Below are 57,671 nucleotides of genomic sequence, written 5' to 3' on the forward strand. Positions count from 1 at the left end.
AACCATCCGATGCCTCAAACGCCACCTCGCCCGCACCATCTACCGAAACCTCAAAACCGACCTCATGACCACTTGACGATCTATAGGACCGTCGCGAGCCATTGCTCCGCGGGCTCCGCATGGCTCGCTACTCGATGAGCGTGGGGTCGGCGTACTCGACCAGGACCGGGGCGTGATCGGAAATCCTTGCCTCATAGGAATCCGCGCGCATCGTGCCACCGGAGACCGCGCGTGCGGCGAGACCGGGGGAGGCCAGGTGATAGTCGATCCGCCAACCGGCGTCGTTGGTCCAGGACTGGCCACGCCAGCTCCACCAGGAATAGGGACCGGGCACCTCGGGATGCAGCCCGCGGACCACATCGACCAGGGTGCGCGGTGACAGCACCGAGCCGAACCAGTCCCGCTCCTCGGGCAGGAAGCCCTCGGACTTCTTGTTGGTCTTGTAGTTCTTCAGGTCCAGCTCGGTGTGCGCGATGTTGAAATCACCCATCACCAGGAACTCGCGGCCCGCGTTCGCCGCCTGCCGCCGGGACCGGGTCAGATGCCGTGCGAACGACTTCAGGAAGCGCTGTTTGCGGTGGAACCGCGTCGCCGATTTCTCATCCTCGAAGAGGGTTCCGCCCTTGGGCAGATAGAGCGAGGCGACCGTCAGCCCGGGCAGGTCGACCTCCAGATAGCGACCCTCGGTGTCGAACTCACGATTGCCGAAGCCCCGGCGTACCGCCGACGGCTCGGCCCGCGACATGATCGCCACCCCGTTCCGACCGGGCAGCGTGCCCTGCTCGTACGCCCAGTGGTAGCCGTCGATCGCCTCGGCCGGCACCAGCTCGGCCGGCGCGCGTACCTCCTGCAGCGCGACCACGTCCGCATCCGCCTCGGCCAACCAGTTCCGGAAACCCCGACGGTGCGCGGCACGGATGCCGTTGACGTTGAAGGTGGCGATGCGCATGACCCCCGATCCTAGCCAGCCGGACCGACTCGGTTACTGTCGCTGAACAGGCAACGTCAATGGCGAGGGGGCAGGATGCGTATCGGTGTACCGACCGAGGTCAAGAACAACGAATACCGGGTCGGGATCACCCCGGTCGGGGTGCACGAACTCATCAGCCATGGCCATCAGGTGCTGATCCAATCCGGTGCCGGCGTCGGGTCGTCGATCACCGATGAGGAGTACGCCGCCCAGGGCGCGGAGCTCATCGATGACGCCGACGAGGTGTGGGGGAGCGCCGAGCTGGTGCTCAAGGTCAAGGAACCGGTCGCCGAGGAATACCACCGGCTGCGCAAGGATCTGGTGCTGTTCACCTATCTGCATCTGGCCGCCGACCGGCCGTTGACCGAGCGGCTGATCGAATCGGAGACGACCGCGATCGCCTACGAGACGGTGCAATTGTCCTCGGGACTGCTGCCGCTGCTCTATCCGATGTCCGAGGTCGCCGGCTGCCTGGCGCCGCAGGTCGGGGCGCATTCGCTGATGAAGCCCGAGGGCGGCTCCGGGGTGCTGATGGGCGGTGTCGGTGGTGTCGCCAACGCGAAGGTGGTCGTGCTCGGTGCCGGGGTCGCCGGCCAGAATGCGGCCAACATCGCGCTCGGCATGGGGGCGGATGTGACCATCCTGGACACCAATCTGGAGAAGCTGCGGATGATCTTCTGGCGTTACCAGAACCGGATCCACCAGCTGGCCTCCTCGGCGTACGCCATCGACGAGCACGTGGTCGAGGCCGACCTGGTGATCGGCTCGGTGCTGATTCCCGGTGCCAAGGCGCCGAAGCTGGTCAGCAATGAGCTGGTCTCGCGGATGAAGCCCGGCTCGGTGTTGGTCGACATCGCCGTCGACCAGGGCGGTTGCTTCGAGGACTCGCATCCCACCACGCACGCCGACCCGACCTACAAGGTGCACAACAGCACCTTCTACTGCGTGGCGAACATGCCGGGCGCGGTCCCGCACACCTCGACCCACGCGCTCACCAACGCGACCCTGCCCTATGCGGTGAAGATCGCCGATCTCGGCTGGCGGGAGGCGCTACAGGCCGACCCCGCCCTGGGCAAGGGCCTCAACGTGTACGCCGGCGAGGTCACCTATGCCGGTGTCGCCGAGGCCTTCGACCTGCCGTACACCGACCTGGAGCAGGTGCTCTCCTGAACTGCCCGATCCGCGCTGCCTAGCGGACGTGCCAGAGGTCGATGATCACCCGGTCCGGGTCGCGCCGACCGGAACCGATGACGACGGTGTGCTCCAGCCAACGCCATTTCTCACCGGCGACCTCGAAGCGGGGTACGCACCGGAAATAGATCCGTTCCGGGGGCACCCGCTCACCGGCGGCCAGCGCCTCGATGTCGGCGGCGGTGCCGGTGCGGTACGCGGTGTTGGTGACGAACAGTCGCTCACCGTCGTCGGCCTCCAGCACGTATCGCGCGTCGAGCTCCGAGGTGGTCGCGGAACTGATCAGTTGGAAATCGGCACCGCCGCGCAGGACGCGGCCGCGCAGCCGAGGACCAGTCACGGTGCCGCCCTCGATGGGGATCACCCGGCGGCGGCCCGCGCGCGTCTGCCCGACCTCGACCGGTTCGGCGACCAGCACCTCGATGGTGGCCAGGTAGTCGAGTTCTGGGGGAGGAGGCGCCGAAGAGATCACTGCTGCTGACCGCGCTCCCGGTACGCCTGGCGCAGTTCTTTGAGGGCCCGGATCCGGAAGAAGACCCCGATCAGCGCGGCCACCCCGGCGATGATGAAACACAGCGTCGGCGCATTCCGCCCGGGCGGCACGTTCGCGGCCAGCACCGCCAGCAGGGCGATCACGAAACAGCCCAGGGCGGCGAAGGACCAGCGGATGCTCGACATGGGATCAGCCTAGGTGCAAAGTCCAGAAGCCAGCGCGCGTGCCTCGGCGGCGACGAAGGAACGCGGGTCAGCGCACCGCGGGGCGGTACGCGTGCTGGATCCGGGACTTTCGCGGTGCGACCCCGGGTCCCTTCGACTCGTCGCTGCGCTCCTCGCTCAGGGAGCGGGGTCAGCTGCGCTCCTCGCTCAGGGAGCGCGGCTAGCTGTACTGACCGGGGACGTTGGTCAATCGTGAGAATGGTGGCTGGCCGCCGCATGCGGTGTGAGGGCGGTGCTGGTTGTAGTGGTGGAGCCAGTCTTCGAGCGCGTCGCGGCGTTCTTGCTCGTTGAAGTAGCAGCGGGCGTAGGCCCAGCCGTCGGCCATGGTGCGGTGAAACCTCTCGACCTTACCGTTGGTCTGCGGGCGGTAGGGCCTGGTGCGCTTCGGTGTGATGGCGAGGGCTTCGCAGGTGTCGCGCCACAGGTGGGACCGGTAGGCACCACCGTTGTCCGAGAGGACGCGTTCGATCGTGACGCCGCGTTCAGCGAACCATTCGACCGCGCGATGGAGGACCCCGACCGCGGTCACGGCGGTCTCGTCGTCGTGGATCTCGGTATAGGCGACGCGTGAGTGGTCTCGATGAGGGTGTGTACGAACGCGTAGCCGAGCTTCGGATTGTGCCACTTGCTCTTCGGCTTGTTCGGGGTGGCGGAACGGTTCCTCTCACCCTGACGGCGGCCCACAAACCGCCAGCCCCCTCCGTGTGGGATGTTCCCGAGCTTCTTCACGTCCACGTGGACGAGCGAGCCCGGGTGAGGATGTTCGTATCGCCGGATCGGCTCGCCCGTGGCGCGGTCGACGTAATCGAGGCGGTTCAGGCGTGCGGAGGTGAGAATGCGATGCACGGTGGACGGCGCGATGTGCAGCCGCGACGCGAGCTGGACCGGTCCCTCTCGTAGTCGCATTCGAAGGCTCACGCACCGCTTCGTGATCGCTCTGTTGGTCTTGCTGGGTGAGAATCTCGGGCGCGACGACCTGTCGTGCATGGGCTCGCCATTGCGGTAGCGGTCGACCCAGCGCTTCACGGTGGGCCAGGAGACTTGGAATCGGGCGGCTACTTCGCTGATCGGGAACCCATCCTCGATGACGAGGCGAGCAACTTTCAATCGGTGGCGGGGAGTCAAAGCTGCGTTCGCGTGAGACATGGCAGCTCAGCTCTGAGCTCGTGCGGGAACTTCACGAGCAAGCAGGATCGCCACGGCCCCGAGCAGGGCTCCGGTGGCCCTCCGCTGCCAAACAATCCAGCCAGGGCGGCCTTCGATGAATCTGGCGATCGAGCCAGCACCAATCACAATAAGTGCGTTGACCGCCATGCTGACACCGATCTGCAGCAGGCCCAAAGTGATGCCCTGCACGACCTGGCTCCCACGGCTCGGGTCGATGAACTGTGGGATGAGCGTCAGGTACATGATCGCGACCTTCGGGTTGAGCAAGTTGGTGACCAAGCCCATCCGGAACAACCGCCAGTCGCTGTCACCAGGCAGCTCGCGCACCTCGAAGACACCGGCACCGCCCGGGCGCAGCGCTTGCCAGGCCAGCCACGCCAAGTACGCGACGCCAGCCGCCTTGAGCCCGATGAACAGCCACGGCACGGCAACGAACACGATCGCGAGGCCGAAGTTGGCCGCCAGCATGTAGATCACGAAACCCACTCCCGTCCCGGCCAAGGACACCAGGCCCGCACGGCGGCCTTGCCCGATGCTGCGCGAGGCTAGGTACATCATGTTCGGCCCTGGAGTGAGCACCATTGCCATTGCGGCGGCAGCCATCCCGAAGGCCGCTTGGGTCGAGACGGGAAACGTCGTCAGGAGAGTTACCATGAAGCAACCATGCTGTAATGGCCTTATGCAACTCAACCCTTACGGCGAGTATGCGGTCCTCCTCGCACAATCTCTCGCCAATGACTGGCCGCAGGATCGTTCAGGGGTCGTCGCCCGCACGCGTGACCACGGCATGACCATGCCCTTCCCCGAGCAGCCGGGCGATCACTCCCGCTGCAAAGTGGTCGTGGACCGGTGGCTGCGCGTAGTCGACGCCGAGTGTGCCGATGACCGGGCCGCCTTACTGAACGACCAGATGGCGGCCGTCGCGGCATACCCGCGTCTGACTGACCACAACGGAGAGGGCTGGCATCTGCACTACCGCGACACCGACGACGACCTGCCAGTGGTGCTCCAATCAGTGATCGCCGTCGGGACCGCGCTACACCTGACGACGCGCGGCATCACTCGCCTTGGGCGCTGCACGTCAATCCCCTGCCTGAACGTGATCGTCGACATCTCACGCAACGGGACGCAGCGCTATTGCTCTCCACGATGCGCAAGCAGAGAAGCCGTCCGACGCCATCGCGCAAGGAACCGGCAAGCCTGATCAATCAACCTGTCCGGTCATTACAGCTAGCGGTAGTTGTCGAACTGGACGGCGAAGTCGTAGTCGGCCTCGCGGATCATCCGCTGCACCTCCTGCAGATCGTCGCGCTTCTTGCTGGAGACCCGCAGCTCCTCGCCCTGGATCTGGGTCTTCACACCCTTGGGGCCCTCGTCGCGGATCAGCTTGGCGATCTTCTTCGCGTTCTCGGTCGAGATGCCCTCGGCGGTGGAGGCGGTCATCTTCCACCTCTTCCCCGACACCCGCGGGTCGCTGGCCTTGACCGCCTTCAGCGAGATGCCGCGCTTGACCAGCTTGGACTGGAAGACGTCCCAGATCGCCTTGACCTTCTCCTCGGTGGAGGACTCCATCGCGATGTCCTCACCGGACCACTCGATCGAGGAGTCGGTGTTCTTGAAGTCGAAGCGCTGCCGGATCTCCTTGGCCGCCTGCCCGAGGGCGTTGTCGACCTCCTGTCGGTCCACCTTGCTGACGACGTCGAAGGAACTCTCAGATGCCATGCCGCTCACCCTAGCCGTCGCCGACCGGGCCGGAGCGGGCCGGAACCGATTTCCCACCGGCGCGCGGCGTTGCTATCGTTGCTCTCCGGCCGCTGCGGTAGTGGGGGCCTTGGCAGGTTGCCCGAGCGGCCAAAGGGAGCGGTCTGTAAAACCGTCGGCTTCGCCTACGTTGGTTCGAATCCAACACCTGCCACCACCAGGGGTGTCCGGTACGCCGGGCGCCCCTTCTGCGTTCTCGGCGACCGCTGATGGCGTACGCCGAGAATGCGATTTGCCCCGGCCGCGCCGAGCGCTGTATCTTTTTCCCTCGGTGCAGCGATGCGCCAGGCCCCTATAGCTCAGTAGGCAGAGCGTCTCCATGGTAAGGAGAAGGTCAGCAGTTCGATTCTGCTTGGGGGCTCTGAGTTTCCGGGATCCCCGTACGATCGAGGGGGTGTCGGGGCCCATGGCGAGGTAGCTCAGTTGGTGAGAGCGCACGACTCATAATCGTGAGGTCGCGGGTTCGAATCCCGCTCTCGCTACCACCCCGTGCCGTCCCGGCACAGTCCCACCAGCACAGACGACCGACGAGGACAGAACAATGGCCAAGAGCTCTGACGTGCGGCCCAAGATCACCTTGGCCTGCACCGAGTGCAAGGAGCGCAACTACATCACCAAGAAGAACCGGCGCAACGATCCGGATCGTCTTGAGCTGAAGAAGTTCTGCCCGAAGTGCCACTCGCACACCGCGCATCGCGAGACCCGCTGATCCACGCTGCGAAGACGCCGTCCACCCTCGGGTGGGCGGCGTCCTTGCGTTAGGTTGAATCCCATGCCGATCTCCAGCGAGCACGTGGGCCGGAGCTATCCGCCCTCGGCCCCCTACCAGGTGACCGCCGGCAAGATCGCCGAGTTCGCGGCCGCACTGGGAGAGGACGTCGCAGCCCACCCCGACCAGGCCCCGCCCACCTTCGGCGTACTGCTCGCCGGCTGGCAGGCCCTCTTCGACGACGCCGAACTCGGGCTCAGCCTGCGCCGCACCATGCACACCGAGCAGAAGTTCAGCTACCGCCGCCCGCTGCGCGCCGGCGACGAGGTCGTCGCGACGACCACCATCGCGGGCGTCCGGGTGCGCGGCCAGGTCGACATGATCACCGTCGAATCCAGCCTGGACAGCACGCAGGGCGAACACCTCGGCACCGTCACCGCCAGCCTCTTCCACACCCGGCCCGCGCCGGAGGCGCTCTCCGATCGGGAGGACGCCGATGAGTGAGCTTCCGGAGTTGCGGGTACGCCTGACCCGCCAGCAACTCGTCCGGTACGCCGGGGCGTCCGGTGACCTCAACCCGATCCACTACTCCGACCACCATGCCCACGCGCTGGGGCTCGACTCGGTGATCGCGCACGGCATGCTCACCATGGGCCTGGCGATGCGGGTGGTCACCGACTGGTGCGGCGACCCGGTTCGGATCGCGTCCTGCCAGTTCCGGTTCTCCAAGCCGGTACCGGTGCCCGATGACGACGACGGCACCGAGGTGGTCTTCACCGGCACGCTCAGCGAGGGCGAGGAGACCGACACCGTGACCGTGACCGCCAGCTGCGGCGACCAGACCGTCGGCAAGGGCCGCGCGGAGGTACGCCGTGGCTGAGGCCCCGCAGATCCCCTCGACACGGCCGCAGGCGGCCTACTCGGGGAACGAGGGAAGCACCCTCGCCGAGTTGACCACGCTGCGCGTCGGCGGTCCCGCACGCACCCTGGTCACCGCGACCACCGAGGCCGAGCTGATCGCCGGGGTCCGCGACGCCGACGAGCGCGGCGAACCGGTGCTGCTGGTCGGCGGCGGTTCCAACCTGGTCGTCGCCGACGAGGGTTTCGCCGGCACCGTGATCCGGATCGCCACCCGCGGCATCGAGGTCGACTCCTCGGCCTGCGCGGGTGCGTTCGTGACCGTCGCCGCCGGCGAGGTCTGGGACGACCTCGTCGCCCGCGCGGTCACCGAGGGCTGGGTCGGCATCGAATGCCTGTCCGGCATCCCCGGGCTGGTCGGCGCCACCCCGATCCAGAACGTGGGGGCCTACGGCCAGGAGGTCTCGCAGACCATCGCCCGGGTCCGCACCCTCGACCGGACCACCGGCCAGGTGCGCACGTTCAGCAACGCCGACTGCGATTTTTCCTACCGTCATTCGCGTTTCAAGGCCGAACCCGACCGCTGGGTGGTGCTCTCGGTGGCGTTCCAATTCGAGCTGGGCGACCTCTCGGCGCCGATCCGGTACGCCGAACTGGCGCGTCGGCTCGGGGTCGAGCCGGGCCAGCGGGTACCGGCCACCGACGCCCGGGAGGCTGTGCTCGCGCTGCGCCGCGGCAAGGGCATGGTCCTCGAACCGGGCGACCACGACACCTGGAGCGCCGGCTCGTTCTTCACCAACCCGATCCTGACCCTCGAGCAGGCGGCCGCGCTGCCCGACGACGCGCCCCGCTATCCGGCGGGGGAGGGCCTGGTGAAGACCTCGGCCGCCTGGCTGATCGACCACGCCGGCTTCACCAAGGGCTTCGGCGCCGACGTCGGCACCGGTGCCGCACAGCTCTCCAGCAAGCACACCCTGGCGCTCACCAACCGCGGCCGGGCCCGCGCCGCCGACGTGCTCGAACTGGCTCGCACCATCCGCGTCGGCGTCGAGGAACGCTTCGGCGTACGCCTGGTCAACGAGCCGGTGCTCGTCGGCTGCACGCTGTGACGACCGAGAGGAGCAGGAACTCGATGACCCGCCCCGTCAGCTACCAGGTCTGGGCACCCCGCGCCGAACGACTGCGACTGCGGCTCGACGGCACCGACCACCCGATGACCCGCGGTGCGGACGGCTGGTGGCAGCCCGCCGACCGGTTGCCGGAGAGCGCATTCGAGACCGGGCACGACTACGCGTACCTGATCGATGACAACCCGACCCCGCTGCCCGACCCGCGCAGCCGCTGGCAACCCGAGGGCGCTCACGGCCCCTCCCGCACCTTCGACCTGACCGACCACGAATGGGGTGACCACGCCTGGACCGGGCGGCAGCTCGCCGGGGGAGTGATCTACGAACTGCATCTCGGCACGTTCACCCCCGGCCCGGCTGGCGAGGGCGGTACCCTCGACAGCGCCATCGAACGCCTCGACCACCTGGTCGAGCTGGGCATCGACTTCGTCGAGCTGATGCCGGTGAACGAGTTCAACGGCGAGCACGGCTGGGGCTACGACGGCGTCGACTGGTACGCGGTGCACCACACCTACGGGGGCCCCGCGGCGTACCAGCGGTTCGTCGACGCCTGCCACCAGCGCGGGCTCGGGGTGATCCAGGACGTCGTCTACAACCACCTCGGCCCGAGCGGGAACTACCTGCCGCAGTTCGGCCCCTACCTCAAGGAGGGGGTGAACAACCCGTGGGGTGCGGCGATCAACCTGGACGGGGAGGACTCCGACCAGGTCCGCCGCTACATCATCGAGAACGCGCTGCTGTGGCTGGGGGAGATGCACGTCGACGGGTTGCGGCTGGACGCGGTGCACGCCCTCGGTGACGAGCGGGCCACGCACCTGCTCGAGGAGATGGCGGTCGAGGTGGATGCGCTGAGCGCCTTCGTCGGCCGGCCGCTGTCGCTGATCGCCGAATCCGATCTGAACGATCCGCGGCTGATCACCCCGCGGGAGGCCGGTGGCTATGGGCTGACCGGGCAGTGGAGCGATGACTTCCACCATGCGCTGCTCGCCAACCTGACCGGTGACGTCTCCGGTTACTATGCCGATTTCGCCGGGCTGGGTTCGCTCGCCAAGGTGCTGGAGCAGGGCTTCTTCCACGACGGCACGATGTCCACCTTCCGCGGCCGCCGGCACGGTCGCCCGGTCGATCTGGCGCAGACCCCGACCTGGCGGTTCGTGGTCTGCTCCGACAACCACGACCAGATCGGCAACCGCCCCGACGGCAGCCGGCTCGCCACCCGGCTGACCACCGACCAGCTGACGATCGCCGCGGCGCTGGTGCTGCTCGGCCCGTTCACCCCGATGATCTTCATGGGTGAGGAATGGGGGGCGTCCACGCCGTGGGCGTTCTTCACCTCGCACCCCGAACCGGAGCTCGGCGAGGCGGTCAGCAAGGGCCGGCGCGCCGAGTTCGCCAAGATGGAATGGGGCAATGTCGAGGTACCCGACCCGCAGGCGGAGAGCACCTTCACCGACAGCATGCTCGACTGGTCCGAGGTGGCCGAGGGCCAGCACGCGGAGTTGTACGCCGCCTACCGCGACCTGATCCGGCTGCGGCGTACCCATCCCGAACTGAGCGACCCGCGATTCGCCTCGACCGCGGTCGCCTTCGACGACGCCGCGGGCTGGCTGCGGATGACCCGCGGCGACCGGCTGACGATCGCGGTCAACTTCGGCGCGGAGCCGGCCTCGGTCCCGTTGGCCGGTGCCGCCGAGACGCTGTTCAGCAGCGGCGAGGTCGAGGTGGGCGAGGACGGGGTACGCCTGGGCGCGTGGTCGATCGTCCTGCTGGCGGCTGGGCCTTCGACGCTCATCGAGTAGGCAGCCGAGCGGAGCGAAGCGGAGCACGGTTGCCGTGTCGAGATGTACCGAGGGGCTGTGCGGCGGCCGGGCCTGATCGTGGCCGCTCTGACTTCGCGGCCTAACTCTCACTTCGCGGCTCGCATGCGGTCCGCAGAGTGGGAGTTGAGCCGCAGAGTGGGGAACGAGCGAGCGAGGAACGAGCGAAGACGAAGGGATCCGTGGCTTCGACTCGCTCCTTCGTCGCTCGCTCAGCCAGCGTGTGGGCTCCTTCGTCGCTCGCTCAGCCGTGTCGAGATGTACCGCTCATCTCGACACGCTCGCCCGGCTCCGCTTCGCTGCGCCGGGCGAGCTATGAGCGTGTGGGGTGGATCAGAAGTCGATCTCGCGCTTGAGGATCTTTCCGGTCGGGCCCTTGGGGAGGGTGCCGAACTTCAGCTTCCGCGGATACTTGTACGCCGCCAGCTGGCCCTTCGCGAAATCGATCAGCTCCTGCTCGGTCGCCTCCGCGCCCTCCTTGAGGGTGACCACGGCGGCGATCTCCTCGCCGACCTGCTCGTCGGGGATGCCGATCACCGCGGCCTCGGCGACCGCCGGGTGGGTGTAGAGCACCTCCTCGATCTCGCGGGGATAGACGTTGAAGGCGTTGCGGATGATCATGTCCTTCTTGCGGTCGACGATGAAGTAGTAGCCCTCGTCGTCGCGGGTCGCCAGGTCACCGGTACGGAACCAGCCATCGGCATCGATCGCCTCGGCGGTCTCCTCCGGCTTGCCCCAGTAGCCCTTCATCACGTTCTCGCCGCGGATCCAGATCTCGCCGACGGTGTCGGTCTCGTGCACCTCGTTGCCGTCGGCGTTCACCAGCTTCACCTCGAGGCCGCGGATCGGCGTACCGATCGAACCGGGCTTGGCCGGCCGGTCGGGGTGGTTGAAGGTAGCCACCGGCGAGGTCTCCGAGAGGCCGTAACCCTCGAGCAGCTTGAAGTTCAGCGCCTGCTGCACCCCGTTGAGCACCTCGACCGGCAGCGAGGCGCCACCTGAGGCGCCGAGTCGCAGTGTCGAGGTGTCGTGGTCCCCGCCCTTGCCGGCGGCGGCGAGCGGCCCCATGTACATCGTCGGTACGCCCATGAACAGCGTCACCCTGTCCTCGGCGATCATCCGCAGCGCCTCGGCCCCGTCGAAGCGGGGCAGCAGATCCAGGCAGGCGCCGCCGGCGACACCGGCGTTCATCGAACAGGTCTGGCCGAAGGAGTGGAACAGCGGCAGCCCGCCGAAGATCACGTCCTCGGTGCCGATGTCGAACAGCGTCTCCACGGTGGTCCGCACATTGGTGAGGATGTTGTCGTGGCTCAGCTCGGCACCCTTGGGCCGGCCGGTGGTGCCGGAGGTGTAGAAGATGATCGCGGTGTCCGAGCCGTCCCGGTCCACCACCTCGCTGCGCGGCTCCAGCCCGCCCAGCTCCTTCTCGAACTCACCCGGGGTGACCACCCAGACCGGCGTACCCGTCTCCGACGCCGCCTCCTGGGCCGCCTCGGCGAACATCGCGAAGACCACCGCGGCCTTCGCGTCCGCATCGGTCCAGGTGTACGCCACCTCGCGACCCTTGAGCAGCGGGTTCATCGGCACCACCACCGCGCCCAGGCGCAGGATGCCGTAGTAGACGACCGGGAAGTAGGCGACATTGGGCATGGTCAGCGCCACATGGTCACCGGGGCCGATCCCCATCTCGGCCAGCCGGGCGGCGGCCCGGGAACTGGCGTCGTCGAGGGCGGCGTAGGTGAGGACGGTGTCGCCCTGCTTGACGGCGGGACGGTCGGGATCGCTTGCGGCGCGGTCTTTGAGCCAGGTTGCGATGTTCGGCATGTCGGGACTCTACCGGTGGGTACCGCGCCGGCGCAGCGATTCACAAGTTGTTTGCGGGGGGTTTGCAAGGCTGACCCCGGCGTGCCGCTAGCGTGACCCCGGTTGGGTCGATCGGCACGGCCTCGTGCCCGGCGAAGGGAATCGGAGTGCTTCGAGTCGAATTGCGAATGGCCGGCATGCCCGCGGTGGTGCTCGGTTCGCAGGAATCACTGGTGTTCGGGCGTGCTCCGCATGCCAACCTGCCCGAGGACGACGGCGAGAACACGTTGCAGGTGACCACCCTGGCGCTGCCCGAGTCGACCCCGCACACCTCGCGGATCCTGGGCGAACTGGTGGTCGGTGACGACATCGTCCGCCTGCGCTGGCACGGCAGCACCGAGGCCCAGCTCGCCAGTCTCTTCGAAGCGCCGGGTGGCGCGCGGCGGGTCACCCTGGTCAAGGGAATGACCGCGCTGCTCGACGAGGGTGAGAACAGCGTCACCGTGCTCCGCGGCCGGCAGGGGCTGCAGGCCAACCAGTTCGACGACCTGACCCTCGAGGTCAACGTCGGCGCGGCGCAGAACACCTCGAACTACACCCCGCAGGCCGAGGACGACGTCGACATGACCGCGCCGGCGCCCAACCTGGGCAAGGGCACCAAGGAATGGTTCGTCGCGCTGGCACTGGCCGAGCCGTGGCTGGTCGGCGACGACTCCTATCCGCGGCCGCCGTCGAACCGGGAGATCTACGAGCGGGTGCTCGGCTGGCACGGGTACGCCTGGAACCTCGACCGACCGCAGCGGGTCGACGACGCCATCCGGATCATCTCCCGGATCGCCTTCGGCCCCCGCGACGACCCGTTCGCCGGCGGCGGCACCAAGCGGGTCCAGAACGTGCGCTTCGCCATCGGCCGCCGCGCCGCCGAGGTACGCCTGGTGACCGCCGAGGATCTGGCCGAGGTGTACGCCAACGCCCGCAAGAAGGATTGAGCGCGAGCCGCCAACAGGTGGCGAGCGTCGGCAAGAGCGGGGATTGGGCGCCCGGGCGCGAGCCGCCCAGAATTACACACGGCGGGCGAGCTGCGGGTAGTCGATGACGATGCCCTGGTCGTCGACGGTCAGTTCGCTGCGGAAGTCGCGGCGCTCGCTCTCGTAACGGACCCGGCCCGGGCCGGCCGACGCGTAGCGCTGCACCGACGGGATCACCCGCAGTGAGGGCACCTCGATCCAGGCCATCGTCAGGGTCTGCTCGGGTACCTCGCCGCCGAGCAGACCGAGGCGGCGGATAGGCATCACATTGGTCAGCGGGCAGAGTCCGAGGTCGCAGTCGAGCGCGTCGGCGTACTCCACGTCACCGTCGAGGTCGCGGAGGGCCACGCCCTCCGGGTCGTCGGGCCCGCCCTCGACGAGCGTGCTGCTCGCCCAGTGGCCGGCGCCGTCGTGGGTGAGATCGAGGACCCGTCGCCAACGCGGACCGTACGCGGTGACGCGCATCCGCCGGGTGACCCAGCGGTCGTCGCATTCCAGCGACCAGGCCAGCGCGTGCCCGTCGCTGCGTTGGGTGCCGTGGGCGGTCAGGGTCGTGCCGATGATGTCGACGGTGGCGGTGTCGAGGCGGGTCGGATCGTCCTCGCCCTGCCAGATGATGCGGCGGCGCATGGGATGAGGTTACGGGGCGGAAAAGAGGAAACTTCCGGCGCCGGGGACGGCGTGGCGGTGAGATTGCGGGTTGGCGACTGACCCATCGATCAGCGAAGATGGTCCCCGATTGGGGAAACCAGGTGGTAGTGAACCGGGTCCCGATCGGCTGACCATCTCAGGTGCGACGAGGGGAACACCGTGGGTCCTGGACTCTTCCGCAAGGCGGCGAACGTGCCGCGCGGGCGCACCATCGCCAACGCCTCGGCGGTCTCCGCCATCACCCTCGGCATCGTCGGTGTGATGCTCGGTACCGGCGTCGCCTCCACCGCCATCGGGGTCACCGACGGCGTCACCTGGCTGGCCGACCCCGCCACCGGTGAGGTGCTGCAGTACAACCCCTCGACCAAGCGGGTGGAGAAGTCCTACCAGGTCGGCCGGGCCGGTGATCCGATCCAGGTCGCCCAGGCCAACGGCGGCGTGGTGCTGCGCAACGGGCGTACCGGTGAGGTCGTCACCGTCGACATGGCGAACCCGGGCGCCGGCCGGCGTACCAGCGGTGACAAGGCCAAGGTCGTGATGGCCAGGGGCGTGATGGCCGTGGCGGACTCCGATCGCGGCACCATCACCCGGATCGACCCGGTCAAGGCCACCGATGTCGGCACCGCGTACCAGTTCGAGGGTGGTGAGCTGATCGGCGCGATCGCCGACGAGGACGGCACCATCTGGGCCGCCACCAGCGACGGCCAGCTGATCGGGCTGCGCTGGCAGGACAACGAGAACGGTTTCGTGAAGTCCGCCGGCCGCAAGCTGAAGGAACCGATCAATGCCGGTGCGGTGCTCAGCCCGCACCCCAAGGGCATCACGATGTTCGACTCGCGGTCCGGGGTGATCGCCCAGGCCGGTACCGGCCAGGACATCGAACTGCAGGAGAACCGGCTGATCGGCGCGGACCCGACCGGTGTGGTCGGCCCCGCCGACCTGGTCCCGGCGACCCTGCCCGAGCAGGGTTCGGTGGTCGTGCTGGACCGCGGACGGCTGGCCCAGTATTCCACCATCGGGATGGGCTGTGACCGCCCGATCGACCCGGCGGCGTTCAACGACGTGATCTATGTGGTCTGCCAGGGCCAGCAGAAGGTCATCCGGTTGACCCGCGACGGCGCCTCGGCCGGCAAGGAGATCATGACCCCGGGCAAGGAGGACGCCCAGCCGGTCACCGACGAGGGTCGGCTGATGCTGAACGTGAACGGTGCCGAGGAGGGCATCGAGATCGACCGCAGCGGCGCCGATCAGCGCTTCGACCGGCGCGCCCGCGGTGGCGCCCAGTCGCTCGATGTGCAGGAGCCCAGCGAGGGTTCGGGGGCCTTGGTTGCCCGCGAGAACGCCCAACAGGACATGCAGGGTGAGCCCGGTCAGGGCAGCGGTGCCGGCGGTTCGGTGAACACCTCCCCGGATCAGTTCGACAACCGCGACGAGGTGGTACGCGGCAGCGGCTCGCGCGGCGAGGACACCGCCACCGATGCCAGCATCACCGTGCCCGGTGAGGACCAGATCAACCAGGACCGGGGCAACAACGGCCGGGGTCGCGGCGACAACAGCAACAACGACGGCCCGCTGCAGGACGACCCGACCAACGACAACGACGGTGGCGGCAGCGGCAGCAATCCCGGTACCGGCAACGACGACAGCGACAACGCTGGCGGTGGCAACGAGGACGGCAACGACAAGGGCGCCCAGGACAACGGGGACGACCCGGTGCCGGCGCCGGTCCCGACCGATGACGGCGGCCTGCCGGTGCCGGCGCCGACCGATCTCCCGACCGGCGGCCCGCTGCCGATCCCGAGCGTCCCGGGCGGTGCGCCGACCGGGCCGGGTGGCCCGACCGACGGCCCCACCGGTGGTCCGACGGATGGTCCCACCGACGGCCCGGGCAGCCGCGGCCCCAACCCGAGCGCTTCCGGCGTACCGACCGCATCGGCCAGTGGCCCGGCACCGAGCACCACCGCGCCGCCCACGACGACCAGGCCGCCGTCCACGACCACCAAGGCGCCGACGACGACGAAGGCGCCCACGACCACCAAGGCGCCGACCACCACGAAGGCCCCGACGACCACCCGGCCGCCGACCCGTCGGTCGGCCACTCCGCTGCCGAAGTCTTCGCCGAAACCGAAGACGACGACCCCGGGGCCGCGGCTGACGGGCAAGGTCATCACGACGACCGCGACCAAGACCACCTCGCCGAAGCCGTCATCGGCCGCGGCCAGCGTGAGCAATGTGAGCGCGTCCGCGAGCGGGACGAGTGTGACGGTCAAGTTCAAGGCGACCGGTCAGAGCGTGCGCGTGGTCGTGGGCACCAAGGCGAAGGTGGTCAGCGCCTCCAGCACCTCGGCGACCCTGACGGGGCTCACATCGGGCAGGCACAACGTGACCGTGACCGCCACCAGCGGATCGACCTCCAAGTCGGCCAGCACGACCGTGACGGTCGGGGGTTCCACCTCGACCACCACCACGAAGAAGACGACGCCGCCCAGGACCACCACCAAGCCGGCCAGCAAGCCGCCGGCCGCGCCGACCGGCGTGAGCGGTACCCACACCGGGACCGGGGCGAACGTGCGGTGGAACAAGGTGGCCGGTGCCACCAAGTACATCGCCTACTGCAACGACGTCGGTGAGGTGAGCACCACGAGCACCTCCGCCACCGTCGGTTGCGGTCCCGATTCGAAGGGTCGGACCGTCAAGGTCGGCGTCAGGGCGGTCAACGCGGCCGGTCAGTCCTCGGTGACCCAGGTCTGGGCCAAGTAGGACATTTCCGAATTGCGCCCCCGGCTGGCTAACGTGTGCCCGTCGTGCCCGCGGTGGGTGCGCCAGGCGAGCGGCGGAGGGAAACCCCGGTGACGACAGACCAGCTCAACCAGCCGGTACCGGACCAGGTGATCGGCGACTTCCGTGGGCTGCACCGCCACCTCGGCGACGCCGTGGAATCGGTGCTGCACGGCAAGCGCGAGGTGATCGACCTGGTGCTGGTCGCGATGTTCGCGAACGGACACGTGCTGCTGGAGGACGTGCCCGGCACCGGCAAGACCACCCTGGCGCGGGCGTTGGCCCGCGCGCTCGGCGGCGACTCCCGCCGGGTCCAGTTCACCCCCGACCTGCTGCCCGCCGATGTCACCGGCACCTCGGTGTTCAATCCCGGCGACGGGGAGGTCCGGTTCCGTCCCGGGCCGGTGTTCACCAACGTGCTGCTCGCCGATGAGATCAACCGGGCCGCCGCCAAGACCCAGTCCGCGCTGCTCGAGGTGATGGAGGAGCGCACGGTCACCGTCGACGGCGTCACCCACAAGGTGCCGGATCCGATGCTGGTCGTCGCCACCCAGAACCCGATCGACCTGGACGGCACCTACCGGCTGCCGGAGGCCCAGCTGGACCGTTTCCTGATCCGGATCGCGATCGGCTACCCGGCGGCCGCGCAGGAGATGAACATCCTGCGGCCCGGCTCCCGCGCCGGGCGTACCGACTCGATCGAACCCGTCACCACCCCGACCGACGTCGCCCGGATCTCGCAGACGCTGACCGCGATCCACATCGCCGACCCGATCCTGGCCTATGTACGCCGGCTCGGCGAGACGGCGCGGGGCGACCGCCGGTTGCGGCTGGGCGCCTCCACCCGCGGGTTGCGGGCGCTGGTCCGCTGCTGCCAGGTGTACGCCGCCGCACAGGGCCGCAACTTCGTCATCCCCACCGATGTCCAGTTCCTGGCCGGCCCGGTGCTCGCGCACCGGGTGATCCTGACCCGCGAGGCCGACCTGGCCGGCGACAGCGGCGAGTCGGTGATCGCCGACCTGATCTCCCGCGTCGAGGTGCCCCAGCCCGAAGGTCGCTGACCGGTGTCCGACCCCGACGTCACGAGCCTGCGGCCCGACCGGACCGGTGCGCCCGCCTCGGCGAGCGCCCCGGCCCCGGCGACCGCTCCCGCCTCGGCGACCGCTCCCGCGTCGGCGAGCGCCCCTGCCTCGGCGGGCGTACCCATCACCGGCGCCGCCACCTCCGCCTCCGCCGTCCCGCCGCCCCGCACCCGGGGCGACCGCGACCGGGATCCGCGGCGGATCGGGGAGAGTGGTGAGATCCGCCGCGGCTGGTGGCTGCTCAGCACCCGCGGGCTGGTGCTGCTGCCGGTCGCGCTGCTGCTGCTCGGTCTCGGCCTGTGGTGGCGGTACGCGACGCTGTTCGGGGTGGCCGCAGCCCTGCTGCTGGCGCTGCTGCTCGATGTGATCGCGGTCGTCTGGCCCTATCGGTTGAAGGTACGCCGCGAGCTCACCCCGCCGGTGGTCGAGCGGCACGGTGACTGCACCGCCGTGCTCGCCGTCACCGGTCGCCGCCCCGGGCTGGCCCGGACCACCCTCAGCGACAACATCACCCCGCTGAACGTGCCGGCCACCGTGACCCGCAACCTCACCCAGCAGGTGTCGGTCGATCTGGACGCCAGTGAGGTCGACTACCGGGTACCGACGCTGCGTCGCGGGCTGCTCGAGGTCGGTCCGCTGACCGTGCACCGGATCGGGCTCTTCGGGCTGGCGATGACCGCCCGCCCGATCGGCCAGGTCGACCACGTCCGGGTGCTCCCGCGCAGCATCCCGGTCCGCGAGATGGCCCGCGGCCGTCGGCGCTCCGCGGTCGGTGCCGACGAGTCGGTGGAACACGGTGGGACCGACCTGGTCGGCCTGCACGAATACGTCCCCGGCGACGATCTGCGCCGGCTGCACTGGGCCACCTCGGCGCGTACCGGGCTGCTGATGGTCCGCGACGACGCCGACCCGTCCACCCCGCACCTGACGGTGGTGCTCGACGACGCCGCCCAGCACTACTCCGACCACGGCCGCACCGACACCGACTTCGAGGACGCCGTCGAGGTGGCCTTCGCGCTCTGCCGGGCCGCGGTCTCGCACAACCACCCGGTGCACCTGGTGACCACCTCCGGCGCGGTCGATGTGCAGGTCAGCGAACGGATCGGCGCCGCCGAGGTGGACGTGCAGCGGATGTACGCCGCCCTGGCCGAGGTGCAGGCGGGCGAGGACGACCCGAACCATCCGGCCCGCGGGATGCGGTTGCCGGCCCGGGCACTGGACTCGGTGGCCGTGGTCAGCGGCGCCGAGGCCCGCGCCGACGTGCTGTCCGCGATCGCCGCCCGCGGCGCCACCGGGGTGGTGCTGCTGGTCGACCACGGCGGCGGCGACCCGATCGCCACCGCCTCCGGCGCGGGTGCGGTGCAGGTGCTGCGCGGCCCCCGTTCGATCGACCTGGCCCGGCTCTGGGATCGGATCATCGGATGAGCGCGCCCACGATGCCCGAATCCTCCCGCACCGCCAACGCGCAGGCTTCCGCCGGGGTCGCGACCCCGGCCCGGCGGCCGGTCGATCGCAGCGCGGGCGACCCGATGTGGCTGCGGCTCGTCGTGTCGGTGCTGGTACTGATCATCGGTACCGCCTCCTTGCGCGCCGCCTGGGCCGGGATGGCGGCCTGGCCGCTGCTGATCCTGGCCGGGCTGGTCGGCGGCGCTGCGGCGTACGCCCTGGGGCGGATGCGGGTCGCCTTCGCCCTCCGGCTGCTGGTGCTGGCGCTGGTCCCGGTGCTGCTGCTGATCGCCGTCGGGCGGCAGGCCGGCAAGAGCGCGCTGGCCGGGGTGGCCGACAGCTTCCCGACCCTGCTCACCTCGCCCTACCCGGCGCAGCTCACCCTTCCGCTGCTGGCGCCGGGACTGGTGATCGCCTGGGTCGCCGGCTGCCTGCTCGGCGGGGCGCTGCCGCTGCGCCGGTTCTTCCTGGCGCCGCTGGCCGCCGGCCTGGTGCTGCTGATCTCCGGTGACCTGCTCAGCGGCGGCGGGTCGGACCGCACCGGCTGGATCAGCATGGCGCTGGTCGCGGTCATTCTGGCGTCCTGGAGCGGGTGGGTCACCCGGCGCCGGTCCGGGCCGCCGCCGGGCACCGGGCTCGCGATCGTGCTCGGCGCGGTCGCGCTGGCGGTCGGCTGGGTGCCGCTGGGTACGCCGTTCCAGCCCCGGGATCTGGTCAGCCGGCCCGAGGAAGCGGTCTCCGAGCCGAATGTGCTGCCGATGCTCGGTGCCTGGGCCGAGCGCCAGGAAGAGGAGATCCTGCGCCGCAGCGGCGACACCTATCCGCTGCACCTGGCCGTCTATCCCGACTATGACGGCGTCACCTTCAACAGCATCAGCAAGTACGCCGACATCGGTGACACCCGGGCCCCGCTGCTGCCGCCGGGCCGCTTCCAGAAGGAGCTGACCACCACCGTCACCTGGAAGCCGATCACCCGCTGGGTGCCGGCCCCCGGCGTACCGACCGAGGTCACCATCCCCGGCGCCCGCCTCGATCCCGACACCGGAGCGCTGATCAGCCCACAGGTGCCCAACGGCGGGGTCGTCTCCTACACCGTGACCGGCAGTGTGGACGCGCCCCGGCTCGCGGAGCTGGCCGCCGCCGACATCGGCCAGGCGGAGCGCTACACCGCGCTGCCGCCGAACACGCCCGGCGAGTTCGCGGCGTACGCCAAGGAGGTCACCAAGAACTCGGCCACCTATCTCGACCAGGTGCAGGCCATCGAGCGGACCGTGAAGGCCGACCGCAAGTTCGTCGCCACCGCGCCCGGCGGTTCGTCGCTGCCGCGGTTGCGCAGTTTCCTCTTCGACAACGAGGACAAGGGCGGCCGGCTGGGCACCTCGGAGCAGTTCGCGGCCTCCTTCGCGATCCTGACCCGCTCGCTCGGCATCCCGACGCGGGTGGTGGTCGGCTTCGGGCAGGGCTCGCCGCTGGCGACCGATCCGAATGTGAACGTGGTCCGCGGCCGCGACGCCGCGGCCTGGCCGGAGGTCTATTTCGCCGGCTTCGGCTGGGTGCCGTTCAACCCGACACCCGACCTCAGCTCGGTCCAGCCGCCGACCGCGAACCGGCAGCAGCGCCCGCCGCCGCCGCGGCCCACCCCGGTACCGACCCCGGCCGTCCCGCCGGCTCCGCTGCTGGGCGCCGACGATCTGCAGTGGTGGTGGATCCCGGCCGGTGCGCTGGGGTTGGGTTTGCTCGGCGTCGGTGGGCTGACCGTCGCCCGCCGGGTACGCCGCAACCGCCAGCAGCAGGCCGGTGCGCTCGGTGCCTGGCGCCTGCTGCGGGATTCGCTGCGGCTCTCCGGGCGACCACCGGAACCGAATCGGGCCGCGGTGTCGGTGGCCGCCGCGACCGGCGTACCCGAGGCCGAGACCGTGGCCCGCGCGGCCGAGACCGCTTCGTTCGCCCCCGCCGCGGTGGACGCCCCGGCGGTCTGGGACACCGCCCGCGCCGCCGACCGCGCCCTGCGCGGTCAGGCGAGCGGCTGGCAGCGCCTCGTCTGGTCCTTCAGCCCGGCCGTCTGGTTGAAGCCGAAGCAGAAGGCCGCGAAACCGCCACGGCGTACGCCACGGTCCTCGAACCCCGCACGGTCCTCGAGCAGCTCGCGCAGCGAGCGTGTCGAGAGGACCTGAGCGAGGATGGGCCTGCGGAATTTGCGGCTCGATCGCGGAATCGGCCGATCTGGGCGCCAATCGGGAATCGAGCCGCAAATTTCGGTGCGCTGCCCCGGAGGCATGGGGCTCATCTCGACACGCTGACCATTGCTCCGCTGCGCTCCGCATGGTCAGCTACTCGATGAGCGTGCACTCGATGAGCGTGCACTCGATGAGTGTCAGCGGGGTGTGCAGTAGAAGACGGCGCCGTAGCGGTTGTCCTTGATCCCGATGACCGTGAAGCAGACCTGCTTCCAGTTCGGGTCGATGTCGGCGCCGACGGTGCGGCGGTTCGGGGTCAGGGTGTCCCGGACCGCCCCGCCCTCCATGGCCTTCTCGCTCTCGCCGACGTTCCAGCCCCAGGACGTGGGAGTGTCGACCGACCTGTTCCAGGTGGCGGTGGCGCGGTTGCCCTCGATCGTCACCTTCAGGTCCTTGGGCTCGAGGTTCGGATCGCTGACGCTCGCCGGGGGCGGCGGGGTGGTCGCGGGCGGCTGGGTGGCGGCCGGGGGCGGGGTGGTCGCCTCCTGGGCCTGCTGGGGACGGTTCAGCATGGACAGCACCACCACCAGCAGGACACCGATCGCAACGCCGCCGAGGGTGATCGCCAGCAGCGGCACCTTGCGACCGGGCTTCTCCGGTTCGACCGCGGAGGCGGGGGAGTGGGCCGACGGCACCGCCGGGGTGTAGCCGGAGGCGGGGCTGTACGCCGAGATCGGCGGCGGGGCGCCACCCGGTCCCATCGGCGGCGGCATGCCGAGGCTCGGATCCTGTTGCCGGAACCGCAGTGAGGTCAGGTCGTCGGGGTTGATCGCCTGCCCCGGGGTGCCACCCCACCCGGGCGCCGCCATCGGCGGCTCCGGCTTGGGTGCGGTGACATCCGCCGGCGGCGTACTCGGCCGCGGCACCGGATCACCGGTCGACCAGCTGCGGGTCTCGGTGCGCACCTGGGTGAGCGCGTCGCGCAGATCGGCGGCCGAGGCGAAGCGCTCGTAGGGGTTCTTGCGCAGCGTCTTCTCGATGATCTTGTGCAGCATCGGCGGCAGGTCCGGCCGACGCAGCGGCCGCGGCTCCTCCAGGCGTACCCGCTTGATGTAGGCGAGCGCCGAATCGGGCTCGCCGTCGGTGCGGGTGAACGGCGGTTTGCCGTCCAGCAGGTGGAACAGCGTCGCGCCGAGGGAGAAGATGTCGTCGGCCTCCGAGGGCGGATAGCCGTCCAGCACCTGCGGGGAGGCGTGCCGATAGGAGAACCGGTCCGAGCTGGAGGTGTGCGCCGAGTCGATCAACCGGGCGATGCCGAAGTCGGAGAGCACGTAGCTGGTCGGCAGGATCAGCACGTTCTGCGGTTTCACGTCGCGGTGCAGTACGCCCTTGGCGTGCGCGAAGGAGAGCGCGTCGGCGACCACGGTGCCCACATTGACAACCTCGTCGGCGGACAACTGCCCGTACGATGCCAGCCGCTGATCCAGCGAACCGAGCTCGTAGTAGTCCATCACGATGCACGGGCGGCCGCGGCTGGAGGTGCCGATCTGCAGCACCTTGGCGATGTTCGGATGCTGCCGGCCCAGGGAGACCATCAGCTGGACCTCGCGGGTGAACCGGCGGATCGACTCCTCGTCGTCGACCATCAGCACCTTGATCGCCACGTCCCGGTCGAGGGCGTCCTGGACGGCACGATAGACCGTGGCGTCGCCGCCACGGCCGATCTCCTGCCAGCCCGAGAACCCCTCCAGTGTCTCCGGAGGCGTCACCTGACCGGGTGCGGAGCCCCAAGTACCGCTCACGCCGCCCCTTCTGGTCGCGGTTCAGGTCTGCCACCCTGTGTCCAAGGTTCCGTCCTCTTTTTACCACGTGCCGGATCAGGTATCGGTTCGACGTTTGCGCGATCACCGCGTACACTCAACGTCTTGGTGGCTGCACCAGACTCGGGCGTGCCCGGGCGCAGCCGAACGGCAATAGCTCAATTGGCAGAGCATCGGTCTCCAAAACCGAAGGTTGTGGGTTCAAGTCCCTCTTGCCGTGCGAGACGACTGGGCCCGCGTTCGCCTCATCGGATGACGAGGTGCCGGGCACACCGAGGCGACCCGAAGGACCCAAGCAGTGGCAGACGACAAGTTCACCGATCCGACCGACGAGTCGGACGAGTCGACCCCTGTCGAGCCCACCGACGGCCGCACCGCCGATGATTCCGTCGATGGTCAGCCCGCCGAGTTGAGCGAGGATGCCGAGATCGTCGACCCGGAGGACACCCCGGACGACGGATACGTCGACGATCCGAGCACCCCGGACATCAACGAGGCCAAGCTGGACCGCGCCACCGACGAGGTCGCCGAGGAGGAGACCGTCTCGGAGGGTTCGACCGCCCAGCGGCGTCCCCGCCGGACCCGCCCGGTACGCCGCGGCCAGTCCGATTCCGGTGATCGGGACTCCGATTCCGATGTGCGGACCGAGGAGAAGTCGGCCGCCGACGAGGTCGAGGCCGACTCGACCGCCGACGGCAAGCAGCTCGCCCGGACCGACGAGGGCGGCCGCAAGGGCCGCCCGTCGCGCAAGGAGAAGGCCACCCGCACCCGCCGCGACGCCGAGCAGGACCGCGCCGCGGCCACCAAGGAGCGCACCACCCCGGCCGCATTCGTCCGCGAATCGACGACCGAGCTCCGCAAGGTGGTCTGGCCGACCGGCACCCAGGTGCAGCAGTACTTCGTGGTGGTGCTGGTCTTCGTGCTGTTCATCATCGCCTTCGTCTCGCTGCTGGACCTCGGCTTCGGCTGGCTGGTCCTCAAGGCGTTCGGCTGAGACGCAGCCGACCGAAGGCATCGCACTAGTGGAGGAAAACCCCGTGAAGGACAACGAGCAGGACGTCGAACTCTCCCTGGACGACGACGCGACCAGCACCCCGGATGAGACCGAGGAGCAGGACGTGGAGATCGATCTGGGCGAGGCGCCGGCGTCCGCCGAGGCCGACGACGAGGTCGAGATCGACCTCGACTTCGGCTCCGACGACGACTCGGAGGACTCCGACGACGACGATCTGGATCTGGATCTGGGCGGTGCCGGGTCGGACGATGACGCCGAGGCCGAGCTGGCGCTGGGCGACGACGACACCGCGGCCGGTGCGGGCGATGAGGACGACGAGCCCGACGCCGACGCCGAGGATGCCGCGGAGAAGGCGCTCGAGGAGCTGCGTGCCGAGCTGCGCGCCAAGCCCGGCGACTGGTACGTCGTGCACACCTATTCCGGCATGGAGAAGCGGGTCAAGCAGAACCTGGAGTCCCGGGTCACCTCGCTGAACATGGAGGACTTCATCTTCGAGGTGCGGGTGCCGACCGAAGAGGTCACCGAGATCCGCAACGGCAACCGCAAGACCGTCACCCGCACCGTGCTGCCCGGTTACGTGCTGGTCTGCATGGAGCTGACCGACGAGTCCTGGGCGACCGTCCGGCACACCCCGTCGGTCACCGGTTTCGTCGGCCACGCCACCTCACCGGTGCCGCTGGGTCTGGACGAGGTCGAGAAGATGCTCGCCCCGTCGGTGATCTCCGCCGCCACTGCGGCCGCCGAGGGCCAGCCGAAGCAGACCCGCAAGAAGAAGGTCGAGGTCGCCGACTTCGCCGTGGGCGATTCGGTGATGGTCACCGACGGCCCCTTCGCCGGGGTGCACGCCTCGATCACCGAGATCAACGCGAACAGCCAGCGGCTCAAGGCCCTGGTCGAGATCCTGGGTCGCGAGACCCCGGTCGACCTGACCTTCTCGCAGGTCGACAAGGTCTGATTTGGTTCCGCCGGGTCACCGGCGGACAATGAATGCTTGGGCGCACAGCCGGTGCGCCCATTGGCGGGTGGGCGTACGCCTCGCACCGCCACCGGAAACCGAACGACACAAGAGGACCCGAACATGCCTCCCAAGAAGAAAGTAGCGGCGCTCGTCAAGGTCGCTTTGAACGCGGGTGCGGCCACCCCGGCGCCGCCCGTCGGTACCGCTCTCGGTCCGCACGGCGTCAACATCATGGACTTCTGCAAGCAGTACAACGCTGCCACCGAAGCCATGCGCGGCAACGTCATCCCGGTCGAGATCACGATCTACGAGGACCGCACGTTCTCGTTCATCACCAAGACCCCGCCGGCCGCGGAGCTGATCAAGAAGGCCGCCGGCATCAAGTCCGGTGCCGCCAACCCGCTCAAGGACAAGGCTGGCAAGATCACCCGGGATCAGGTCAAGGAGATCGCCGAGACCAAGCTGCCGGACCTGAACGCCAACGACATCGACGGCGCGATGAAGATCGTCGAGGGCACCGCCCGTTCCATGGGCGTCAGCGTCGAAGGCTGATCCAGCGCCGCTGGGAGGCCGCCAAGGCCGACCGCGGGGGATGAGAAGGGGGTCGTCCCCCTTCACGAACACAGTGGGAGCCCCGCGCTGGGGCGTACCACGACTGACCAGAACTGAACTGAACAAGGAGTCAGAGATGCAGCGCAGCAAGGCATACCGCACCGCCGCTGAGAAGCGGACCGCGGACAAGCTCTACACCCCGGCCGAGGCCGTGGACATCATCAAGGGCGGGGCGTCGGCCAAGTTCGACGAGACCGTCGACGTGGCGATGCGCCTCGGCGTCGACCCGCGCAAGGCGGACCAGATGGTCCGCGGCACCGTCAACCTGCCGAACGGCACCGGCAAGACCGCTCGGGTCCTGGTCTTCGCCACCGGTGACAAGGCAGCTGCCGCCGAGGCCGCCGGTGCCGATGAGGTCGGCGCCGACGAGCTGGTGGAGAAGGTGCAGAAGGGGTACCTGGACTTCGACGCCGTCGTCGCCACCCCGGACATGATGGCCAAGGTCGGCCGGCTGGGCCGTGTGCTCGGCCCGCGTGGCCTGATGCCGAACCCGAAGACCGGCACCGTCACCCCCGACGTCGCCAAGGCCGTCACCGACATCAAGGGCGGCAAGATCGAGTTCCGCGTCGACCGGCACGCCAACCTGCACTTCGTGATCGGCAAGGCGTCGTTCAGCGAGCAGGCGCTCGCGCAGAACTACTTCGCCGCGCTCGATGAGGTGATGCGACTCAAGCCGTCCAGCGCCAAGGGTCGCTACATCAAGAAGATCACCTTCTCCTCGACGATGGGCCCGGGCGTGACGGTCGATCCGTCGCGCACCAAGCCCGAGGGCGAGTGATCGGACGCCGCTGAGGCGTACGCCTGATCGCAGCACCAGACGAGGCCCGCACCCATCGGGGTGCGGGCCTCGTCGTGTGTCCGGCGGGTGGTCAGTCGCCGTACTTCAGCGGCCGGCGCGGCTTGTACTGCGAGCCGGCGTCCAACCCGTACTTGAGGACGCGGTATCGGGTCCTGTCACCGTCACCGGTCTGCTCGTAGGCCTTGTACGCGGTGCGGCTCGAGTCGGTCCACTTCTCGAAGATCACCACGTGGCGGGTGTTGTTGGTGCCGTCGGAGTCGATCAGCAGGTCACCCGGCTTCAACTCGTTCAGCGAGATCCGCTTGGTCACGCTCGAGTCGGCCAGGCCGACCGTGTTCAGACCGGGCTTGCCCAGCCCGAGCGCCATCGAGACGTAACCCGAGCAGTCCTGCCGGTAGCCCTGGAAGAACTTCGTCTGGCTGTAGGGGACCGGGCCGCCGTTGTAGGCCGTCAGCCAGGTGGCCGCCCGCTTCAGCACCTGCTGCCGATCGGCGGAGACGTTGCCGTTGGAGGGCGGCGGGGTGGTCGGCTTGCCACCGCCGCCGTTGTTGGCCTTCAGCGAGGCCCAGGTCTTCGGGCCGACGATGCCGTCGACCTCCAGGCCCTTGGCCTTCTGATAGCTGAGCACGGCGGCCTTGGTCTTCGGGCCGAACCTGCCGTCGACGGCGAGCTTGGCGCCGTTGGAGTTCAGTACGCACTGGAGGTCCTTGACCGCCTCGCCGCGGGCGCCGTATTTGACGACGGGGGTCGAGTCGATGGAGCAGCTGGCGGACGAGCCGGCGGCGGTGGACTGGCTGATGCCGAAGCCAACGACCCCGGTCACTGTGGTGAGGCCGGTGACCGCTGCGGCGGTCAGGGCGGCGATGCGTCGGGTGTTCATGTCAGGTCTCCTGGGTGGTTGTTGACCGGTACGCCGCTGACGCTAGGCGGCCTCCGGGCCCGCGGAAACCCAATGGTGGCTGGAAAGTTCCTCCTCGGTGGGTGGAAGGTTCCGGTTGCCGATCACCCCACCGCACGCGAACGCCCCCGCAACCGGAGCGGTTGCGGGGGCGTACGCGACGGACGTGAGAACTGGACTCAGAAGCGCACGACAGCGTTGATCGGCATCGAGGTGGCCGAGGCGATCGACACGGGCTTGCCCGGGCGGGAGCTGTGCACGATCTTGCCGTCACCGATGTAGATCCCGATGTGGGTGGCGCCGGAGTAGTAGACGATCAGGTCGCCCGGCTGAGCCTGGCTGAGCGAGATCTTCTGGCCGGCGGCCAGCTGGGCCTGCGAGGTCCGCGGGATGCTGATCCCGGCGGCCTTCAGGGCGGCACCGGTCAGGCCGGAGCAGTCGTAGGCGTTCGGGCCGGTGGCGCCGTAGGCGTAGGGCTTGCCGAGCTGGGCCAGCGCGAAGTTGACCGCAGCGGCCTTGCCGCCGGTGGTGCTGCGGACCGCGGTGTTGGCGGCCGGCGCGGCCGGGGCGGCGGGCTTCGGGGCCGCCTTGGCGGCGCTGCTGGAGCCACCCTTGTGCTTCTGCAGCGAGCCCCAGGTGAGGGACGCGGTGACGCCGGTGGTCGGGATGCCGTGGGCCTTCTGGTAGCGGATCACCGCGGAGCGGGTGATCGTCCCGTAGTAACCGGTGGCCGGAACCTTGTAGCCGTCCTTGGTCAGGGCGCGCTGCAGGCGCTTGACGTCATTGCTCCGCTTGCCGACCTTCAGGGTCGGGGTGGAGCCGGCGGCGCACTGGGAGACGGTGCTGCAGGTGGCGGCATCGGCGGTACCAATGGTGGTGACCGCGATGGTCGAGCCGAGGGCGACGCTCGCGGCGATGGCCGCGGAGCTCTTGAACAGCTTGCGCATGTCGAGTGAATCCTCTGGTCGGGTGTCAGGTCCGCCGGTTCAACTCCGGCGCGAGGACGTTATCCCTGCGTGACCGTCTTGGTCAACCCTCAGGGTCTTCTCAGCATGAAATGGGTATCGGTCGGTCTGGCAGATTTATCATCTTCCCTAGTTGGACCGCTTTGACCGGTGGTCCGACTGTGAGCCGGATCATTGTGCCGAAGTTTCTGGTTTCTCTCAGGAACAGGGGCTCTCGGGGTGATGCCGGAGGGGCCGCGTACGCCGATTTGGTGCGCACCCGCGCGGGTGCGTACGATGGGTGCTGCCGAAGACCGCAGGTCGACCGGGTACGCCCGGTCCGAAGTCTCCGAGCAGGCCCCGCAAGAGGTCCGCACGGAAGGCCCGCGCAGGTGATGCGAAGCAGTCCGGAGCCCAGCTCCGAGCCGCCCCGTGCGCCTGTGCGCCGGGGCTTTTTTGATGCCCCAACTGGTCCCAGGCGCCGCCGCCCCACCCGGGCGTGCGGTTCGTGCGAGAAGTGGGAAGGAGAACCATGGCGAGGCCCGACAAGGCAGCCGCGGTTGCCGAGCTGAAGGAGAAGTTCTCCAGCTCTGAAGCCGCCGTGCTGACCGAGTATCGCGGACTTTCCGTGGCCGCCCTCAAGGAGCTGCGCCGCAGCCTCGGCGAGGACGCCACGTACGCCGTGACGAAGAACACTCTGACCCAGATCGCGGCCAAGGAGGCCGGTGTCGAGGGGCTCGATGAGCAACTCGTCGGCCCGACCGCGATCGCTTTCATCACCGGGGACGTGGCCACGGTGGCGAAGGGTCTGAGGAACTTCAGCAAGGACAACCCGCTTCTGGTGATCAAGGGCGGCGTCATGGAGGGCAAGATCCTCGACGCCGACGGGGTCAAGGCACTCGCCGACCTCGAGTCCCGTGAGGTGCTGCTGGCCAAGCTGGCCGGCGGTATGAAGGCCAACCTGAACAAGGCTGCCTACGTCTTCGCCGCTCCGGCGTCCAAGCTCGCCCGTGCACTGGGCGCGCTGGAGACCGCGGCCCAGGAGGACCCCTCGAAGATCGGTGGCGCAGGTGCTGCTACCGCCGACCAGAAGCAGGTCAGTGACGAAGCAGCTCCGGCTGCGGGGAACGACGAAGCAGCGCCCGCTGCGGAGAACACCGATACCGCAGCGGATGACTCCGCTGACGAAAAGTAAGGAAGGACGCCCAACATGGCGAAGCTCAGCAATGACGAGCTCCTTGACGCCTTCAAGGAGATGACCCTGATCGAGCTCTCCGAGTTCGTGAAGCTGTTCGAGGACACCTTTGACGTGACCGCCGCCGCTCCGGTGGCCGTGGCCGCTGCCGGTGCTCCGGCTGCCGGTGGCGAGGGTGGCGGCGACGCCGCTGCCGAGGAGTCGGACGAGGTCGACGTGATCCTCGAGTCCGCCGGTGACAAGAAGATCCAGGTCATCAAGGAGGTGCGCGCCCTCACCTCGCTCGGCCTGAAGGAGGCCAAGGAGCTGGTGGAGTCCGCTCCCAAGGCCGTCCTGGAGAAGGCCAAGAAGGACGACGCGGCCAAGGCCAAGGAGCAGCTCGAGGCTGCCGGCGCCTCCGTCACCCTCAAGTGATCTGTGCGGCTCCGGCCGCGTGATCTCCGGTACGCCTGAGGCGTACCTCTCGCGAAGGCGGGTCCCGATCGGGGCCCGCCTTCGTGGCGTTCGGGCCGGTTGTGTTGGATGGCCGCATGTTCACCGCCGACGTCACCGCCGAGGTCCCACCCGCCGGCCCGCTCACCCTCGCCGGGATCGAGCTGCCCACCGGTCGCCGGCTCCGCAGTGATTTCGGGGACGGCGAGCCGGTCGGCTGGGTCACCGTCGAACCGCTCCCCGAGGACCGGCTGACCGAGCTGGTACGCCGGTTGGCCGGCGCGTACGCCGAGACCGGGCTGTGGCCGGTCGCCGTCGAGGGCCTCGCCGGGGAGTACGCGCGGCCCTGGCTGGAGGACGAGTTCGGCGAGGTGGACGACCGCGTCCTCGCCGCCGACGCGGTGCTCACCGAGGCCGCCGCCGAACAGCTGCCCGCGGACGGTGAGGACTGGGAACCGTCGGCCCGCTATCTGGGCCTGGCCGACCCGGTGTCCGGGCCCGACCTCGCCGCCGACGAGCTGGAACCCATCCTGCTCAACGACCAGGCCGGCGGGCTGCTGCTGGTACCCGCCCAGCGTCCGGGCGATGTGCTCAAGCGGCTGGGCTGGAGCGGCGCCGCCAACTACGACCGCGACGGCGAGCCGCTCTCGGCGGTGCTGCGGAGCTGGGAGGACCGCTTCGGCGCCGTGCTCACCGGCCTCGGCTTCGACACCCTCGCCGTCCAGGTGCCGCGCCGCCCGAGCAGCGACGAGCAGCTGCGGCGGCTGGTGGGGGAGCACTACGTCTGGTGCCCCGACATCATCGACCAGGGCCTGCCGCCCGCGGACTACCTGGCCCAGCTGCGGACGGCGGACGGTTGGGCGTTCTGGTGGGACTGAGTGCGATATCTTCCTGAGCGTCTTCCTTTCTTCCTCGATTGGTGGATACTGGTTCGATGGCGATCAACATCAAGGACCCGGTCACCGATCGGCTCGCGCGTGAGTTGGCCCAGGAGACCGGGGAGAGTCTGACCGAGGCGATCCGAGTGGCGATGGAGGAACGGCTCGCGCGAGTTCAGCGCGTCCGGCGTCGCACGGACCGCGGGGCATCGCTGTACCGCTACATCGAGCGCGGGCGGGCACGTAAGACCTTGGATGACCGGTCCGCTGACGAGATCCTCGGTTACGACTCCGACGGGCTGCCCCGATGATCCTCGACACCTCCGCGGTGCTCGCCGTCGTCCTCGGTGAGGATGATGCGGTGACGTACCTCGCCGCGATGACGTCCGCCGCTGAGTTGTCCATCTCCGCGGCGACCCTGGTGGAGTGCCTGATGGTCGCACACGCGCGGCAGGGTGCCGAGGCGGAAGCGGATGTGCACGGGTTGCTGGCGGACCTGGAGGTGGATGTCCGGCCATTCACCGAGGATGAAACGCTCGCTGCCGTCGAGGGCTGGCTGAGGTTCGGCAAGGGCAGGCATGCTGCCGGTCTCAATCTCGGCGACTGTTTCAGCTATGGCGCCGCGCAGGCTGCCGGTCGTCGGCTGCTGTTCAAAGGCGACGACTTCTCCCGGACCGACGTGCCGGCAGCGCTGCTGCGCTGAGGCGTACGCCTGATTCGGGCGCGTACCCACCCCAGGCTGGGTACCCTGGGTCAGACCTAGGGGTTCTACTGGGGTGCCCGGCTCGGCCGAGGCGCAGACTGGTACCCACGCAGGTCGCATTCCGCGGCCACAGTGTCATCGTCGCCACTGAAGGGGTAGCTGCACATGACCACGCACCTGGATCTCGACCAAGCCGTCATCGACGATCGCGAGAGCGGCATCTACCGGGCGAATCGCTCGATCTTCACCGATGAGGAGCTCTTCGAGCTCGAGATGAAGCACATCTTCGAGGGCAACTGGGTCTATCTGGCACACGAGAGCCAGGTGGAGAACCCCGGGGACTACTTCACCGGATACATCGGCCGGCAGCCGGTCGTCATCACCCGCTCCAAGGACGGCACCCTGAACGGGTTGATCAACGCCTGCGCCCACCGCGGCGCGATGCTCTGCCGGCGCAAGACCGACAACCGGCTGACGATCACCTGCCCGTTCCACGGCTGGACCTTCCGCAACGACGGCAAGCTGCTCAAGGTCAAGGACCCCGAGGACGCCGGCTATCCCAGCCAGAGCTTCAACATCGACGGCTCGCACGATCTGACGAAGATCCCGCGCTTCGAGTCCTACCGCGGGTTCCTGTTCGGCAGCCTGAACCCCGATGTGCTGCCGCTGACCGAGCACCTGGGTGATGCCACCAAGGTGATCGACATGCTCGTCGACCAGTCACCCGACGGCCTGGAGGTGCTGCGCGGCACCTCGACCTACATCTACGACGGCAACTGGAAGGTGCAGGCCGAGAACGGAGCGGACGGCTACCACGTCACCGCGACGCACTGGAACTACGCCGCCACCACCTCCCGCCGGGCCTCGGGGGAGTCGAAGAACACCACCGAGACCGTGGATGCCGGCAAGTGGGGCAAGCAGGGCGGCGGCACCTGGTCCTTCCCGAACGGTCACCTGTGTCTGTGGACCTGGGCCGGCAACTGGCAGTCCCGGCCGCTGGTGCCCTGGCTGGACAAGCTCAAGGAGAAGTACGGCGAGGCCAAGGGCGAGTTCATGGTGAAGGGCTCGCGCAACCTGCTGCTCTACCCGAACGTGTACCTGATGGACCAGTTCTCCACCCAGATCAGGCATTTCCGGCCGATTGCGGTGGACAAGACCGAGGTCACCATCTACTGCATCGCGCCCAAGGGCGAGAGCGCCGAGGCCCGCGAGCACCGGATCCGGCAGTACGAGGACTTCTTCAACGCCACCGGGATGGCCACTCCCGACGACCTGGAGGAGTTCCGCTCCTGCCAGTTCACCTTCAAGGCCACCACCGCCCCGTGGAACGACATGAGCCGCGGCGCCGAGCACTGGCTCGAGGGACCCGATCCGGTCGCCGATTCGCTCGGTATGGACGGCGTGATCGCCTCCGGCATCAAGAACGAGGACGAGGGCCTCTATCCGGTGCAGCACGGTTACTGGCTGGAGGTGATGCGGGCCGCCGTCGCCGGTGAGGACGTCGCGTTGGCGGGCGCCCAGCAGGCCGCGGAGAAGATCGGCAGCGACCACAAGCTGGTACGCAGGGCCAAGGGCGGCGCGGTCAAGGAGCAGCAGAGCCCGGCCCGGCGGAAGAGCGCGGCGAAGAAGACGGCACCGGCCAAGAAGGCCGCACCGGCCAAGAAGGCCGCACCCGCCAAGAAGACGAGCACGGCGAAGAAGGCGGCCCCGGCGAAGAAGGCGAGCCCGGCGAAGAAGGCGAGCCGCCGATCCACCGAGCGCGGCTGAGGAGGATTCCGATGACCGACACACTGCAGCAGCGCGACATCCAGGCCAATGGGGCCACGGTCCCGGACCAGGTACGCATCGACCAGACCACCATCGAGCAGTTCCTCTACCGCGAGGCGCGCTACCTCGATGACCGGGATTTCGAATCCTGGTTGGACTGCTATCACGATGACGTCGTCTACTGGATGCCCAGTTGGGACGACAACGGTGAGCTGACCCAGGATCCGGCGACCGAGATGTCGCTGATCTACTACCCGAACAAGGGTGGGCTCGAGGACCGGGTCTTCCGGATCCGCACCGAGCGGTCCAGCGCCACCTCGATCCCCGAACCGCGGACCAGTCACAACATCAGCAATGTCGAGGTGATCGAACGCCGCGGCAACCTGGTCGACATCCGGTTCAACTGGCACACCATGTACTTCCGGTACAACACGATGGACCCCTATTACGGGACGTCCTTCTACACCATCGACTTCGGCGGCGAGACTCCGCTGATCCGGCGCAAGACCGTGGTGCTGAAGAACGACTACATCCACCACGTGGTCGACATCTACCACATTTGAGGCGGCATCATGACCGACTACAAGGTCGCGCTTTCCTTCGAGGACGGGGAAACGCGCTTCATCACCGTTGCCGACGACCAGAGCATCGCCGATGCGGCGTACCGGCAACGGATCAACATCCCGGTGGACTGCAATGACGGTGCCTGCGGCACCTGCAAGGCGTTCTGCGAATCGGGCAGCTACGATGCCGGCTTCTACGTCGAGGACGCGCTCAGCGAGAGCGAGGCGGAGAAGGGTTATCTCCTTGCCTGCCAGGCAAAACCGCAATCGGACCTGGTCGTGCAGATCAACAGCACCTCGGCGGTCGCGAAGACCCAGACGGCGACCTTCACCGGCACCGTCACCGATGTGCACCGCTACTCCGAGACCGTGATGCGGCTGCGGATGAGCATCCCGAACCGGGACAAGCTCGCCTTCCTGCCCGGGCAGTATGTGAACATCAAGATCCCCGGCAGCGAGGAGACCCGCTCCTACTCCTTCTCCAACGCACCGGAGGACGAGGAACTGGAGTTCCTGGTCAAGATCGTGCCCGGCGGGCTGATGTCCACCTGGCTCGCCGAACGCGCCGCGGTCGGTGACGAGGTCACCTTCAACGGCCCGCACGGATCGTTCTTCCTGCGTGAGGCCCACCGGCCGGTGCTGATGGTCGCCGGCGGGACCGGGCTGGCGCCGATGCTGGCGATGCTGCGAACCGTGGCCGGCAACGGCTCGAGCCGCACCATCCACCTGGTCTACGGTGCCAATGCCGACATCGACGCGGTCGAGCTGGACACGCTGGAGACGCTGTCGAGCCAGATCCGCAACTTCAGTTGGGACTACGTGATCGCCGACGAGGCGTCCACCGCGCCCAACAAGGGTTACGTGATGGGCATCATCAGCCCCGAGCATCTGCACGGCGGCGACACCGCGGTCTATCTCTGCGGCCCGCCGCCGATGGTGGAGGCGGTCCGCGGACACTTCGACGACGAGCTCGGCATCGAGCCGACCGGCTTCTACTACGAGAAATTCACCTCCGCCACCCCGCCCCGCCAGGCCGCGCCGGCGCCGGTGGAGATCGTGGAGGAACCGGCCGCCGAGGAGGCGGAGCCCGTCGAACCGATGCAACCCGCTGCCGCGGCGGCCGACCTCGACGTGCCGGCCGCGGGCGAGCTGATCCTCGCCGGTGCCGGTGCCGGTGCCGGTGCCGGTGCCGGGGCCCGCTCCCTGCTCGGCCAGAAACTGTTCGCCGCCGACGAGGCGCTGAGTCCCGCCCCGGCCTCCGCCGCCGCCCCGGTGGAATCGGTCGAACGCAAGCGATCCCTGCTGGGCAAGGAGATCTTCGCCACCGCGCTGACCGGGGAGCCGACGGCGCTGGCACCGGATCGCGGTATCGCACCGGAGGGTGCGAGCCGGGACCTGCTCGGCGAGCCGATCTTCCCGGCCCGCGAACTGGAGTCGGTGGGCGGTGCCGCACCGGCCGGGATCGCGGCCCGCTTCGTCGGTACGCCGGGGGCGGCGTCGCGCTCGTCGGGGGCTGGCTCGGGCGGTCCGGGAGAGGGGACCGGGGACGGCTACGAGATCGGTGAGGAGCATCCCTCGATCCTGCGCTCGGATGCCATCTTCGAGGCCCGACAGGCCCTCGAACTCGGTGCCCTGGAGCTGGTGCTGGGCAGGATCAGCAGCGGCCAGGTGGCCGGCTACCGGATGCTCGCGGAGGCGACTCTTCCTTATGTGCAAGGGGAACAGTTCGTCGATGCGATGACCTACACCCAGACCAATGCGGCCTTCCACGACTACCTGTTCTCCCTCACCGGCAACGATCACCTGCGGCAGGCGTACCAACGTCTCGGGGTGAAGGGTGCGATGGAGGAGACCCTCAAGCACGCCACCTGGTGCCACCCGTTGGTCGCCCGCGATCACGTCGACATGGTGGACGCGATCGCCGCCGGCGACCGGGAGCGGGCCCGTCAGTTGTTCATGGCGCACTCCGACCGCTCCAAGCTGACGATGCGCCGGGCGATGGAGGACCAGCGCAAGCGGCCGGCCAACATCAGCCCCGGACGTTTCGCCGGCAAGGTGGTGCTGGTCACCGGCGCCGCGCAGGGCATCGGCGAGGCGGTCGCCCGCCGGATCCACGCCGAGGGCGGCCGCCTGCTGCTCGCCGACCGCAGCGAGCTGGTCGAATCGCTGGCCGACGAGTTCTCCGGCGATCCGAGCCCCGACACCGCGGGTGCGGCCGCCCAGCTCGCCGACCTGGAGACCTTCGCCGGCGCGCAGTCGGTGGTGGACAGGGCGGTCGCCGAGTTCGGCCGGGTGGACATCGCGATCCATGTGGTCGGCGGCACGATCTGGCGCAAACCCTATGAGGAATACGATCCCGAGCAGATCACCGCCGAGATCAACCGTTCGCTCTATCCGACGCTGTGGGGTTGCCGCGCGGTGCTGCCGCAGCTCTACGAACAGGGCCACGGCACCATCGTCAACGTCTCCTCGATCGCCACGATGGGGTTGAACCGGTTGCCTTATGCGGCCGCCAAGGGCGGGGTGAACGCGATCACCAGATCGCTGGCCTTCGAGGCCGCCCCGCACGGGGTCCGGGTGGTCGCCACCGCCCCCGGTGGCACCGATGCACCGGCCCGCCGGGTGCCGCGCGGTGGCGAACCGCAGAACGAGCAGGAGGAGCAGTGGCACCAGGTGACCGTCGACCAGACGCTGGAATCCACGCTGCTCAAGCGATACGGCACCCTGGACGAACAGGCGGCGGCGATCTGCTTCCTGGCCAGCGATGAAGCGTCCTATCTCACCGGTCAGGTGCTTCCCGTGGGCGGCGGTGATCTCGGCTGAGCCCGCGCGTACCATTCGGCGGCATGGACCGTCCGCGGCCCGCCGAACCGGGCCATCTCGCCGGCGAGCCCGCCCGCGAGATCCCGCGCCTGGTGGAGCGGGCCCTGGACGGCCGCGCCACCGTGCTGCTGCTGCTGGCGCGGGACAGCGCCGACGCCGAGGCCGCCGTCCGCGGTCTGGTGCTGCCCACCCTGGAATCCCGCCAGCTGGCCGACGAGGCCTATACCGAGGTCTCGGCGATCGCCTGGGAACGCGAGCTGCCCGGGGCGGTGCTGGAACGACTCGGGCTGCCCGAGGTGACCGAGGCCGATCCGCGGCTCGGCCTGGCCGATACCGGGCCCCGGGTGCTGGTGGTCACCGAGGCCGGCGACGCCGATCCGGTCTCCCTGCACGCGCTCTCCTCGGCGGTGCACCGACTCGGGGACACCCCGCTGCTGGTGGTGCTCACCGGAGCGCTCGACGACTGCGACGCCGGCCCCTTGGCCGAGCTGGCGCGAGCCCACCGCGGCACCACCTGTCACCTGGAACGCCTCGACGCGGCCGGGGTGCAGGCGCTGGCCGCCGGGGTCGGCAACACCCTGGACGAGGCCACCGCGCGCCGGCTGGCCAAGCACACCGACGGATCGGCTGCCGCGGTGCTGGAGCTGCTCGCCGAGCAGGACCCGGACCTGTGGAAGGTGCCGGACTCGCCGCTGCCACCGACCGCGCGCGCCCTGCGGACCGTGCGGGCGCTGCTGGCCGAGGACGATCAGGTGCGCCTGCTCGTCGAGGCCTGCGCGATCATCGGCCGCTGGGCGGTGCTGGAGGAGGTCGCCACGCTGGCCGAGCTGGACGATCCGCTGCCGGTGCTGGACCGGGCGGTCGACCTCGGCGTGCTGCGTACCCGGCGGGCCAGCATGCGGCTGCTGGTCGGCTTCCGGTCGCGGCTGGTGCGCGCTGCGGCGTACGAATCGATGGGGGTGGCCCGGCAGCGGGAACTGCACATCCGCGCCGCCCGGGTGCTCGCCGACGAGGGGGCCCGGTTGCGGCAGCGGGCGCTGGCCGCCGGTGGCCCGGATGCGGAACTCGCCGCCGAACTCGACGACTGGGCGGCCCGCTGCGCCAGCGGCGGCTCCTGGGAACAGGCCGGTGAGGCCTGGTTGGCGGCCAGCCGGATGTCGGTCAGCGAGGCCGAGGCGGAGCGCCGGCTGGTGGACTGCCTGGATGCCACGGTCAGCAACGGCAACCTGTTCGAGGTGCAGGCGCTGATCCCGGAGCTGGAATCCACCTCCGCCTCCCCGCTGCGCGAGGCAGTTCTCGGCTACCACCAACTGATGCTCGGCCACCGCGACGAGGCGGAGGTGCTGCTGCACCGGGCATGGCAGCAGGCCGCCGACGACGACCGGGCCACCAAGTCCGCCATCGCGCACCGGATCGCGCTGCACAACCTGGTCGACTGGAACTCCGCCGGCCTGGTCACCTGGGCCGAGCGCGCCATCGAACTCGCCGACGGCGCGGTGCCCTCGGTGCCGTCCGGGTTGGAGGCGCACACCATGCTCGGGTTGGGCCTGGGCGGTGAGGGCCGTCCGGACGCGGCCCTGCAGGCGTACGCCAAGGTCACCAGCGCGGTCCGGGCCGGGGCGCAGGGCCAGCGGGCGATGATGGGGCAGGGCTGGCTGCTGCTCGCCCTGGACCGGGTGCCGCTGGCGGCGCACGAGCTGGAGATGGCCGCGCCCATCTCGGCCTGGCGCGGTTCGACCCGGATCTCGCTGTGGGCCTACGGCTGGCTCGCCCACGCCCGGCTCGCCCTGGGTGATCTGAGCGCGGCGCGGGCGGCGGTGGACCGGGCGATCCCGATGCTGGAGCAGACCGGCCAGAACGTCGCACTGCCGCTGGTGCACAGCGCCGGGGCGCAGATCGCCGCGCTGCGCGGGGAGATCGCGCTCGCCGACGAGCACGCCGAGAAGGCCGCCTCGGTGCGGACCGACTATCAGGCGATGCTGGTGGCCGCGACGATGGCCCGGGCGCATGTCTCGATCGCGACCGGCGACTATGCCGGTGCGGTCCGCGCCTTCGAACCGCTGCTCGCCACCCAACGGCACGCCGGTATCGACGAGCCGGGTTTCTGGCCCTGGCAGGATCTCTATGCGATCGCGCTGATCGCGATCGGTGAGGTGCAGGCCGCCGATGAGTTCCTGCGCCCGCACGAGGAGCTCGCCGCGGCCCGCCAGCACCGCTCGACGATGGCCCGGCTGGGCTCCGCGCGGGCGCGGGTGCTGTTCTCCACCGGTGAGGTGACCGCCGGCCGGGACGCGTTCGAGCGGGCCCTCGGGTTGATCTCGGATCTGCCGCTGTCGCTGCTGCGCACCCGGATCCACTTCGCCCAGGGGCAGGCGCTGCGCCGGGTCGGCAAGCGCCGGGATGCCGAGGCCGAGCTGCATCACGCCCGGCGGGGGTACGCGGCGATGGGTGCGACCGGTTACGTGGAACGCTGCGATCGGGAGCTCAAGGCCGGCACCCGCAGTCGCGACATCGACTCGCTCACCGAGCTCACCCCGCAGGAACAGGCGGTCGTCGAACTGGTGGTTCAGGGGATGACGAACCGGGAGGTCGCGGCCAGCCTGTTCATCTCGGTGAAGACCGTGCAGTACCACCTGACCCGCGTCTACGCGCGACTCGGCGTACGCTCCCGCGCCGAACTCACCGCCCTGCGCCACGGCGGCTGACACCCCACGCTCATCGAGTAGGTCGCGCAGCGACCGTGTCGAGATGAGGGCCCACATGGGCCGGGCCTGCTCTTCGATGAGCGTTGTCAGTCGAGGTCGATGCCGAAGCGGGCGGCGTCGGCGGGGGTGTCGACATCGGAGAGGTCGACATCGGTGACGGTGACGGTGATCCGCCGCAGGTCGGCCTGCAGCCGGCGTACCGAGACATCGCGGGTACGCCCCAGCGCGGCGAGTGCGCGGTGCAGGGAGGCGGTGCGGTGCGCGCCGAGCAGGATCTGCGGTTCGCCCCGATGCTCCAGCAGCACCGAATCCACCTCGGGCGTGGCCTCGGGCAGCGCGCTCAGCAGAGCCGGTACCGCGGCCGGCAGCTCGGGATGGTCGACGGCCAGCACCAGCACCCAGTCCGCTCGCTCACCGGTCGTGGCCAGGGCAGCCAGGCCGCTGGCGATCCCGGCGACCGGGCCGCCGAAGGGCGGGTCCTCGGGGGCGAAGCGCACCCCGGCCGGCGGGTCGATCTCGGTCGGCCCGGCGACGACGACCGCACGAGCCGTCGTGCAGGCGGCGCAGGCGCGTTCCAGCAGGGTGGCGCCGGCGTAGGCGAGCCGCTGCTTCGGGCTGCCCAGCCGGCTGGCGCGGCCGCCGCTGAGGATGATCGCGTCGTACCCGGGGATCGTCATGCCCTCAACCATCGCAGTCGTCAGGAGCCGGCGCCGGAACCGGACGACCCGGAGCCGCTGCCGGAGCCCGAACCGCCGCTACCGCTGCCGCCCGAGCCGGAGCCCGAACCACTGCCGGAACCGCTGCCGGACCCGGACCCGGAACCGCTGCCGCCCGATCCGGAACCGGACCCGTTCGACCCGGAGCCCGATCCCGAACCGGAACCGTTCGAGCCGGATTCGGAGCCGCTGCCCGAACCCGAACCGCTGCCGGAGCCGCCCTCGCTGCCGCTGGAACCGGTGCTCTGACCGGTGGGCCGCTGGGTCGGCTTGCTCTCGCTGCTGCTCCGGCTGGTCGGCTCGGCGTCCGGAGTGGCCCGGCCGCTCGGCCGGGCGGTCGGCTCATCGCTGCGTTCGCCACCGGTGGCCTTCGGTGAGGGGGTACGCTCCGCCGCGCCACCGCCACCGGATCCACCGGAACCGATCTGGGCCACCGTGGTGCCCTGGCCGCCGGAGAGGGCGTTGCCGGTCAGCGCCTCGAAGCCGGTGATCAGCAACCCGGCCAGCAGGAAGATCGCGGCCGCCGCGCCGAGCAGATGCAGCATCTTGAACCGCGGCCTGGCCGGCTCGTCCTCGGTGGTGGCCACCGCGGTCGCACCGGCCGGCGGGTCGGCCGGGGTGCTCGGCGTACCGGGTTCACCGACCCGTTCGCCGATCGGCAGCGCGCGGGTCTCGTCCGCCTGGTACGCCGCCGTGGGCTGGTCCGCCGCGGCCAGGGGAGCGGTGCGGTCGCTGGTCCCGCGCTCGGGGAACGTGGTGGAGTCGAGCACAGGGGATGTCGGGGAGTCGGCTCCGGCAGGGAGCTGCGCGGTCGGCGTACCCGAAGCCGCGGACCCGCCCAGATAGGGAGAGGACCCGGCGGCCGGACCGGCTGATCCGTCGCGCTCGCCGGCACTGACCCGGGTCGCGCCGGAGCCCGGCCGGCGGACGATCCCGCTCACCCGGGCGGAGGTGCTGCGGATGGTGCGGGTGTAGACCGCACCGCCGACCGCGGCCACCACGCTGACCAGCGCGGCACCGACGACGGTGCCCGCCACGCCGAGCCGGGAGCCGACCGCCGCGGCGGTGGATGCCGCCAGCGCGCCGCCCATCACCTGGGGCACGGAGAGCCCGAGCATCGGCTCTTTCGGGGTCTCGTCCTCATCGGTCGCTGCGGCCGACCTGCTGCGGGAGTTGATTGCGTCTGCCATCTGCCTCGGATTCCAGAACGTGGGAGGGAAGTGCTGTCTGTCTGGCGGCGCTGCCTCGCGGACCACTCTAGGGGCGGCGCTCAAGCCCGATTTGGCATTACTACGACACGTAGTATGTAATTACTACGCAGCGTAGTTGGACATTGCGGAGTCCGGTGGAAACCCCACCCCAGCAGGCAGGAGCGCCCCCATGACGATCGATGAGGCCCGCGGTGCGGGCGGCCCGCAGCTGCCACCGGTGGAGGGCCCCGACGGCCCGTTGATGGACCAGCTGATCGGCCTCGGCAAGGTCTTCAGCCGCGCCGACACCACCCCCGACAACCGGGCGATCTTCCGCCAGGGCGGTCGGCAGGGCGATGTCTTCTACCGCGATCGCTGGAGCCACGACAAGGTGGTGCGCTCGACCCACGGGGTGAACTGCACCGGCTCCTGCTCCTGGAAGGTCTACGTCCGCGACGGGATCATCACCTGGGAGGCGCAGCAGACCGACTATCCGACCACCGGCCCGGACCGCCCCGAATACGAGCCGCGCGGTTGCCCGCGGGGTGCCGCCTTCTCCTGGTACACCTACAGCCCGACCCGGGTGAAGTATCCCTACGGCCGCGGCGTCCTGCTGGAGATGTACCGCGAGGCGAAGCGGACCCAGCCCGACCCGGTCGCCGCCTGGACCTCGATCGTCTCCGATCCCGAGAAGCGGCGCCGCTGGCAGCAGGCCCGCGGCAAGGGCGGCCTGGTCCGGATGAGCTGGGACGAGGCGCTCGAGCTGACCGCCGCCTCCTATGTGCACACGATCAAGACCTGGGGGCCGGACCGGCTCGTCTCCTTCTCCCCGATCCCGGCGATGAGCCAGGTCTCGCACGCGATCGGCACCCGCTTCACCCACCTCCTCGGCGGGGCGATGACGAGCTTCTACGACTGGTACGCCGACCTGCCGGTCGCCAGCCCGCAGACCTTCGGCGACCAGACCGATGTGCCCGAATCCGGGGACTGGTGGGATGCCACCTATCTGATGATGTGGGGCTCCAACGTCCCGGTCACCCGGACCCCGGACGCGCACTGGATGACCGAGGTCCGCTACCGCGGCACGAAGGTGGTCACGGTCAGCCCCGACTACGCCGACAACACCAAGTTCGCCGACGAATGGCTGCCCGCCCAGGCCGGTACCGATGCCGCGCTGGCGATGGCGATGGGGCATGTGGTCCTCAAGGAGAACTTCGTCGAGCGCCGGGTGCCGTTCTTCACCGACTACGTCACCAGCTACACCGATCTGCCGCACCTGGTCCGCCTCGACCAGCGCGACGGCCGCTGGTGCGCCGGCAAGTTCCTCACCGGGGCCGACCTCGGCGACAGCAGCGAGGATCCGGCGTTCAAGACCGTCGTCTGGGACTCGGTCACCGACGCCCCGGCGATCCCCAACGGGTCGATGGGTTTCCGCTACCACGCCGACGGCGCCGGGAAGTGGAATCTCGACCTCGGCGACGTCAAGCCCGCACTGTCCATGATCGATGTCGATCATGAAACCCTCGAGGTCGCGCTGCCGGCGTTCACCGACCCACGCGGCGAGGGGTCGGTGCTCACCCGCGGGGTCCCGGTGCGCCGGATCGGCGAGCACCTGGTCTGCACCGTCTTCGACCTGATGCTGGCCCAGTACGGCGTGGCCCGCGACGGCCTGCCGGGGGAGTGGCCGGCCGGTTACGACGACGCCAGCCAGCCCTACACCCCGACCTGGCAGGAGGAGATCACCTCGGTGCCGGCCGAACAGTGCCTGCGGATCGCCCGCGAGTTCGCCCGCAACGGCGAACAGTCCAGGGGCCGTTCCATGATCATCATGGGCGCCGGGGTCTGCCACTGGTTCCACGCCGATGTGATGTACCGCTCGATCATCGCGCTGCTGATGCTCACCGGCTGCATCGGCCGCAACGGCGGCGGCTGGGCCCACTACGTCGGCCAGGAGAAGTGCCGGCCGATGATCGGCTGGTTCAACCTGGCCAATGCCACCGACTGGCAGCGCCCGCCGCGGACCATGATCGGCACCGGTTACTGGTACATGCACACCGACCAGTGGCGCACCGACGGCTACTCCGCCGACGCGATCACCTCACCGCTGTCCACCGGCCAGCTCGACGGGATGCACACCGCCGACGCGCTGGTCCGCGCCAACCGGCTGGGCTGGATGCCGTTCTATCCGCAGTTCGACCGCAACCCGCTCGACCTGGCCGACCAGGCCACGGCGGCGGTGGAGCGCGGCGAGGCCGAATCGGTCGGTGAGTGGATCGCCGGTGAGCTGAAGGCCGGCCGGCTGAAGTCCGCGATCGAGGACATCGACGCACCCCGGAACTGGCCGCGCAACCTGATGCTGTGGCGCTCCAACCTGTTCGGTTCCTCGGCGAAGGGCAACGAATACTTCCTCAAGCACCTGCTCGGCACCCACAACAACGTGATGCCGAACGGCCACGGCGACGGGCTGCGCCCCGACGAGATCGCCTGGCACGACGAGGCACCCGAGGGGAAGCTCGACCTGCTGGTCTCCGCCGACTTCCGGATGACCTCCACCACGCTGCTGTCCGACATCGTCTTCCCGGCCGCCACCTGGTACGAGAAATACGACCTGTCCTCGACCGACATGCACCCCTATGTGCACGCGTTCACCCCGGCGATCAGCCCGCCGTGGGAGGCGAAGACCGACTTCGAGCTCTTCCGGTTGCTGGCCGAGCGGATCTCGGCGTACGCCCGGACGCACCTCGGCACCCGGTCCGATGTCGTCGCCGTCCCGCTGCAGCACGACACCCCCGGACAGATCGCCCAGCCCGGCGGTGGCGTACCGGACTGGAAGGGGACCGACCGGCCGGCCCGGCCGGGGCGGAACCTGCCGAATCTGATGGTGGTCGAGCGCGACTACACCGCGATCACCGACAAGCTGCTCAGCGTCGGCCCGCTCGCCGACCGGCTCGGGTTCACGGTGAAGAACATCACCTACGACGTCGAACACCAGGTCGGCCAGCTGGCGCAGCTGTTCGGTGTCTATGACCGCGGTGCCGCCGCCGGCCGCCCGGCGATGAACACCGACCAGCGGATGGCCGAATCGATCCTGATGTTCTCCGGCACCACCAACGGGGAGCTCGCCACCCAGGGATTCCGCACCCTGGAGAAGATGACCGGGCGCCGGCTCGCCGACCTGTCGGAGGGTTCGGAGGAGCGCCGGATCACCTTCGCCGAAACGCAGAACGCGCCGCAACCGGTGATCACCTCACCGGAGTGGTCCGGGTCGGAGACCGGCGGCCGCCGCTACACCGCGTTCACCATCAACACCGAGCGGCTGAAGCCGTGGCACACCCTGTCGGGGCGGATGCACTTCTTCCTCGACCACGACTGGCTGATCGACGCGGGGGAGCAGCTGCCGATCTACCGGCCGCCGCTGAACATGACCCGGATGTACGGGGAGCCCGAACTGGGTACCCGCGGTGCCAACCCCGCGCGTGAGATCGCCGTCAGGTATCTCACTCCGCACAACAAGTGGGCGATCCACTCCGAATACCAGGACAACCTGTTCATGCTGTCGCTGAGCCGCGGTGGCCCGGCCTGCTGGTTGAGCACCGAGGACGCGGCCGCGATCGAGGTGCGCGACAACGACTGGATCGAACTGGTGAACGCCAACGGTGTCTTCGTCGCCCGGGCGATCGTCAGCCCACGGATGCCGGCCGGGGTGGTCTACGTGCCGCACGCCCAGGAGCGCACCGTCGACGTGCCGAAATCCGAGGCGACCGGCCGCCGCGGCGGCATCCACAACTCGGTCACCCGGATCCTGCTCAAGCCGACCCATCTGATCGGCGGGTACGCCCACCTGGCGTACGCCTTCAACTATCTCGGCCCGACCGGTGTCCAGCGCGACATCGTCTCGGTCATCCGCAAGCGCTCCCAGGAGGTGCAGTACTGATGCGCATCATGTGCCAGGTCGGCATGGTGATGAACCTCGACAAGTGCATCGGCTGCCACACCTGTTCGGTCACCTGCAAGCAGGCGTGGACCAACCGGGCCGGGACCGAGTACGTCTGGTTCAACAATGTCGAGACCCGCCCCGGGCAGGGCTATCCGCGCCGCTACGAGGATCAGCAGAAGTGGAAGGGCGGCTGGACGCTGAACCGGCGCGGTCGGCTGCAGCTGAAGTCGGGCAACCGGCTCACCAAACTGCTCGGCATCTTCGCCTCCCCGGTGCAGCCGGAGCTCGCCGACTACTACGAGCCGTGGACCTACGACTACCAGACCCTGGTCACCGCACCGCTCGGTGACGACTTCCCGGTCGCCCGGCCGAAGTCGCTGATCACCGGCAAGGACATGAAGATCACCTGGTCCTCGAACTGGGACGACAATCTCGGTGGCGCCGGGGAGATGGGTCAGCTCGACCCGATCGTGGAAACCCTGCGTGAGCAGGCGAACGAGAGCATCCGGTTCTCCTACGAGAAGACCTTCATGTTCTATCTGCCGCGGATCTGCGAGCACTGTCTGAATCCGTCCTGCATGGCGTCCTGCCCCTCGGGTGCGATCTACAAGCGGGTCGAGGACGGCATCGTGCTGGTCGATCAGGACAGGTGCCGCGGCTGGCGGCAGTGTGTCACCGGCTGCCCCTACAAGAAGGTCTATTTCAACCACCGCACCGGAAAAGCGGAGAAGTGCACGTTCTGCTACCCGCGGTTGGAGGTCGGGTTGCCGACCGTGTGCGCCGAAACCTGCGTCGGCCGGTTGCGTTACATCGGGGTCTTCCTCTACGACGCCGATGCGGTGACCGCGGCGGCGAGCGTACCGGATGAACAGGACCTCTACCGCGCCCAGCTCGACCTGATGCTCGATCCCGATGACCCGGAGATCGTCCGGATCGCCCGCCAGCAAGGGATTCCCGAGGACTGGCTGGAGGCGGCGCGACGCTCACCGGTGTACGCCCTGGCGAAGAAGCACCAGGTCGCGCTGCCGCTGCATCCGGAATACCGCACCATGCCGATGGTCTGGTACATCCCGCCGCTGTCCCCGGTGGTGGACCTGCTCTCCGCCCAGGGCCACGACGCCGAGGAGCCGGGCACCCTGTTCGGTGCCATCGATGCGCTGCGGATCCCGGCGGAATACCTGGCCGAACTGTTCACCGCCGGCGATGTCGACGAGGTGGATCGGGTGCTGAAGGTGCTCGCCGGGATGCGGTCCTACATGCGCGGGATCACCCTCGGTGGGGCGGGGGACGAGAGCGTCGCCGAGCTTATCGGTTACACCGGCGACGAGCTGCAGCAGCTCTACCGGTTGCTCGCGATCGCCAAGTACGACGAGCGTTACGTGATCCCCAAGGCACACGTCGAGCAGGCCCACGACCTGGAGGAACTGGGTTGCTCCCTCGATCTCGACGGCGGTCCGGGGATGTATGAGACCAGCGCCTTCGGTGAGATGTCCGGGCGGCCGACCCCGGTCGCGGTGGAGACCTTCGCGGCCCTGAAGCAGCGCCAGACCACCGCCGAGGCGGCCGGTGAGGAGCAGCTGGAGAACCGGGTCAACCTGCTCAACTGGGACGGCAACGGCACTCCCGACGGCATCTTTCCCAAGGAGCGTTGATGAACGCGACGATGGTGTACGCCGCAGCGGCGGCCTGCCTGCGGCATCCGGACGAGCAGCTGCTGGCCGCGCTGCCGACGATCACCCGGGCCGCCGACCAGGCCGGGGCGGCGGAACTGTTCGCACCGCTGCTGGCGCACCTGGGCGGCCACTCGCTGACCGAGCTGCAGGCCTGCCACGCCCAGGAGTTCGACCTCTCCCGCCGGCACGCGCTGCACCTCACCTACTGGACCGACGGCGACACCCGCCGCCGCGGGGAATCCCTGCTGCGCTTCAAGAAGGCGTACCGGGACTCCGGTCTGCTGGTCGACCTGGCCGGTGAACTGCCCGACCATCTGCCGATGGTGCTCGAGTTCGCGGTGCAGCTGCCGGAGCAGGGATTCCAACTGCTGCAGCAATCCCGGCCGAGCCTGGAACTGCTGCGGTTGGCGCTGCGCGATGACGAACTGCCGCACACCGGCGTCCTCACCGCCATCTGCGCGACCCTGCCGGGGAGGTCACCGGAGGACCGGTTGTCGATCTCCCGGATGGCCGGCGTACCCGAACAGCCACCCAGCGAATCCGTCGGCCTGGCGCCCTATGGCACCCGGCTGCCCCTGATCACCGAGGAGCTCTCGTGAATCCCCTCGACACCGCGGCCGTGGGTCCGCTGGACATCCTGCTGTGGGGGGTCTTCCCCTACCTGTCCTTCGCACTGCTGGTCGGTGGCACGATCTGGCGCTGGCGCTACGACCAGTTCGGCTGGACCACCCGCTCCTCCCAGCTCTACGAGGGTGGCCTGCTGCGGATCGCCTCACCGCTGTTCCACTTCGGCATCCTCGCCGTGGTCGCCGGGCACGTGATGGGCCTGCTGATCCCGAAGTCGTTCACCGACGCGATCGGGTTCAGCCAGTCCGCCTATCACGTCGTCGCCTTCTTCATCGGTGGGCTGGCGGGCGTGTGCACCCTGGTCGGGCTGGCGCTGCTGATCTGGCGGCGCCGGACCACCGGGCCGGTGTTCAACGCCACCACCGTGAACGACAAGGTGATGTATGTCTTCCTGACCGCGGCGCTGGTGCTCGGCCTGCTGGCCACCTTCTTCGGCAGCCGCGGTTCCGACGGGGGAGAGCACAACTACCGCGAGACCGTCTCGATCTGGTACCGCTCGCTGTTCTACTTCCAGCCGAAGATCGAGGACATGGTGGCGGCGCCGACGGTCTTCCACGTGCATGTGCTGGTGGCGATGACGCTGTTCGCGATCTGGCCGTTCACCCGGTTGGTGCACGCCTTCAGTGCCCCGGTGCACTACCTCTTCCGGCCCTACATCGTCTATCGCAGCAGGGATCCCCGGCATCGGGCCGGTGCCCAGGTCACCCGCCGCGGTTGGGACCCGATCGGCACCCGCGACAACCACCGCCCCGGGCGTACCGAGCGACGCGAGCGTTCCGGGCGTACCGACCGCACCACCAGGAAGTAGCCCCATGACGCACGAAACGGCCCCCGCGGACCACGCACCCCGCGGGTCGGGCCGGGTACTCACCCTGTCCTCGATCGCCTTCACCGTGATGTTCGCGGTGTGGTTGATGTTCGGCATCCTCGGCAAACCGATCCAGCAGGAGTTCGGGTTGAGCGATGTCCAGCTGTCCTGGATCAGCGCGGTCGCCATCCTGAACGGGTCGATGTGGCGGTTGCCGGCCGGCATGCTCACCGACCGGGTCGGTGGCCGGAAGATGATGCTGGTCATTCTGGTCTGCTCCGCGGTGGCGGCCTTCGCGGTCAGCTTCGCGCAGAACTACGCGATGCTGCTGGTGCTGGCCTTCCTGGTCGGCTTCGCCGGCAACTCGTTCTCGGTCGGCATCGCCTGGAACTCGGCCTGGTTCCCCAAGCGCCGCCAGGGCCTGGCGCTCGGTGTCTTCGGCGCCGGCAACGTCGGCGCCTCGGTGACCAAGTTCATCGGCCCGCCGCTGATCGCCGGCACCGCCGGGGCGACCTATCTGGGTGTCATCCCCGGTGGCTGGCGACTGGTCCCGGTGATCTATGCCGGACTGTTGCTGCTGCTCGCCGTGGCCATCGCGGTCGGCGCGCCGCGACCGGATCGGATGACCGGCTCGGGCAAGTCACTCGGCGAGATGCTGCGGCCGCTGCGGCAGGCCCGGGTCTGGCGGTTCAGTCTCTACTACGTCGCGGTCTTCGGGGCGTACGTGGCGCTCTCGGCCTGGCTGCCGAAGTACTACATGGACAACTTCGGGGTCACGCTGACCGCCGCCGGCCTGCTCACCGCCACCTTCATCTTCCCCGCCTCGCTGCTGCGGCCGCTCGGCGGCTGGTTCTCCGACCGGTGGGGTGCGCGGCGGGCGATGTACGGCACCTTCGCGGTGATGCTGGTGACCACCGGCATCCTGATGATGCCGAACGGCCATCTGGTCATCGACCACGCCGACGGCAGCAGCAGCGAGCACCTGGCGTACGCCATGGGCCTGCTGCCGTTCGCGGTGCTGGTCTTCCTGCTGGGCTGCGCGATGGGGGTCGGCAAGGCCGCGGTCTACAAGCACATCCCGGAGTACTTCCCCGACAACGTCGGCTCCGTCGGCGGGCTGGTCGGGATGCTCGGCGGGCTGGGCGGCTTCCTGCTGCCACCGCTGTTCGCCTACACCAAGGCCTGGTCCGGCTTCCCGACCAGCACCTTCTTCGTGCTCTTCCTGCTCACCGCCGCCTGCGCGATCTGGATGCACCTGACCGTGGTCCGGATGCTGCACGAGCGCTCACCCGAGCTGGCCGAGGACATCGAAACACCCACACCCGCGGAGGTAGACGCATGAGTGAGACCACAGCCGAGAAACCCAGGGGCCGGGAGTGGCTCACCAGCTGGGACCCCGAGGACGAGCAGAACTGGGACAAGGGGCTCGCCTGGCGTACCCTCTGGATCTCCACCTTCACCCTCACCCTCTGCTTCGTCGCCTGGTTCCTGCCCAGCGCGATCGCACCGAAGCTGACCAACCTCGGTTTCGACCTGACCACCAACCAGCTCTACTGGCTGACCGCGATGCCCGGGCTCGCCGGCGGCCTGCTGCGGATCGTCTGGATGGTGCTGCCACCGATCCTGGGCACCCGCAAGCTGGTCACCCTGACCACGCTGCTGCTGATCTTCCCGGTGCTCGGCTGGGGGGTCCGCGTACAGGACCCGACGACGCCGTTCTGGGAACTGCTGCTGCTCGCCTTCCTCTCCGGCATCGGCGGCGGTGCGTTCTCCGGTTTCATGCCCTCGACCTCCTATTTCTTCCCGCGGTCGAAACAGGGCACCGCGCTCGGCCTGCAGGCCGGCATCGGCAACTTCGGCGTCTCCCTGGTGCAGCTGCTGACGCCGTGGCTGATCGGCTTCGGGATGTTCGCCTTCATGGGCAGCCCGCAGCTGATGACCGGGCTGCCCGGCAAGCCGACGACCGAGGTCTGGTACCAGAACGCGGCGCTGTTCTACATCCCGTTCATCATCATCGGCGCCGTGGTGGCCTGGCTGATGCTGAAGTCGGTACCGGTGAAGGCGAACATCCGCCAGCAGTTCGACATCTTCACCAACGCCGATACCTGGTACATGACGCTGATCTACATCATGACCTTCGGCACCTTCTCCGGGCTGTCCGCGCAGTTCGGGCTGCTGATGAAGAACCTCTACGGGGCCGGGAACCCGGCGATCGTCTCCGGGACGGGGGCGAACGCCCAGCTGCTGGTGGCCGGTTACCAGGTGCCGGACCCGGTCAGCTATGTCTTCCTCGGTGCGCTGGTCGGGGCCGGGGCGCGGGTGCTGTTCGCGCCGCTGACCGACAAGATGGGCGGCGCGGTCTGGACGCTGGTCTCCGGGCTGGGCATCCTCGGTTCGATCCTGTTCACGATGACCGCGCTGACACCGGACCCCGCGGCCGGAGCCGAGGCGCTGCAGGGCCAGTTCACCCGGTTCCTGTGGGGGATGCTGCTGATCTTCCTGTTCTCCGGGATCGGGAACGCGTCGACCTTCAAGCAGATGCCGATGATCTTCGAACGCCGCCAGGCCGGTGGGGTGATCGGCTGGACCGCCGCCATCGCCGCCTTCGGGCCCTTCCTGTTCGGTATCGGGCTGACCCTGATGAGCGCGTGGACCTTCTATCTGATCGGCGCGGTCTGGGCGGTTCTCTGCATCCTCATCACCTGGCAGCGGTACGCCCGCCCGAACGCCCCGAAGAAGAGCTGAGGAGGCCCATCGAGCAGCGACCCCGGCGCAGCGGAGCGGGTGGGTCACGCACATCGAGTAGCAACCCCGGCGCAGCGGAGTGGGTGGGTCACGCACATCGAGTAGCAACCCCGGCGCAGCGGAGCGGAGCCGGGGTTGCGTGTCGAGATGTGCCCCACCCAGGGGGTGTGCATGCCCAGCGATGTGGACGAGACGCCTGAGTCAGCAGGCGCGCTCGTCCACATCGCCCGGGGATGTCCACCCCCTGGGTGTCCGGCGACACCCCGCGGCGGTGTGGGCACCGGGCACCCAGGAGCGACACCGGGCACCCGGTTCCGCCACGCAGTTGTGGGTGCCCGGTCGCACAACCGGGTGCCCGGGCCGCGGTTGGTCGCTGATGGCCTGCGGAATCTGCGGCTCGATCGGGAAATCGGCCGATCTGAGCACCGATCGGGAAACGAGCCGCAGATTCTGGCGGGGTCGCGCGAGGCGGGCACGGTGCTCGGGGGTCCGGTCCCGGTCATCTCGACACGGCGGCCATTGCTCCGCTTCGCTGCGCATGGCCGCCTACTCGATGAGCGTGGGGGACTCGCTCGTACCTCGCTCGCTCACCCAGCGAGCGCCCCGCGACACGGGCGGTTTCTGCGGAGTCACTTGCCAACGAGCCCGGCGTGAGTATGCTTTTTCCGAGCGTTCGACCGCTGGTTCCCACCGGCGATGATTTGACCGTTCTGGTCCACGCTGCGCGCGTGTCTTTACATCGGGTGTACTTTCGGGTAGTGTAGGGGTTTGCCCCGCGTAGATTCGACCCTCGTCCGGTTCCCTGCTCGTCAGTCCGTGCTTGACAAGGGTCGTTCAGCATGCACAGAACAGAACGCCTGCGAGTTCTCGGAAGGACCAAGCTGTTGGCCGCCTCGCGCACTGCCTCGAAGAACACCAACGTCGTATCCCCCACTGGCCGGATCTCTTTCGCCAAGATCGCCGAACCGATGGAAGTCCCGGACCTGCTCGATCTGCAGGTCGACTCCTTCGACTGGCTGATCGGCAACCAGGTCTGGCAGGACCGTGTCCAGGCCGCCCTGGACGAGGGCCGGACCGACGTGAACACCAAGTCCGGCCTCGAGGAGATCTTCGAGGAGATCTCCCCGATCGAGGACTTCTCCCAGACGATGTCGCTGTCGTTCCGCGACCACCGCTTCGAGGAGCCCAAGTTCTCGGTCGACGAGTGCAAGGACCGTGACGTCACCTACGCCGCGCCGCTGTTCGTGACCGCCGAGTTCATGAACAACGACACCGGCGAGATCAAGTCCCAGACCGTCTTCATGGGCGACTTCCCGCTGATGACCGACAAGGGCACCTTCGTGATCAACGGCACCGAGCGTGTCGTGGTCTCCCAGCTGGTCCGTTCCCCGGGCGTCTACTTCGAGCAGACCCCGGACAAGACCTCCGACAAGGACATCTTCACCTGCAAGGTGATCCCGTCCCGCGGTGCCTGGCTCGAGTTCGAGGTCGACAAGCGCGACATGGTCGGCGTACGCCTGGACCGCAAGCGCAAGCAGAACGTCACCGTGCTGCTGAAGGCCCTCGGCTGGACCGATGAGAAGATCCTGGAGGAGTTCGGCCAGTACGAGTCGATCCGGCTCACCCTGGAGAAGGACGCCACCACCGGCCAGGACGACGCCCTGCTCGACATCTACCGCAAGCTGCGTCCGGGCGAACCGCCGACCCGGGAGGCCGCCCAGGCGCTGCTGGAGAACTACTACTTCAACCCGAAGCGCTACGACCTGGCCAAGGTCGGCCGTTACAAGATCAACAAGAAGCTCGGGCTTGATCAGCCGTTCGACCAGCAGGTGCTGACCATCGACGACATCGTCTCCGCGATCCGCTTCGTGGTGGCGCTGCACGAGGGTCAGGAGACCCTGCCGGCCGCCAACGGCGAGGAGATCATCGTCGAAGAGGACGACATCGACCACTTCGGCAACCGTCGCCTGCGGACCGTCGGCGAGTTGATCCAGAACCAGCTGCGCACCGGCCTCGGCCGGATGGAGCGCGTGGTGCGCGACCGGATGACCACCCAGGACATCGAGGCGATCACCCCGCAGACCTTGATCAACATCCGTCCGGTGGTGGCTGCGCTGAAGGAGTTCTTCGGCACCTCGCAGCTGTCCCAGTTCATGGACCAGAACAACCCGCTCGCCGGGCTCACTCACAAGCGCCGGCTCTCGGCGCTGGGCCCGGGCGGCCTGTCCCGCGACCGCGCGGGCATGGAGGTCCGTGACGTGCACCCCTCGCACTACGGCCGGATGTGCCCGATCGAGACCCCCGAAGGCCCGAACATCGGCCTGATCGGCTCGCTGGCCTCCTTCGGCCGGGTGAACGCCTTCGGGTTCATCGAGACCCCGTACCGCCGGGTCACCGACGGTGTGGTCACCGACACGATCGACTACCTCACCGCCGATGAGGAGGACCGCTACGTGGTCGCGCAGGCCAACGCGGTGCTCAACGACGACGGGTCGTTCGCCGAGGAGCGCGTGCTGGTCCGTAAGCGGCACGGCGAGGTGGACACCATCCCGCGCGAGGAAGTGCAGTACATGGACGTCTCGCCGCGCCAGATGGTGTCGGTGGCGACCGCGCTGATCCCGTTCCTCGAGCACGACGACGCGTCCCGGGCCCTGATGGGTGCGAACATGCAGCGTCAGGCGGTGCCGCTGATCCGCAGCGACCGCCCGTTCGTCGGCACCGGCATGGAGTACCGCGCCGCCGTCGACGGTGGCGAGGTGACCGTGGCCGCCAAGGCGGGCGTCGTCTCCTCGGTCTCGGCCGACCTGGTCGAGATCGCCTGCGACGACGGCACCTACCAGACCTACCGGCTGCACAAGTTCAACCGCTCCAACGCCGGCACCTGCATCAACCAGCGTCCGCTGGTCACCGCGGGTGACCGGGTCGAGCCCGGTACGCCGCTCGCCGACGGGCCGGCCACCGACAGCGCCGAGATCGCGCTGGGCCGCAACCTGCTGGTGGCGTTCATGCCGTGGGAGGGCCACAACTACGAGGACGCGATCATCCTGTCCCAGCGACTGGTGCAGGACGACGTGCTCACCTCGATCCACATCGAGGAGCACGAGGTCGATGCCCGCGACACCAAGCTCGGTGCCGAGGAGATCACCCGCGACATCCCCAACGTCTCCGAGGAGATGCTGGCCAACCTCGACGAGCGGGGCATCATCCGCATCGGCGCCGAGGTCGGCACCGGCGACATCCTGGTCGGCAAGGTCACCCCGAAGGGCGAGACCGAGCTGACCCCGGAGGAGCGGCTGCTGCGCGCGATCTTCGGCGAGAAGGCGCGCGAGGTCCGCGACACCTCGATGAAGGTGCCGCACGGCGAGGCCGGCACGGTCATCGGCGTCCGCGTCTTCGACCGCGAGGAGGGCGACGAGCTCGCCCCGGGTGTGAACCAGCTGGTCCGGGTCTACGTGGCCCAGAAGCGGAAGATCTCCGACGGCGACAAGCTCGCCGGCCGGCACGGCAACAAGGGTGTGATCTCCAAGATCCTCCCGGTCGAGGACATGCCGTTCCTGGAGGACGGCACCCCCGTCGACATCGTGCTGAACCCGCTCGGCGTCCCCTCCCGGATGAACGTCGGACAGGTGATGGAGCTGCACCTCGGCTGGATCGCCAAGACCGGCTGGGATGTCACCGAGGTCGACGAGCCGTGGGCGCAGCGCCTGGTGGAGAACGGGATCGGCATGGTTGCCGGCGACCAGCGCCTGGCCACCCCGGTCTTCGACGGTGCCACCGAGCAGGAGCTCTCCGGGCTGCTGGAGAACGGCCTGCCGACCGCCGACGGCCTCAAGCTGGTCGACGGCTCCGGCAAGGCGCGGCTCTTCGACGGTCGCTCCGGCGAGCCCTACCCGGACCCGATCGGTGTCGGCTACATGTACATGCTGAAGCTGCACCACCTGGTCGACGACAAGATCCACGCCCGTTCCACCGGCCCGTACTCCATGATCACCCAGCAGCCGCTGGGCGGTAAGGCACAGTTCGGTGGCCAGCGGTTCGGCGAGATGGAGGTCTGGGCACTGGAGGCGTACGGCGCCGCCTGGGCCCTGCAGGAGCTGCTGACGATCAAGTCCGACGACGTCCAGGGCCGGGTCAAGGTCTACGAGGCGATCGTCAAGGGCGAGAACATCCCCGAGCCGGGCATCCCGGAGTCGTTCAAGGTGCTGGTGAAGGAGATGAAGTCCCTCTGCCTGAACGTCGAGGTGCTCAGCTCCGACGGCACGGTGGTCGAGCTGCGCGAGTCCGATGAGGACAACTACCGCGCCAGCGAGGAGTTCGGCATCGATCTGTCGCGTCGCCCGGGTGAGGGCTTCGCAGCTGTCGACGACGTCTGACCCCAAGGGGGGTACGCCGCAGCGGCGCGTGCCGCGCCGGCCGGCGTACCCCTCCCACAACAGCAGAGCTTGACGCAGCGGGGTGGCGTACACCCCGCACGAACACAGAGGAAACACATTGCTCGACGTCAACTTCTACGACGAACTCCGAATCGGTCTGGCCACCGCGGACGAGATCCGCGAGTGGTCCCACGGTGAGGTCAAGAAGCCCGAGACGATCAACTACCGCACGCTCAAGCCCGAGCGTGACGGCCTGTTCTGCGAGAAGATCTTCGGTCCCACCCGGGACTGGGAGTGCTACTGCGGCAAGTACAAGCGGGTCCGGTTCAAGGGCATCATCTGCGAGCGCTGCGGCGTCGAGGTGACCCGGTCCGGGGTCCGCCGGGAGCGGATGGGCCACATCGAGCTGGCCGCCCCGGTCACCCACATCTGGTACTTCAAGGGCGTCCCGTCGCGGCTGGGGTACCTGCTGGACATCGCCCCGAAGGACCTGGAGAAGGTCATCTACTTCGCGGCGTACATGATCACCTCCGTCGACGAGGACGCGCGGCACCGCGACCTGTCCTCGCTCGAGGGCAAGGTCGATGTGGAGCGCAAGCAGCTGGAGAACCGGCGCGACTCCGACATCGAGAACCGGATGAAGAAGCTCGAGGAGGACATGGCCACCCTCGAGGCCGAGGGCGCCAAGGGCGAGCAGAAGAAGAAGGTCAAGGACGCCGCCGAGAAGGAGATGAAGCAGCTCCGCGACCGCGCGCAGCGCGATCTCGACCGGCTCGACGCCGTCTGGGCCCGCTTCAAGGGCCTCAAGGTCCAGGATCTCGAGGGCGATGAGATCCTCTATCGCGAGATGAAGGCCCGCTTCGGCAAGTACTTCGAGGGCTCGATGGGTGCCGCCGCGATCCAGAAGCGGCTGCAGGACTTCGACCTGGAGGCCGAGGCAGAGTCGCTGCGCCAGACCATCCAGACCGGCAAGGGCCAGCGCAAGACCCGCGCCCTGAAGCGGCTCAAGGTGGTCTCGGCGTTCCTGCAGACCAACAACAGCCCGACCGGCATGGTGCTGGACTGCGTCCCGGTGATCCCGCCGGACCTGCGTCCGATGGTGCAGCTGGACGGTGGCCGCTTCGCGACCTCCGACCTGAACGACCTCTACCGCCGGGTGATCAACCGAAACAACCGGCTCAAGCGACTGCTCGACCTGGGTGCCCCGGAGATCATCGTCAACAACGAGAAGCGGATGCTGCAGGAGGCCGTGGACTCGCTGTTCGACAACGGCCGCCGCGGCCGTCCGGTGACCGGCCCGGGCAACCGCCCGCTGAAGTCGATCTCCGACATGCTCAAGGGCAAGCAGGGCCGGTTCCGCCAGAACCTGCTCGGCAAGCGCGTCGACTACTCCGGCCGTTCGGTCATCGTGGTCGGCCCGCAGCTCAAGCTGCACCAGTGCGGTCTGCCGAAGGCGATGGCGCTGGAGCTGTTCAAGCCGTTCGTGATGAAGCGGCTGGACGACCTGAACCACGCCCAGAACATCAAGTCCGCCAAGCGGATGGTGGAGCGGCAGCGGCCGGTCGTGTGGGACGTCCTCGAAGAGGTCATCTCCGAGCACCCGGTGCTGCTGAACCGTGCCCCCACGCTGCACCGCCTGGGCATCCAGGCCTTCGAGCCGCAGCTGATCGAGGGCAAGGCCATCCAGATCCACCCGCTGGTCTGCACCGCCTTCAACGCCGACTTCGACGGCGACCAGATGGCGGTCCACCTGCCGCTGTCCGCGGAGGCGCAGGCCGAGGCCCGGATCCTGATGCTGTCGACCAACAACATCCTCAAGCCGGCCGACGGCCGGCCGGTGACCATGCCCACCCAGGACATGATCATCGGGCACTACTTCCTCACCCAGGAGCGCGAGGGCTCCGTCGGTGAGGGCCGGGTGTTCGGTTCGGTGGCGGAGGCGCTGATGGCCTTCGACCTGGGCGAACTGGCGGTCGGCGCGAAGATCCGGCTGCGGCTGCGCGACATCGTGCCGCCGGAGGGTTCGGAGCTGCGCGCCGACGGGTCGATCCTGCTGGAGACCACTCTCGGCCGGGCGATCTTCAACGAGGCGCTGCCGGCGGACTACCCGTTCGTCAACGCCGAGGTCGGCAAGAAGCGGCTGGGCGTGATCATCAACGATCTCGCCGAGCGGTACCCGAAGGTCGAGGTCGCCACCTGCCTGGACGC

General features: G+C 69.0%; 45 protein-coding genes, 4 tRNA genes and 1 pseudogene (1 of these 50 running past the window's edge). 37 read left to right on the forward strand and 13 right to left on the reverse strand.

Features of this window, described 5'->3' with window-relative positions; genetic code table 11:
* Positions 1 to 127: 127 nt before the first annotated feature.
* Positions 128 to 949 (reverse strand): exodeoxyribonuclease III, encoded by an 822-nt coding sequence (locus C8D81_RS16180; protein WP_094430943.1) that lies wholly within the window; start codon positions 947 to 949, stop codon positions 128 to 130.
* Positions 950 to 1,024: 75 nt separating this feature from the next.
* Between C8D81_RS16180 and ald the strand changes: the two genes are divergently transcribed.
* Positions 1,025 to 2,140 carry an alanine dehydrogenase gene (ald, locus tag C8D81_RS16185; protein WP_094404063.1) on the forward strand — a complete coding sequence of 372 codons (1,116 nt, stop codon included), beginning with the start codon at positions 1,025 to 1,027 and terminating at the stop codon, positions 2,138 to 2,140.
* A gap of 19 nt (positions 2,141 to 2,159) precedes the next feature.
* Here the strand turns inward: ald and C8D81_RS16190 are convergent, their stop codons facing one another.
* The 4 genes and pseudogenes from C8D81_RS16190 to C8D81_RS16205 all read right to left on the reverse strand — a co-directional run bounded on the left by C8D81_RS16190 (position 2,160) and on the right by C8D81_RS16205 (position 4,699).
* Positions 2,160 to 2,633 carry a DUF3237 domain-containing protein gene (locus tag C8D81_RS16190; protein ID WP_208109350.1) on the reverse strand — a complete coding sequence of 158 codons (474 nt, stop codon included), beginning with the start codon at positions 2,631 to 2,633 and terminating at the stop codon, positions 2,160 to 2,162.
* On the reverse strand, positions 2,630 to 2,839 hold the full coding sequence (locus C8D81_RS16195) for a hypothetical protein (RefSeq protein WP_094430945.1): 210 nt from the start codon (positions 2,837 to 2,839) through the stop codon (positions 2,630 to 2,632). Before C8D81_RS16195 ends, C8D81_RS16190 begins: the two co-directional genes overlap by 4 nt.
* A gap of 199 nt (positions 2,840 to 3,038) precedes the next feature.
* Positions 3,039 to 4,024: pseudogene (locus C8D81_RS16200) on the reverse strand (IS481 family transposase).
* Between the two features lie 6 nt (positions 4,025 to 4,030).
* Positions 4,031 to 4,699, reverse strand: a complete 669-nt coding sequence (locus C8D81_RS16205) for a LysE family translocator (protein WP_208109351.1) — start codon at positions 4,697 to 4,699, stop codon at positions 4,031 to 4,033.
* Here C8D81_RS16205 and C8D81_RS16210 point away from each other — a divergent pair.
* Complete coding sequence (locus tag C8D81_RS16210; protein WP_229237977.1) at positions 4,698 to 5,249, forward strand: CGNR zinc finger domain-containing protein; 552 nt, start codon at positions 4,698 to 4,700, stop codon at positions 5,247 to 5,249. The genes C8D81_RS16205 and C8D81_RS16210 overlap by 2 nt on opposite strands.
* A gap of 26 nt (positions 5,250 to 5,275) precedes the next feature.
* Here C8D81_RS16210 and C8D81_RS16215 read toward each other — a convergent pair whose 3' ends face one another.
* Positions 5,276 to 5,767 (reverse strand): YajQ family cyclic di-GMP-binding protein, encoded by a 492-nt coding sequence (locus tag C8D81_RS16215; protein WP_094430949.1) that lies wholly within the window; start codon positions 5,765 to 5,767, stop codon positions 5,276 to 5,278.
* A 111-nt stretch (positions 5,768 to 5,878) separates the two neighbouring features.
* On the opposite strand from C8D81_RS16215, the gene C8D81_RS16220 reads away from it, so the two are divergent.
* The 8 genes from C8D81_RS16220 (at position 5,879) to treZ (ending at position 10,299) form a co-directional block, all read left to right on the forward strand.
* Positions 5,879 to 5,963 (forward strand) — tRNA-Tyr (locus C8D81_RS16220).
* A gap of 131 nt (positions 5,964 to 6,094) precedes the next feature.
* A tRNA-Thr gene (locus C8D81_RS16225) sits at positions 6,095 to 6,167 on the forward strand.
* Positions 6,168 to 6,214: 47 nt separating this feature from the next.
* Positions 6,215 to 6,291: transfer RNA gene (locus C8D81_RS16230), tRNA-Met, on the forward strand.
* 56 nt (positions 6,292 to 6,347) lie between these two features.
* Positions 6,348 to 6,515: a 50S ribosomal protein L33 gene (rpmG, locus tag C8D81_RS16235; protein WP_026927683.1), complete on the forward strand. Its 168-nt coding sequence runs from the start codon at positions 6,348 to 6,350 to the stop codon at positions 6,513 to 6,515.
* Positions 6,516 to 6,578: 63 nt separating this feature from the next.
* Positions 6,579 to 7,019 (forward strand): FAS1-like dehydratase domain-containing protein, encoded by a 441-nt coding sequence (locus C8D81_RS16240; protein WP_094405536.1) that lies wholly within the window; start codon positions 6,579 to 6,581, stop codon positions 7,017 to 7,019.
* Entirely contained in the window at positions 7,012 to 7,395 is a 384-nt protein-coding gene (locus tag C8D81_RS16245) for a MaoC family dehydratase (protein WP_094430950.1), read from the forward strand. Before C8D81_RS16240 ends, C8D81_RS16245 begins: the two co-directional genes overlap by 8 nt.
* A complete protein-coding gene (locus C8D81_RS16250) occupies positions 7,388 to 8,482 on the forward strand; it encodes a UDP-N-acetylmuramate dehydrogenase (RefSeq protein WP_094430953.1) in 1,095 nt (364 codons plus the stop codon). Before C8D81_RS16245 ends, C8D81_RS16250 begins: the two co-directional genes overlap by 8 nt.
* A gap of 23 nt (positions 8,483 to 8,505) precedes the next feature.
* Positions 8,506 to 10,299 (forward strand): malto-oligosyltrehalose trehalohydrolase, encoded by a 1,794-nt coding sequence (gene treZ, locus C8D81_RS16255; protein WP_094430955.1) that lies wholly within the window; start codon positions 8,506 to 8,508, stop codon positions 10,297 to 10,299.
* 351 nt (positions 10,300 to 10,650) lie between these two features.
* On the opposite strand, the gene C8D81_RS16260 is transcribed toward treZ, so the two are convergent.
* Positions 10,651 to 12,141: a long-chain-fatty-acid--CoA ligase gene (locus C8D81_RS16260; protein ID WP_133626417.1), complete on the reverse strand. Its 1,491-nt coding sequence runs from the start codon at positions 12,139 to 12,141 to the stop codon at positions 10,651 to 10,653.
* A 167-nt stretch (positions 12,142 to 12,308) separates the two neighbouring features.
* On the opposite strand from C8D81_RS16260, the gene C8D81_RS16265 reads away from it, so the two are divergent.
* Positions 12,309 to 13,109 carry a hypothetical protein gene (locus C8D81_RS16265; protein WP_094404073.1) on the forward strand — a complete coding sequence of 267 codons (801 nt, stop codon included), beginning with the start codon at positions 12,309 to 12,311 and terminating at the stop codon, positions 13,107 to 13,109.
* Positions 13,110 to 13,181: 72 nt separating this feature from the next.
* Here C8D81_RS16265 and C8D81_RS16270 read toward each other — a convergent pair whose 3' ends face one another.
* Positions 13,182 to 13,778, reverse strand: coding sequence for a putative glycolipid-binding domain-containing protein (locus tag C8D81_RS16270; RefSeq protein ID WP_094430959.1), 597 nt, complete (start codon positions 13,776 to 13,778; stop codon positions 13,182 to 13,184).
* A gap of 180 nt (positions 13,779 to 13,958) precedes the next feature.
* Between C8D81_RS16270 and C8D81_RS16275 the strand changes: the two genes are divergently transcribed.
* The 4 genes from C8D81_RS16275 (at position 13,959) to C8D81_RS16290 (ending at position 21,279) form a co-directional block, all read left to right on the forward strand.
* A complete protein-coding gene (locus C8D81_RS16275) occupies positions 13,959 to 16,559 on the forward strand; it encodes a hypothetical protein (protein WP_094430961.1) in 2,601 nt (866 codons plus the stop codon).
* Positions 16,560 to 16,648: 89 nt separating this feature from the next.
* Positions 16,649 to 17,638 carry an AAA family ATPase gene (locus tag C8D81_RS16280; RefSeq protein WP_229117851.1) on the forward strand — a complete coding sequence of 330 codons (990 nt, stop codon included), beginning with the start codon at positions 16,649 to 16,651 and terminating at the stop codon, positions 17,636 to 17,638.
* Between the two features lie 3 nt (positions 17,639 to 17,641).
* Entirely contained in the window at positions 17,642 to 19,084 is a 1,443-nt protein-coding gene (locus tag C8D81_RS16285) for a DUF58 domain-containing protein (RefSeq protein ID WP_094430964.1), read from the forward strand.
* On the forward strand, positions 19,081 to 21,279 hold the full coding sequence (locus C8D81_RS16290) for a transglutaminase family protein (RefSeq protein WP_094430967.1): 2,199 nt from the start codon (positions 19,081 to 19,083) through the stop codon (positions 21,277 to 21,279). The genes C8D81_RS16285 and C8D81_RS16290 overlap by 4 nt, the downstream gene beginning before the upstream one ends.
* Positions 21,280 to 21,479: 200 nt before the next feature.
* Here the strand turns inward: C8D81_RS16290 and C8D81_RS16295 are convergent, their stop codons facing one another.
* Positions 21,480 to 23,084, reverse strand: a complete 1,605-nt coding sequence (locus tag C8D81_RS16295) for a serine/threonine-protein kinase (RefSeq protein ID WP_094430969.1) — start codon at positions 23,082 to 23,084, stop codon at positions 21,480 to 21,482.
* A gap of 165 nt (positions 23,085 to 23,249) precedes the next feature.
* Between C8D81_RS16295 and C8D81_RS16300 the strand changes: the two genes are divergently transcribed.
* The 5 genes from C8D81_RS16300 (at position 23,250) to rplA (ending at position 26,465) form a co-directional block, all read left to right on the forward strand.
* Positions 23,250 to 23,322: transfer RNA gene (locus tag C8D81_RS16300), tRNA-Trp, on the forward strand.
* Positions 23,323 to 23,400: 78 nt separating this feature from the next.
* Positions 23,401 to 24,096, forward strand: a complete 696-nt coding sequence (gene secE, locus C8D81_RS21685; protein WP_229119550.1) for a preprotein translocase subunit SecE — start codon at positions 23,401 to 23,403, stop codon at positions 24,094 to 24,096.
* 28 nt (positions 24,097 to 24,124) lie between these two features.
* Complete coding sequence (nusG, locus tag C8D81_RS16310) at positions 24,125 to 25,072, forward strand: transcription termination/antitermination protein NusG (protein WP_172421847.1); 948 nt, start codon at positions 24,125 to 24,127, stop codon at positions 25,070 to 25,072.
* A gap of 123 nt (positions 25,073 to 25,195) precedes the next feature.
* The gene (gene rplK / locus C8D81_RS16315; protein WP_094359615.1) at positions 25,196 to 25,627 is read left to right on the forward strand and encodes a 50S ribosomal protein L11; all 432 of its coding nucleotides are present in this window, start codon (positions 25,196 to 25,198) and stop codon (positions 25,625 to 25,627) included.
* A gap of 136 nt (positions 25,628 to 25,763) precedes the next feature.
* Positions 25,764 to 26,465, forward strand: a complete 702-nt coding sequence (rplA, locus tag C8D81_RS16320) for a 50S ribosomal protein L1 (RefSeq protein WP_094359617.1) — start codon at positions 25,764 to 25,766, stop codon at positions 26,463 to 26,465.
* 91 nt (positions 26,466 to 26,556) lie between these two features.
* Here rplA and C8D81_RS16325 read toward each other — a convergent pair whose 3' ends face one another.
* Together C8D81_RS16325 and C8D81_RS16330 are read right to left on the reverse strand one after the other, a co-directional pair.
* Positions 26,557 to 27,366 (reverse strand): peptidoglycan-binding domain-containing protein, encoded by an 810-nt coding sequence (locus C8D81_RS16325; RefSeq protein WP_094405546.1) that lies wholly within the window; start codon positions 27,364 to 27,366, stop codon positions 26,557 to 26,559.
* Between the two features lie 197 nt (positions 27,367 to 27,563).
* Positions 27,564 to 28,331 carry a C40 family peptidase gene (locus C8D81_RS16330; RefSeq protein WP_229117853.1) on the reverse strand — a complete coding sequence of 256 codons (768 nt, stop codon included), beginning with the start codon at positions 28,329 to 28,331 and terminating at the stop codon, positions 27,564 to 27,566.
* 529 nt (positions 28,332 to 28,860) lie between these two features.
* Between C8D81_RS16330 and rplJ the strand changes: the two genes are divergently transcribed.
* The 9 genes from rplJ to C8D81_RS16375 all read left to right on the forward strand — a co-directional run bounded on the left by rplJ (position 28,861) and on the right by C8D81_RS16375 (position 39,394).
* Positions 28,861 to 29,523 carry a 50S ribosomal protein L10 gene (gene rplJ, locus C8D81_RS16335; protein WP_094359621.1) on the forward strand — a complete coding sequence of 221 codons (663 nt, stop codon included), beginning with the start codon at positions 28,861 to 28,863 and terminating at the stop codon, positions 29,521 to 29,523.
* 15 nt (positions 29,524 to 29,538) lie between these two features.
* The gene (gene rplL / locus C8D81_RS16340; RefSeq protein WP_094359623.1) at positions 29,539 to 29,937 is read left to right on the forward strand and encodes a 50S ribosomal protein L7/L12; all 399 of its coding nucleotides are present in this window, start codon (positions 29,539 to 29,541) and stop codon (positions 29,935 to 29,937) included.
* Between the two features lie 116 nt (positions 29,938 to 30,053).
* Complete coding sequence (locus tag C8D81_RS16345) at positions 30,054 to 30,833, forward strand: DUF4253 domain-containing protein (protein ID WP_133626418.1); 780 nt, start codon at positions 30,054 to 30,056, stop codon at positions 30,831 to 30,833.
* 56 nt (positions 30,834 to 30,889) lie between these two features.
* Positions 30,890 to 31,144 carry a type II toxin-antitoxin system VapB family antitoxin gene (locus tag C8D81_RS16350; protein ID WP_094359627.1) on the forward strand — a complete coding sequence of 85 codons (255 nt, stop codon included), beginning with the start codon at positions 30,890 to 30,892 and terminating at the stop codon, positions 31,142 to 31,144.
* Positions 31,141 to 31,536: a type II toxin-antitoxin system VapC family toxin gene (locus tag C8D81_RS16355; protein WP_094405548.1), complete on the forward strand. Its 396-nt coding sequence runs from the start codon at positions 31,141 to 31,143 to the stop codon at positions 31,534 to 31,536. The genes C8D81_RS16350 and C8D81_RS16355 overlap by 4 nt, the downstream gene beginning before the upstream one ends.
* A 165-nt stretch (positions 31,537 to 31,701) precedes the next feature.
* The gene (benA, locus tag C8D81_RS16360; RefSeq protein ID WP_166646855.1) at positions 31,702 to 33,303 is read left to right on the forward strand and encodes a benzoate 1,2-dioxygenase large subunit; all 1,602 of its coding nucleotides are present in this window, start codon (positions 31,702 to 31,704) and stop codon (positions 33,301 to 33,303) included.
* A gap of 11 nt (positions 33,304 to 33,314) precedes the next feature.
* Complete coding sequence (gene benB / locus C8D81_RS16365; RefSeq protein ID WP_094430973.1) at positions 33,315 to 33,866, forward strand: benzoate 1,2-dioxygenase small subunit; 552 nt, start codon at positions 33,315 to 33,317, stop codon at positions 33,864 to 33,866.
* A gap of 9 nt (positions 33,867 to 33,875) precedes the next feature.
* On the forward strand, positions 33,876 to 36,689 hold the full coding sequence (gene benC, locus C8D81_RS16370; protein WP_094430975.1) for a benzoate 1,2-dioxygenase electron transfer component BenC: 2,814 nt from the start codon (positions 33,876 to 33,878) through the stop codon (positions 36,687 to 36,689).
* Positions 36,690 to 36,712: 23 nt separating this feature from the next.
* Positions 36,713 to 39,394 carry a helix-turn-helix transcriptional regulator gene (locus C8D81_RS16375; RefSeq protein ID WP_133626419.1) on the forward strand — a complete coding sequence of 894 codons (2,682 nt, stop codon included), beginning with the start codon at positions 36,713 to 36,715 and terminating at the stop codon, positions 39,392 to 39,394.
* Positions 39,395 to 39,480: 86 nt separating this feature from the next.
* Here the strand turns inward: C8D81_RS16375 and mobA are convergent, their stop codons facing one another.
* Positions 39,481 to 40,071, reverse strand: coding sequence for a molybdenum cofactor guanylyltransferase (gene mobA, locus C8D81_RS16380; RefSeq protein WP_166646856.1), 591 nt, complete (start codon positions 40,069 to 40,071; stop codon positions 39,481 to 39,483).
* Positions 40,072 to 40,091: 20 nt separating this feature from the next.
* Positions 40,092 to 41,300, reverse strand: a complete 1,209-nt coding sequence (locus C8D81_RS21335) for a hypothetical protein (RefSeq protein WP_208109352.1) — start codon at positions 41,298 to 41,300, stop codon at positions 40,092 to 40,094.
* Between the two features lie 190 nt (positions 41,301 to 41,490).
* Between C8D81_RS21335 and C8D81_RS16390 the strand changes: the two genes are divergently transcribed.
* The 8 genes from C8D81_RS16390 to C8D81_RS16425 all read left to right on the forward strand — a co-directional run.
* Positions 41,491 to 45,234 carry a nitrate reductase subunit alpha gene (locus C8D81_RS16390; protein WP_133626421.1) on the forward strand — a complete coding sequence of 1,248 codons (3,744 nt, stop codon included), beginning with the start codon at positions 41,491 to 41,493 and terminating at the stop codon, positions 45,232 to 45,234.
* Complete coding sequence (gene narH / locus C8D81_RS16395) at positions 45,234 to 46,889, forward strand: nitrate reductase subunit beta (RefSeq protein WP_133626422.1); 1,656 nt, start codon at positions 45,234 to 45,236, stop codon at positions 46,887 to 46,889. Before C8D81_RS16390 ends, narH begins: the two co-directional genes overlap by 1 nt.
* The gene (gene narJ, locus C8D81_RS16400; protein WP_133626423.1) at positions 46,889 to 47,509 is read left to right on the forward strand and encodes a nitrate reductase molybdenum cofactor assembly chaperone; all 621 of its coding nucleotides are present in this window, start codon (positions 46,889 to 46,891) and stop codon (positions 47,507 to 47,509) included. Before narH ends, narJ begins: the two co-directional genes overlap by 1 nt.
* Entirely contained in the window at positions 47,506 to 48,345 is an 840-nt protein-coding gene (narI, locus tag C8D81_RS16405; RefSeq protein WP_229117854.1) for a respiratory nitrate reductase subunit gamma, read from the forward strand. The genes narJ and narI overlap by 4 nt, the downstream gene beginning before the upstream one ends.
* Before the next feature lie 4 nt (positions 48,346 to 48,349).
* A complete protein-coding gene (locus C8D81_RS16410) occupies positions 48,350 to 49,687 on the forward strand; it encodes an MFS transporter (protein WP_094430988.1) in 1,338 nt (445 codons plus the stop codon).
* Positions 49,684 to 51,090, forward strand: coding sequence for an MFS transporter (locus tag C8D81_RS16415; RefSeq protein WP_094405555.1), 1,407 nt, complete (start codon positions 49,684 to 49,686; stop codon positions 51,088 to 51,090). The genes C8D81_RS16410 and C8D81_RS16415 overlap by 4 nt, the downstream gene beginning before the upstream one ends.
* An 884-nt stretch (positions 51,091 to 51,974) precedes the next feature.
* Entirely contained in the window at positions 51,975 to 55,463 is a 3,489-nt protein-coding gene (gene rpoB / locus C8D81_RS16420; RefSeq protein ID WP_166646857.1) for a DNA-directed RNA polymerase subunit beta, read from the forward strand.
* A gap of 118 nt (positions 55,464 to 55,581) precedes the next feature.
* A protein-coding gene (locus tag C8D81_RS16425; protein ID WP_133626425.1) for a DNA-directed RNA polymerase subunit beta' crosses the window boundary here: on the forward strand, positions 55,582 to 57,671 show its 5' portion. Its footprint extends 1,825 nt past the window's final position; only the first 2,090 of its 3,915 coding nucleotides appear in the window; it begins with the start codon at positions 55,582 to 55,584; the stop codon falls past the right edge of the window.

This window comes from Enemella evansiae, from assembly GCF_004362375.1.
GTDB lineage: Bacteria > Actinomycetota > Actinomycetes > Propionibacteriales > Propionibacteriaceae > Enemella > Enemella evansiae.

Excerpts from the sequence above, each read along its gene's own strand:
- rplA (WP_094359617.1), top strand. The coding sequence starts at position 25,764 with ATGCAGCGCAGCAAGGCATACCGCACCGCCGCTGAGAAGCGGACCGCG.
- C8D81_RS16260 (WP_133626417.1), bottom strand. The coding sequence starts at position 12,141 with ATGCCGAACATCGCAACCTGGCTCAAAGACCGCGCCGCAAGCGATCCC.
- C8D81_RS16215 (WP_094430949.1), bottom strand. The coding sequence starts at position 5,767 with ATGGCATCTGAGAGTTCCTTCGACGTCGTCAGCAAGGTGGACCGACAG.
- ald (WP_094404063.1), top strand. The coding sequence starts at position 1,025 with ATGCGTATCGGTGTACCGACCGAGGTCAAGAACAACGAATACCGGGTC.
- C8D81_RS16210 (WP_229237977.1), top strand. The coding sequence starts at position 4,698 with ATGAAGCAACCATGCTGTAATGGCCTTATGCAACTCAACCCTTACGGC.
- C8D81_RS16240 (WP_094405536.1), top strand. The coding sequence starts at position 6,579 with ATGCCGATCTCCAGCGAGCACGTGGGCCGGAGCTATCCGCCCTCGGCC.
- mobA (WP_166646856.1), bottom strand. The coding sequence starts at position 40,071 with ATGACGATCCCCGGGTACGACGCGATCATCCTCAGCGGCGGCCGCGCC.
- C8D81_RS16265 (WP_094404073.1), top strand. The coding sequence starts at position 12,309 with ATGGCCGGCATGCCCGCGGTGGTGCTCGGTTCGCAGGAATCACTGGTG.
- narJ (WP_133626423.1), top strand. The coding sequence starts at position 46,889 with ATGAACGCGACGATGGTGTACGCCGCAGCGGCGGCCTGCCTGCGGCAT.
- C8D81_RS16245 (WP_094430950.1), top strand. The coding sequence starts at position 7,012 with ATGAGTGAGCTTCCGGAGTTGCGGGTACGCCTGACCCGCCAGCAACTC.
- C8D81_RS16390 (WP_133626421.1), top strand. The coding sequence starts at position 41,491 with ATGACGATCGATGAGGCCCGCGGTGCGGGCGGCCCGCAGCTGCCACCG.
- C8D81_RS16350 (WP_094359627.1), top strand. The coding sequence starts at position 30,890 with ATGGCGATCAACATCAAGGACCCGGTCACCGATCGGCTCGCGCGTGAG.
- C8D81_RS16415 (WP_094405555.1), top strand. The coding sequence starts at position 49,684 with ATGAGTGAGACCACAGCCGAGAAACCCAGGGGCCGGGAGTGGCTCACC.
- C8D81_RS16345 (WP_133626418.1), top strand. The coding sequence starts at position 30,054 with ATGTTCACCGCCGACGTCACCGCCGAGGTCCCACCCGCCGGCCCGCTC.
- C8D81_RS16205 (WP_208109351.1), bottom strand. The coding sequence starts at position 4,699 with ATGGTAACTCTCCTGACGACGTTTCCCGTCTCGACCCAAGCGGCCTTC.
- rpmG (WP_026927683.1), top strand. The coding sequence starts at position 6,348 with ATGGCCAAGAGCTCTGACGTGCGGCCCAAGATCACCTTGGCCTGCACC.
- benA (WP_166646855.1), top strand. The coding sequence starts at position 31,702 with ATGACCACGCACCTGGATCTCGACCAAGCCGTCATCGACGATCGCGAG.
- C8D81_RS16355 (WP_094405548.1), top strand. The coding sequence starts at position 31,141 with ATGATCCTCGACACCTCCGCGGTGCTCGCCGTCGTCCTCGGTGAGGAT.
- C8D81_RS16180 (WP_094430943.1), bottom strand. The coding sequence starts at position 949 with ATGCGCATCGCCACCTTCAACGTCAACGGCATCCGTGCCGCGCACCGT.
- C8D81_RS16290 (WP_094430967.1), top strand. The coding sequence starts at position 19,081 with ATGAGCGCGCCCACGATGCCCGAATCCTCCCGCACCGCCAACGCGCAG.
- benB (WP_094430973.1), top strand. The coding sequence starts at position 33,315 with ATGACCGACACACTGCAGCAGCGCGACATCCAGGCCAATGGGGCCACG.
- C8D81_RS16270 (WP_094430959.1), bottom strand. The coding sequence starts at position 13,778 with ATGCGCCGCCGCATCATCTGGCAGGGCGAGGACGATCCGACCCGCCTC.
- C8D81_RS16325 (WP_094405546.1), bottom strand. The coding sequence starts at position 27,366 with ATGAACACCCGACGCATCGCCGCCCTGACCGCCGCAGCGGTCACCGGC.
- treZ (WP_094430955.1), top strand. The coding sequence starts at position 8,506 with ATGACCCGCCCCGTCAGCTACCAGGTCTGGGCACCCCGCGCCGAACGA.
- rplK (WP_094359615.1), top strand. The coding sequence starts at position 25,196 with ATGCCTCCCAAGAAGAAAGTAGCGGCGCTCGTCAAGGTCGCTTTGAAC.
- C8D81_RS16375 (WP_133626419.1), top strand. The coding sequence starts at position 36,713 with ATGGACCGTCCGCGGCCCGCCGAACCGGGCCATCTCGCCGGCGAGCCC.
- C8D81_RS16195 (WP_094430945.1), bottom strand. The coding sequence starts at position 2,839 with ATGTCGAGCATCCGCTGGTCCTTCGCCGCCCTGGGCTGTTTCGTGATC.
- rplJ (WP_094359621.1), top strand. The coding sequence starts at position 28,861 with ATGGCGAGGCCCGACAAGGCAGCCGCGGTTGCCGAGCTGAAGGAGAAG.
- benC (WP_094430975.1), top strand. The coding sequence starts at position 33,876 with ATGACCGACTACAAGGTCGCGCTTTCCTTCGAGGACGGGGAAACGCGC.
- C8D81_RS16330 (WP_229117853.1), bottom strand. The coding sequence starts at position 28,331 with ATGCGCAAGCTGTTCAAGAGCTCCGCGGCCATCGCCGCGAGCGTCGCC.
- C8D81_RS16410 (WP_094430988.1), top strand. The coding sequence starts at position 48,350 with ATGACGCACGAAACGGCCCCCGCGGACCACGCACCCCGCGGGTCGGGC.
- rplL (WP_094359623.1), top strand. The coding sequence starts at position 29,539 with ATGGCGAAGCTCAGCAATGACGAGCTCCTTGACGCCTTCAAGGAGATG.
- C8D81_RS21335 (WP_208109352.1), bottom strand. The coding sequence starts at position 41,300 with ATGGCAGACGCAATCAACTCCCGCAGCAGGTCGGCCGCAGCGACCGAT.
- narH (WP_133626422.1), top strand. The coding sequence starts at position 45,234 with ATGCGCATCATGTGCCAGGTCGGCATGGTGATGAACCTCGACAAGTGC.